Below are 56,409 nucleotides of genomic sequence, written 5' to 3' on the forward strand. Positions count from 1 at the left end.
CAACCCGCTATGACCGCTGTCCCAAAGTATTCCTTTCTGCCATCGCGCTCGCAGCAACCGTCATCTATTGGTTATGAATCCTGACCCTAGGGTAACCTTCGCGCACATAAAGGTTTCCGATACACATGCGAAAGTAGGATTAAATGGTACGGAAATGGTACAATTGGCGCCACTGAGGTGCGTGCGAACCTACGGCATCTTCCAAGACTGTGTTTTTAAGGGGGAAATGGTAGCGGAGGAGGGACTTGAACCCCCGACACGCGGATTATGATTCCGCTGCTCTAACCAACTGAGCTACTCCGCCATGCGTGAGAGGCGATTTAAGCGAGGGGCCGGGGAGGGTCAAGGGGGAAATAGCGCCTGGCCGGGATTATTTTCGTCGCCGTTTACACCGTTTCACTGGCGGCTTCGGCTTCGGTTCCCACACTATCTGCAATCTTGCGAACGAAGGCCGCGCAGGCGTCAGGCGCGGTGATGGGAATCATGTGGCCCAACCCTTCGATCTGTTTGTTGCTCAGCCCGAACTGGGTCATCGAGGGGCCATGTGCGGACGGGGATAGGATTGCGTCCTGCGCGCCATACAAAATACCTCCGGGAACGGTCAGCTCATCATAACGGGCTACTTGGGCATCAATGCTGAGATCGAGTCCGACAACGTCCTGCGAGGCGGTGACAAATGCCGACGGGCGCAAGCCCAGCGCGCCACCTGCTCGGTCCAGAAAGTCGTCTGGCGCGGTTTCCGGGTCAAAAACGGCGTCCAGGGCATGGGGGGCGGTCTTTGCAGACAACGGCACTGCGATCGTGTTGCCTATCAACTCGCGCAACCACTCGGTGCGGATTTCCAGCGGTTTGAATACCTGAGGTGATCCGGGCAGTTTTTGCGTCAATGGCGCCAGCAAAGCCAAAGCTCTGGTTTTCTCAGGGTAATCCAACGCCATGGCCAGGGATACGGCCCCGCCCAGCGAATGCCCGACCAGAACGGCGTTGGAGATTCCTTTGGCGTCCAGAAACTCGTGAATCATACGGGCCTGCTGGGGAAGACGTGCCAGATCGGCCGTTTCTCGGATCGAATACCCACAGCCGGGCCTGTCGAGGGCGATGACGTGGTAGTCCGTGGCCAATAGATCCACCATGGCATAGGTGAAATGCTGCAGTTGCCCCGCCAGCCCGTGAATAAGCACGATGGTCTGATTGGCGGGATCGCCTTTTTCCACGAAATGAATGCTGCCGCCTTGCACCGGTACAATATCGCCAAGTTGCGGAACGCGTTCCAACCCCTGACGAGTCAGGCGCCTGGTCCACAGGTTCATGCCGATGAAAAACGCGGCGATCAGAAGGACGATAATCAGAAATGCAGTCATGCCAACGGTCTCCGTCTGGGGTTCGGGCGGAGCGGTAATTCGCGCGCCCGAACCGTGACATGCACAGCTATACTCTGAAATGCCGGTTAGCCAAAGCGCGGCGTCTCGCAGTGAGAAGAAAGGTCGTTAACCGGCCTTTTTCAGGTGTTGGTAGCTGGCCGCAAAACGGCCAAACTTGTGAGCGCCGCAAGTTACGGCCTCGTAACGCCGGGGGTTGGCTTCACTGATGCACGACTCCAGCGGAGAAAAGGTGGCACCGTAATCCGCGTCAATGAAGAACGGGATCGAATAGCGCTCGCGCCCGGTCGCATTGATGACACGGTGCAAATTGGCCAGGTAGACATCGTTGGTCAGGCGTTGGATCAGATCACCGATATTGATGACGAACGTTCCGGGGATTGGCGTGCCTTCGATCCAGTTGCCTTCACGGTTCATGACCTGCAGGCCGCCAACGTCGTCCTGTGCCAAAATTGTCAGGTTCCCATAGTCGGTGTGAGCGCCAATGCCGATGATCTTTTCGTCGATCATGCCGTTCTGCGGCGGGTAATGCAAAAGGCGTTGAATGCTGATCGGGTCCTGCATCAGGCTTTCAAAATGCGTTTCGGGCAGATCCAGGCTGAGAGCGATGCCCTTCAGCAGGTGCTTGGACAGGGTCACCATTTTCTGGTGATAGCTATAGGTCAAATCCTGGAATTCGGGCAGGGCGCTGGGCCATTGGTTCGGGCCAAAGAACGGCCCCTCCAGTGCTGCGCGCTCAGGACCAAGGTCGAAGCATTCTTTCAGGTCCTTGGTTTTGCCTGGATCTGTGTTTTCGCCAAATGGCTCAATATAGCCGCGTAATGCGACATCCGAGTTGCTGACGTGCAAAGCCATTTTGGTGGCCATCGGCAGCTCGAAAAAGCGTCGTGTGACGTCGAATACCTGATCAACGAAGGTCTGCGCGATGCCGTGGTTTTTCACATACATGAAGCCGGCATTGGACAGCGCCCAGCGGATTTCCCGGGCTACTTTGAGTTTGTCGCTGCCGTCCAGCAGCGGAGCAATGTCGATCACCGGAATCTTGTCGAAGGACTCGCGCTTGGCGCGGAGCTTGTCGTCGAGTTGGGTTGTAAAGTCTGGTTCCATGGCCTGTTTGCCTGTGTTCTGGAGGGTCAAAGGGATGGTGCCAACTTCCCATCCGGCGCGGGTTTTTCAACAGGCTAAATTCTCGCCATGAGATGAGCTAAAGTATTCTGAGAGATTCACATGCGTTCATTTCGCTATAATTTAGAAGTTTTTTAATGAAAGCATCGTCGCTATGAGTTAGTTTTCTTAACCGCACAGTGCAAAAAAAGGCCGGCTTTTGAGGCCGGCCTATGTAACTGCGTCAACAGTTTTCCCGAACTATCCGCGAAGCACTTTGCCCGATGCGTCGAAGGGCGGCTCGTGCAGTATAATCGCCTTGTGCGGGCGGCCCAGAACCATGACCTGCACCTCTTCCCCCGGTTCCACACCGGCGACATAGCCAAGTGCCAACGACATGCCCACCGAGTAGCCGTAAGCCCCCGAGGTAACGCGCCCGATGCCCTGACCGTCTTTGAAAATCGGCTCCCCCCCGGTTGCATCGGCATTGGATGCGGCGGTGTCCTGTTCGTCCAGATGCAATAGCACAAGTTGCTCGCGGGCAGGGTTGCTCAGCACCGCCTCGGCTGCATCCTTGTTCAGGAAGTCCTTTCCGAACTTGCACAAGCGGTCCAGACCGACCTCATGAGGCCAATATTCCGGGCTGTATTCGCGGCTCCACGATCCGTAGCCTTTTTCCACACGCAAAGACATCAGTGCCCGACTGCCTACAGGACCTGCGCCAAAGTCCCGACCGGCCTCGATCAAGGCATCATACAGGCGTTCCTGATCTTCGGTGGCGCAATGAACCTCCCACCCCAGATCGCCAGTGAACGAGACTCGCAATGCCAGTACCTCGACACCTGCCAGTTCGATCTTGGCGGAGCGCATGAAAGGGAAGTCTTCGGTGGCAAGCGATGTGTTAGTCAGGCGCTGCAGAATCTCGCGTGACTTCGGTCCGGCGACGTTGAAGCCGCACATTGCCTCGGTCCTGCTTTCGAACGTGGTGCCATCGGGCAGGGACACCTGCTTGAAGAACCGTTTGTGATAGCGCTCGGCCATACCCGAGCCAATGATCCAGAATTCATCCTCAGCAACGCGGGTCACGGTGAAATCCCCGGCGATGCCGCCGCGCTTTGAGATCAGCGGCGTCAGGCAGGACCGTCCCACCGCTTTGGGCATGGTGTTGGCGAAGACGGCGTTCAGCCAATCCTCGGCGCCGGGTCCCTTGCAGATATACTTGGCAAAGTTCGAGATATCGATGATCCCCGCGCGATCACGCAGCATCCGGCATTCTTCACCGACGGGTCCCCACCAGTTCTGGCGGGTAAAGCCATTGGTATCAGTGGTGCCCGGCGAGTCCGCAAACCACAGCGGATGTTCCCATCCCGCGTTCAGCCCAAACACAGCGCCCATCTCTGCCTGTTTCTGGTAAATCGGTCGCGTGCGCGCCGGGCGTCCTGCGCTGCGTTCTTCGTTGGGGAAGTGGATGGCGAAACGGTGGGCGTATTGATCCTTTACGCGGGCCATGGTGAAGTCTTTGGTGGCCCAACTGTCGAACCGCGCCATATCCCAGGCGAACATGTCGTATTGAGTTTCGCCCTCGATAATCCACTGAGCCGCCATCAGGCCCATGCCGCCGGATTGTGAGAATCCGGGGATGATACCATTGCAGCAGAAATACGCGTCAACTTCGGGCACTGGACCCATCAGCACGTTGCTGTCCGGAGACCAGATCATCGGCCCGTTGATGACGCGCTTGATCCCGGCTTCACCCACGGCTGGCAGGCGTTCGATGGCGTTCATCATGTTCTCTTCGATCCGTTCCAGATCGTCAGGGAACAGATCGTGCGCGAAGTCCAAGGGCGTGCCGTCCTCGGCCCAGAATTTCATGCCTTTCTCGTAGGCCCCGACCAGCAGGCCCTGACCTTCCTGCCGCAGGTAATACTCGCCATCGCGGTCGCTGACCGAGGGCAGGCGGGTGCCGTGTGCTTCGACATCGGCCATGGTCTCGGTCACGAAATACTGGTGCTCGGTCGGTTGAAGGGGCAATTCGATGCCGGCAAGCTTGGCCACCTCGCGGCCCCACAGGCCGGCTGCGTTCACGACCCAGGGGGTTCGGATTTCACCCTTCGGCGTTCGAACGATCCAGGTGCCGTCTTTTTGCTTGTCGGTCGCGATGACGGGGGTGAAGCGATGGATTTCGGCCCCGCGTTGCCGCGCGCCGACCGCATAGGCGTTGGTCACACCCGAAGGATCCACGTTACCACCGTCGGGTTCGTACATCACGCAGCGGATGCCATCGTAGTTGACCAGCGGGTTCAGGCGCTGCGCTTCTTCGATGCTGATCTCATAGAAGTTCATACCATACAGCTTGGCCTTGGCGGCCTGCAGCTTCAGCTGGTGTTCGCGCTCTTCGGTCTGCGCAAGGTACAGCGACCCAGGCTGGAAGACGCCGCAGCTTTGACCCGTTTCAGCCTCAAGCTCTTTGTACAGGTTCATCGTGTAGTGCTGGATGCGGCTGATATTGGTGCTGTCATGCAGCCCGTGGATGTTCGCTGCCGCGTGCCAGGTCGAGCCTGACGTCAGTTCATCCCGTTCCAGCAGCACTACATCCGACCATCCCAATTTGGTCAAATGATAGAGGATCGAGCATCCGATCACCCCGCCGCCAATCACCACCGCCTGTGCATTCGTTTTCATGAGCCTGCCGTATCAAAGTTGGTCCAGCAGCCTTGTGTCACCATCGCTGTGACACCGGCAACGGACATAAATTTCATGTTGGGTTGAGCGGGTTTAATCCGAGGCGCGCCTCAGAACTCCAGCTTATGCGCGCGGCCATGCGCGACCAGCCGCTGGTTCAGCGCATCGGCTTCTGGTGCGCCGGATTCCAGTGCGAAAACAAACGCATGAGTCAGGTAAAAACAGGCCGCGTCGATGTCTTGCGCCTTTTCGCGCTCATCCGCGGCCATGGCGTAATACCGGATCAGGTCGGCATGATCATTGCGATCATGCGCGTCCAGTAAAAGGCGATCCAGATCCTGTTTATCCATGGGCGTCCGCATTCAACGGGAGGCCGGCCCACCGTGACATGGCGGGCCGGTCCAAAAGGTTTATTCCGCGCGGCCATTTTCGATCTGCGTCGCGACCCAATGGTGGAAGTTGTGCGTCGGCCCGTCCATCGCCGGTGAAAACCGACCGCCGTCGAACAACATGCCGTGTCGGCCTTTCTGCATGCCTTCAACGACGAAGACGTCTTCTTCGAACACAGTCTTCCATAGTTGAGCATTTGACGCGCGCAGGCCGTCATGCTCGGGCGTGTCTTCGACGCTTTTGGCGTAATAGAGCTCAATGTGCTCGACGGTGTTTTCGTGGTCCACCGGCTCCAACACAATGGCAAAGGCGTGGTCCCGCTGAACACCTAGCAAAACGTTCGGGTAAACCGCGATGTATTCCGCGCCTTCGTTCCACTTGTCGCTGAGGCCGTCGAAATCCGGGAAGGTCGCGCCGTCCTGATCGGTCAACTGGCGATAAACCAGCGTACCCTGACCAGAGTAGTGGCCCCGCGCTTCGATGTTGTAGTGGTCTTCTAAGCGGGAATAGCTGTTCAGGCCGGGATGCACCCAAGGCAGGTGGTAGCTTTCGCAGTAGTTTTCGACCGCCAGTTTCCAGTTGGTTTTGACCTCCAACTTGAACGAGGACGTCTCGCCACCGTGGAAAACGGGTTGTTCGAATTCTTTCCAGCGCTCCAGCAGGGCGCCGTGTACCTCTTCGAACTCGGGCGCGTTGCCGTCGACATTCACAAAGATCACGTCACGCCAGACGTATGAACGCACGCGCACCAGTCCCAGATCTTCGCGTTTGACATCCTCGTGTTTGTTTTGGCCAGGGCCGCCCACATGCGGGGTTGCGCGCAGCTCACCCTTCAGGCTGTAACACCAGCTGTGATAGGGGCAGCGGATCGCGCCCCCAATTTTGCGCGGAGTGTCCACCAGAATCATGCCGCGGTGGCGGCAGGTGTTCTGGAACACGCCAACTTCACCGTCGCGATCCCGGACAATCAGAAGCGGCATGCCCAGAAAGTCGACCGGTTTCGCATCGCCTTCTTCCGGCACGTCTTTGCCGAACCCGATCCCGGACCAATTGGCATAAAGCACGGAACGCTTTTCTTCATCAAAAACGGCCGGGTCGATATAATGTTCATTCGGCAGGCCATTTGCGACGTTGACGTCGGCCAGAACGGAAGACAGCGCGCTATGCTTGTTCATCGGGCTCTCCTGAGGTTTTGCTGGATGTATCTTTGACCGTATTGGCGGATCGAACCTGATGGTCTCAATATCAGAAAAGCTCATCAGTGGGTGATTTCACCTAAACCGAACCTTCCTGCACTTCTTGAATGATCCATGCTTTCAGGGCGCGGGCGCTTTCGGAAAGCTCATCATCGGGGCGTCCAACAAGGTAGAACTGGTTGGGAGCGGCCACTTGGTGCGGGCCAATCGGCACCAGTTTGCCAGATTGAAGCATCGGTTGAATCAGGCGCTGCCAACCCAAAGCCAGCCCCGCGCCCTTGCGGGCAAGCTGTAGTGCGACGGAATAACTGTTGACGCGAGATTCAATGGGAACCGCGTCGTTTAAACCCAATTGCTGAAACCACTCGGGCCAAGTTGTCCATGTGCGATCTTCCGAATCCAGATGGATCAACCGTTCGGCAGCCAGTTCCTCGAGGCTGGCGCCGGTCAGGCGTTCGGCGACCTCCGGGCTACCGACCGGGACGAGGTGATCGCGGAACAACGGCGTGTGGGACAGGCTTGGATCGCTGTGTCGCCCGTAACGGATGAAAAGGTCGACATCTGGACGATCGCGGAACGGACGGTCCTGAGACAACTGATCAACATTGACCTCTGGCATGTCGCGCCAGAACCGGATGACGGCCGGGGATAACCAGAGAGCCGCAACCGCAGTCGTCGAGCCAACGGTGACCTTGCCGGCTGTCGACCTGTCACGGATTGTGTTCAGGGTGTTTGAAATTCGGCCAAAGGATTTGGACAGTGCCTCATACAGCGCTTTGCCATCTTCGGTCAGATCGACACCGCGATGCTTGCGTTGGAACAAAGGAGTGCCCAGATCGCCTTCCAGCGCTTTGATCTGGTGACTGACCGCGCCGGGTGTGACCGACAGCTCAACGGCGGCGTTCTTGAAGCTCAGGTGGCGCGCTGCAGCCTCGAAAGCGGACAGGGTTGTCAGCGGTGGCAGGTTGTAGTGGCGTCTGGACATAGTGGCTGGTGAATCGTTGCTAGGTTTCAGTTTAGTTTTTATCAACTCAGTTTTAGTTTTTTTGAAGGTGAAAGCTAGGCCTGTCTGACGGAAATGGTGTTTTTTTAGCTCACGTACGGGGTGGATGTCGCATTTTTCGTCAATGCGTCGGTTCTGGCCGAATTTAGATTGGTGCGCCACTATAGTCAGTTTCACCAACAAATGTCGTGTTCAGCAGGCTTTCTGGGTGAAAATGCCCGGCGTCGCAAGATGGTTCTGCCTCAAGGCGACGTCTCAAACTGACTGCGGAAAGGGAAAGTGGAGGAGGCGCGGAACTCATCCCCGGTTGGTAAGACTGAATACAGCCCGTAAAGTCTCTGTGTTGAATTCACTGCAACTCAGAAAGCGTCGAGCCATACGGCTGCGCGCCTGTCGTGCTGGGTTCTGAACATCGAGAAACACAAAGTCACCAGATGCCCGCTGTCGCATCGTCCCCAACATCCCGTGCCTTGGACGGTCGATCATCAGCAAAAAGGCCCAAGATAGAAAACGACACACGGAGGAGAAACATGTCGATACCCGAACCCTTTACGGACGTTGAAATAGAAACGGCTGATGCCGGATTCTATGAAAACTACAGCGTCCCAATCGCCCTTATCAGTAAGGGCATTATGGTGGCTCTTGTTCTGTGGGCGCTGGTCTTTCCGGCGAACGCCACCAGCACACTGGGCACTCTGAACGGCCAATTGCTGGAAATCTTCAACAGCTTCTACATCATCATCGTCGGCGCTTTTTTCTTTTTCCTCGCCATTGTCGCCATCATTCCAGCCACGGGTCGCCGGATCATGGGAACGCCGGGTGAAAAGCCTGAGTTTTCGAACTTTTCGTGGTTCTCGATGATGTTCGGCGCGGGTCTGGGTGTTGGCCTTATGGTCTTTGCTACAGCCGAACCACTGGGCCTGTGGGGATCGAACCCCGTTGTCGTTTCGGGCGCGGTCGAGGGCAACACGCCCGAGGCGCTGCAGTCGGGCTATCGCTTTACCTTCTTGCACTACGGTTTCCATGCGTGGGCGATCTATGTCGTCACCGGCCTTTCGCTGGCTTACTATGCGTACACGCGCGGTATGCCGCTGACGATCCGTTCGGCGCTGACTCCGCTGTTCGGTCGCCTGATGAACGGTTTCCTCGGACATGTTGTTGACGTTCTGGGTGTCGTTGCGACGATCCTCGGTGTTTCGGTGACCATAGGTTACGGTGTCAGCCAGTTCATCGATGGTGTCTATGCAATCACCGGCATGGGTTGGGTCATGGATCTGGGTGGCGAAGTGCCAACCCCCAGCAAAGTGGGCCTGATTGCAGGTCTGGTTGTCATCATGGGCCTGTCGATCATCTCGGCTGTGTCCGGTGTTGGCCGAGGCGTGAAATACCTGTCGAACCTGAACTTGGTTCTGTCGATCATCCTGCTGGGCACGTTTGTGGTCTTCGGTTCGTTCGTCTTTGCCATGACCACCTATGGCACGGCGATGGTGGACTACATCCTGCACTTCATCTCACTGAGTTTTGGTGCATACGGTCCGTTGTCTGCCGAAACCTTTGCAGCGGCTTTGCCTGCCGAAGCACAAGCCCATGCAGATGCCCTGATGGGCGGCGCGACCAACGCTTGGGGCAGCTTTGACGGCTTCAAGAGCGGCCTGGAAGGCGCCGCTGCCGAGCTGGACGAGGCAACACTGGCCGCAGTATATGCGGCCGGCGAGCAGGGTCGTCAGTTCGGATGGCAGGCAGGTTGGACCACGTTCTACTGGGCCTGGTGGATCGCCTTCTCGCCTTTCGTGGGCTTGTTCCTGGCGCGCATCTCCAAAGGTCGTTCCGTACGCGAATTCATCCTCGGCTGTGTCTTTGCACCGGCACTGGTTTGTTTTGCCTGGATGACCATTCTGGGAGGAACCGCGATTGATCTGGAGCTGGCAGGTGCAGCCGAAGGCGCGATCATCGGTGCGTCGAACACCAACAAGCTGTTCGCCACCTTGTCCTTCATGATCGACGGTGGGCTGCTTTCCATGCTGAACGTCATGTGCGTGATCCTGATCATGACCTTCCTGGTGACGTCCGCGGACTCGGGTATTCTGGTGATGAACACCATCATGTCCGGTGGCAGCCAGGAAACCGGCATCAAGCACCGCATCATCTGGGGTGTGATCCTGACAGCTGTGATCGGCGCGCTGATCCTGGCGGCGGGTGACAACAACCCGATGGACGCCCTACGCAATGCGATGATCATCGGTGCGCTGCCCTTTACTATGGTGATGGGTCTGATGTGCGTGTCGCTGGCCAAGGCGCTCTTCCGCGACAGCCAGCGGGATAAGCTGGCGTCGCAATCGCAGGCGGCTGAATAAGCGCGCGTTCGTATAAAGTAGTGGACGCCGCCCCAGCACGGGCGGCGTTTTTCGTTCCGGGCCGGTGTCGCTTCCTGCAAACAGACATCGCAATCAGTGAGGTGCGAAGCCGCCGAATCCGTCAATCTGAGTACAAGATTGGAGGATTGCCCCGTGAACATTCGTACTGCGACACGCTCGGGCGGACGCTCTGCCCGCCGCGCCAAGCGCACCGCCCCGAACATTGAAATGCTGCCCGGCCTGACACGAGGCATTCCCTTGTGTGAGGTAATGGACGGCAGCCAGGTCGAACGCATCGACAACGCCTCGATGGACATTCTGGAGAATGTCGGCGTTCAGTTCCGCGACCCCATTGCGTTGGAAGACTGGAAGAAGGTCGGGGCCAAGGTCGAAGGTGAGTTGGTCTATCTCGACCGCGGACTGGTGCGCGAGCTGATTGCCACCATTCCCAGCGATTTCACCTATCACGCACGTGACCCCAAAAAGAACGTGCGCCTAGGTGGAAAGCACTCGATCTTTGTGCCGATGACTGGCGCACCTTTCCTGCGTGATCTCGATGATGTGCGCCGAAACCCCACCCTGGACGATCTGGCGATGTTCCATAAGCTGAGCCACATGATGCCCGCGTTGCACAGCTCGGCGCACCACATCGTCGAGCCCTACGACCACCCGATCAGCCAGCGACACCTGCGGATTACCTATTCGTCAATGAAGCATTCGGACAAGACGTTCATGGGCATGACCACCTCGCCCAAGAACGCCGAAGACGTGATGGATATGTGCGCAATCCTGTTCGGAGAAGAGTTCCTTGAGGATCACCCGGTCACGACCGGCAATTGCAACGGCAACTCGCCGCTGGTTTGGGACGAAACCATGCTGGGTGCAATGCGAGCCTTCTGCCGTCGTAATCAGCCGGTACTTTGCTCTCCCTTCGTGCTGGGCGGGGCCAATACGCCTGCATCCGTCCCAGCAACCGTTGCCCAGTTGAATGCCGAGGCGCTGAGTGCGCTGGCCTACACGCAGGTGATCCGCAAGGGTGCTCCGGCGATCTATGGGCACTATCTGTCGACCGTGTCGATGAAGTCCGGCGCGCCGATGGCGGGGACACCCGAGATCAGCCTGATGAACTTCATGATCGGTCAGATGGCGCGGCATTACGATGTACCGTGGCGCACTTCGAACACGCTGGGCGGGGCCAAGACGTTTGACGCGCAGGCCGGGTACGAATCCGCGACGACGTTGCAGGCGGTTGTTCATGCCGGTGCCAACTACATCTGGCACAGCGCCGGTTGGAACGAGGCCGGGATGCACTGCTCGGTCGCCAAATTCATCGTCGATGCCGAACAATGCGCGATGGCGTACCGCATGGCCGAGGGCCCGAAGTGGCACGATTTCGATCAGGCCATCGCGGCGGTGCCGGATGTTGGCCCCGGTGGGCACTATCTGGGCCACCCGCACACGCAGGACAACTTCCAGAGCGCATTCTTCATGCCCGAACTGTTCGACAACAATTCGATCGAGCAGTGGCAGGCGGAGGGCAGTGTCGAAATTACCGAACGCGCCCTGAACCGCGCCCGATCCCTGTTGGCCGAGTATGAGGAGCCCAAACTGGATGAGGCCAGAAACGAAGCCTTGTTGGATTACATCGCCCGGCGCGAACGCGAGATTCCAGCGGCCGACGAACTGAACCAGAGTTACTGAGATCAACTCCCCCGAAACTCACCCGCCCGGACCATTGGGCGGGTTTTTTTCCTTAAACAGCAGTACGGAACACAAGCCGTGAAAATCGCCGAAATTCACATCTACAGTCACGATCTACCGGTCAAGCACGGTCCCTACACCATGGCGAAGGCCGAGGTCTGGGCCCTGGATACAACCTTGGTCAAGCTGGTTGCCGACAACGGTCTGGTCGGGTGGGGCGAAACTTGCCCGGTTGGCCCGACCTATGCCGAAGCCCACTCAGCCGGAGCGCGTGCCGCATTGGCGCAGATGGCTCAGGGTCTTTTGGGAGCCGAGGTTGCGCCGCTAGGCCTGCATCGCCAGATGGACAGCTTGCTGAACGGTCACAACTACGCCAAGGCCGCGATCGACATCGCGGCGCATGATCTGCTCGGCAAACACCTTGGGGTCAGCGTATCGGACCTGTTGGGAGGCACCGTTACAGACAGAGTTGCGTCTTACTACGCGACAGGTGTTGGTGCCCCGAATGATATCGCGCGTCTGGCAGCAGACAAACTGGCCGAAGGTTATCCACGCCTGCAGATCAAAGTCGGTGGACGGCCCGTGGAGATGGATATCGAGACCATCCGAAAAGTCTGGGAGGCCATCGGCGGGTCCGGAATGCGACTTGCCGTCGACGGGAACCGTGGCTGGACGACCCGCGACGCGCTGCGGGTCAGCCGCGAATGCCCGGATGTTCCCTTTGTGATGGAGCAACCGTGCGACACGATTGAAGATCTGCAGAAAATCAGGCCACAGGTCAGCCACGCGATCTACATGGATGAAAACAGCACCAGCCTGAACACGGTGATCACTGCGGCGGGCACCGGTTTGGTCGACGGGTTCGGTATGAAAGTCACGCGCATCGGCGGCTTGCAGCCCATGCGCGCGTTCCGAGACATTTGCGAGGCGCGCAATCTGCCCCATACCTGCGATGACAGCTGGGGCGGAGATGTTATCGCCGCGGCCTGCACGCATATTGGCGCAACGGTTCGACCCGATCTTCTGGAAGGCGTTTGGCTGGCTGCGCCGTATATCGAAGGCAACTACGACCCCGAGAATGGAATTCGGATTGAGGCCGGGCATATACAAGTGCCAACTGGCCCGGGTCTTGGCGTTGTGCCTGACGAAACCCGCTTTGGCGCACCTGTCGCGTCTTTCTGAAGGAGCAGGTCGTGGAATTCGAAGGAAAAACCGCTCTGGTCACAGGTGCTGCTGGTGGGATTGGAGCCTCACTCGTACAGCGCCTGCGCGCCACCGGTGCAAAGGTAGCAATTGCCGACCGCTCGGTCGATGGGATCGATGCCGAGGCGCATCTGCCAGGCGATTTGTTGGATGCGAATTACGCCGATACTTTGCCTCAGAAAGCTGCGGACGCGCTGGGCGGGCTGGATATTGTTGTCAACAACGCGGGCGTCATCTCTCGAGGTGCGGTCACCGAAACCTCGGATCAGGACTGGGCGCTGTCGCTGGGCGTAAATGTCGAGGCACCGTTCCGCGTTTGTCGCGCAGCAATTCCGATCATGGCGGCCAAAGGGGGTGGGGCGATCGTCAACACTGCTTCCTGCTGGGGGCTGCGCCCGGGCCCGAACCACGCCGTTTATTGCATGACCAAGGCAGCCATAGCTTCTCTGACCCAATGTATGGGGATGGATCACGCTCATCAGGGCATCCGTATCAATGCCGTCTGTCCGAATGAGGTGAACACGCCAATGCTGCGGTCCGGCTTTGCCAAACGCGGGTTTGACCCGGATACTGCGGTGGCTGAACTGGGTCAGACCGTACCTCTGGGTCGCATCGCCGAACCGGAGGATATTGCGGACGTTATCCTGTTTCTGGCGTCGGACGCATCGCGCTATGTTTGCGGTGCGCTGCTGGCGGTGAACGGAGGCAAACCCGTATCATGACCCGTTTTAGAGGCAAAACCGCCCTTGTCACCGGCGGGCGCAGCGGGATCGGCCGGGCCATTGCCGAGCGGCTGCGCAATGACGGTGCCCGAGTTCTTACCGCGCAACGTGGTGAGGACCCGAATTTCGAGAGTATCGAAGCCGATTTCAGCAACCCGGACAGCCCAGGTTCGGTGGTTTCGCAGGTCGTCGAAAGCGCGGGTCAGCTGGATATCCTCGTGAACAACGCGGGTATGATGCAGGAAGCCTCGGTCGAAGAGATGAGCCTGGATGACTGGCAACGCAATTTGACGGTCAACCTGACGGCTCCGTTCTTGCTTATAAAGGCGGCCCTGCCGCATCTGCGTCAATCGCGCGGGTCCATCGTCAATATCGGCTCAATCGAAGGGTTAGGTAGCAATCCCGGCCACGCAGCCTATTGCGCGACAAAGGCGGGGCTGCATGGCCTGACGCGCGCCGTCGCAGTGGATCATGGGGCCGACGGCATCAGGTGTAACGCCGTGGCACCCGGTTGGATCGACACCGAGCTGAATATGGACTTTATCGAAGCACAGCCGGATCCGGACGCATTTCGCCGCGATATCAGACGCATTCACCCCGTGGCCCGGACTGGCCGCCCCGAAGAGGTTGCCGCTTTGGTCGCGTATCTTGCTTCTGAAGACGCCAGTTTTATCACCGGACAGGTCTACACGGTAGATGGTGGTAGAATGGCTAAGCTCAGCCTGCCTTAACGGGCAGGCTTATTCTTTGCCCGAACGCCATTCCTTCCATATCAGATAACTGTTCGCGCCCAATGACGCGAACGGCTCTGGCGGAAGTCGTGGTGGCATCGGTTGGGACAGGAAGTGATCGGCGATGTCCGATCCGCCTTGCGTGACCAGCTCTGCCACTCCCATGCCCTGCAACGTACCGCGGGCAATGCCCAGACCATTCTGGCAGCAGGCAGAGAACACGCCGCTTTCCAGCTCTCCGAACGCGGCTGACCCATTCCGGCTGAGGCACAGCATACCGGCCCAGCGATGTTCCATCCGAACATCGGGCAGATGTGGGAAACGCTCGCGGAACTTGCGGTCATGCACCCAACCCGCATTGCGCAATCGCATTGGGCTGGTCTCAATCGTCGGGTGGAAGCTGGAGCATGTGCGGATCAAAAGGCGGTCGCCATAGCTGCCCGAGACGCGCCGGACCGAGGTGCCCATCGGGTCGGCCGGAGTGACGGACCACCGAGGCTGGCCGCCGAGCGTTCTTACTTGCTCGGGCGTCAGAGGTTCGGTCATCGACGCATACAGGCAAATGTGCATCAGGCGGCGTTCATAAAAACCAAAGCTCTCAAGATGGCCATTATTTGCCAGAATGATGCGGCCCGTCGACACCTGCGCGTCGGGTGTTTTCACAAGCCATCCGGAACGCTGCTTTTTGAATGCGGTCACAGGTGAGTTTTCGAAAAGATCGATTTTCGCGGCCAGATGCGATGACAGTGCGCGCACGTATCCTGCAGGCTGGATCATGACCGTTCCGGGCGCATAGAGACCCGATGTGTAATGCGGGCTGCCGGTGATCTCTTGCATTTGCTGGCGATCGTAGAGCGTACAAGGTTCTCCCAACCGCTCCAGATGCTCGGCGAATTCGCGGTTGTGACGGTCTCCGGCTCGGGTTGCGGCGGCGTTGAACTTGCCGCAGGGGTCGAAGGTCTCATCCGACAGGTCGCAGTCGTTGGCAACGTCAGTCGCAAATGCGATGGCGCGGCGGTTCAGGGCAATGGTTGCCCGATCTGCCTCTAGCCCGTCACCGGCGTAGTTATCTGACGCCAGATCGTGCGGAAGATCGATCATGAAGCCCGAGTTTCGCCCGGCCGAGCCTTCGGCAAAGCGCCCGGCCTCCAACAGGACGACCTTTAGCGTCGGGTCGAGTTGCTGCAACCGGCGCGCTGCACTGAGGCCCGCAAATCCGCCACCGACAATGGTGACGTCGGCCGAGGTGTTTTGCTCAAGCCGGGGCAAGGGAGGCTGTGGCGGCAGAATGGCATTCCATCCTGCTGGACCCGTCTGCCGTGGCAGGCGTTTTGTGGTGAAGGCGGTCAATCGACCGCCTCGTCAGCGTCGTCGGCCAGATCGATCCAGATGGTTTTCAGTTGGGTGTACTGGTCGTGCGCATGGACCGAGTTATCGCGCCCGCCAAACCCGGACTGTTTGTAGCCACCAAACGGCGTTGTGATGTCGCCCTCGCCAAAGCTGTTGACCGTCACGGTTCCGGCCCGGATCGCCCGTGCGCCACGGATTGCGCGTTTGGCGTTGGCGGTGAAGATCGACGCACACAGTCCGTATTCGGTGTCGTTGGCGATCTTGATGGCCTCATCGAAACCCGAAACCTCGATCACCGACAGAACCGGGCCGAAGATCTCTTCCCGCGCCAAGGTTGAGTCGTTCCCGGGCACTTCGACCACAGTCGCCTCCACAAAGCCCTTGTCAGCTTTGCCGCCGATCACCACGTTCTCGGCCTGATCCAGATAACCGCAGACCTTGTTGTAGTGGCCTTCGCTAACCAGAGCACCCATGCGGGTTTCCGGGTCCAGCGGGTCGCCGATGTTCCACTGTTTTGCGTGATGGGCAATGCGTTCCAGCAGTTCCGCCTTCACGTCCTTGTGTACAATCAAACGAGACGAGGCCGAGCAGTTCTCGCCCATGTTCCAGAACGCGCCGTTGACGACATGCGCGGCCACGCGGTCGAGGTTTTCGGCGTCATCCATCACGATGGCCGGGTTCTTGCCGCCCATCTCCAGAACCACCTCCTTGGCGTTGCTTTCTGCCGAATAGGTCAGGAACCGTTTGCCGGTGACGGTCGAGCCGGTGAAGGACACCATGTCGATATCCATGTGGCGGCCAATCGGCTCACCCACTTCTGCGCCGCCGCCGGGCAGGATGTTCAGCACACCGCGCGGCAGACCAGCCTCCATTGCCAGCTCGGCCAGACGCAGCGCGGTCAGCGTGGTTTCCGCGGCTGGCTTCACGACCACGGAACAGCCCGCCGCCAGCGCAGGGCCGATCTTCCACGCCAGCATCAGCAGGGGGAAGTTCCACGGCAGCACCAGACCGACAACACCAATCGGCTCGCGCACCACCATGGCGATATGGTCATCGCTGGCCGGGCTGACCTGATCATAGATCTTGTCGATCGCCTCGGCGTGCCATTTCAGGCAGTGGATGGTCTCAGGAACGTCGACGGTTTCGCAGTCGAAGATGGTTTTGCCGCTGTCGATGCTCTCCATCACTGCCAATTCGCGGGCGTTGCGGGTCATCAGCTTGCACAGCCGGATCAGCACGTCCTTGCGGTCCGAAGGATGCAGTTTCGACCAGCGGCCGTCGTCGAACGCCGCACGCGCCTTTTCAACGGCGAAGTCCACATCCGCCGCGCCGCAGGCTGCGATGTCAGCCAGTTTATCGCCGGTCGCCGGGTTCACTGTCTCAAAGGTTTCGCCCGAGATCGCCGGGCGGTACGCGCCGTCAATAAAAGCGCCTGTGGGCAGGGTCAGGCCTGCGGCGATGGATTTGTATTCGTCCTGTGTCAGCAGATCCATGTCTCTTACCCCCCAACCTTATTCTCAGTCACGATGTCAGCGATTGTCTTTTTCAGCACACGCGTCACCTGTTCCAGCGCGCGCTTGTCATCCTTGTTCAGGCCTTTCAGCGGGGGCCGCATCGCGCCCGCGTCGATCCCGTTCATGGTCACGCCATGTTTGATTGTCTGGATGAACTTGCCACCCTGTTCCAGCACTCGCATCAACGGCATCATTGCGGACATGATCCGGCGGCCTTTGGCGAAATTGCCCTCGATCACGCAGGCGTTGTACAGCGCCACGTGCTCGGCGGGCAGGAAGTTGGAGCCACCGCACACCCAGAACGGCGCGCCCCAGGCGAAAAACTCCAGCGCCTGATCGTCCATGCCGCAGCCCAGCTGGATGTGCGGATAGTCGCGGGCCAGCAGGTGCACCCGGTTAATATCACCCGAGCTTTCCTTGATGCCACAGAAGTTGCGGCTGCGACCGATGCGGTCCAGAAACTCTTCGCCCATCATAGTGCCGGTGCGGTGCGGGTAGTTGTACAGCATAATCGGCAGGTCAGCGGCTTTGTCGATCGCCAACGCGTTCAGCGCGTTTTCCCGGTCGGTCGGGACCGAATAAGGCGGGCTGGCCAGCAGGATTGCATCTGCGCCGATCTCGCGCGCGCCGGACGCCAACGCAACCGAATCCGGTGTCAGCATCGCACCGGTGCCGACGACCAGCGGCAGACGGCCTTTCAGCTGGGCATGGGTGAACTTTGCCAGTTCCAGCCGTTCCTCGACGGTTTGGGCATAATTCTCGCCGGTTGATCCGCCGGAGATGAGGCCGTGCACGCCGTTCTCGATCAGGTACTCGATCACCTGCGCCAGAGCATCCCAATTCACGCTGCCATCAGCGTGGTAAGGCGTGACTACAGGGGTATAAATCCCCTCAAACTTGAAAATCGGGTTCATTCCGTCCTCATGCAGGTTTCGAAAGGGGCGGGGTGCCCATTGGGACATCCAGCGCGTCAGGCATTACAAACATTTCGATCTGATCACGCGACAGGTTCCAGTGATCTACGGCCAGTTGCGCGGCCGTGGCATCGTCGCGCGCCTCAATGGCCGCAATGATGGCATCGTGTTGCTGGCTGGCCAGGGAAAGGTTGTCAGACATTTCGGCCGACTGAGGCCGGTAGAAGGTCATCCCGATCCGGGCGTGGTCGATCAGCAGCCGGTTGAACGAAGGCAGCAGGTAGACATTACCCGACATCTCTCCGGTCACGTCGTGAAAGCGGTTATTTGCCAACGCTCGAACTTCGCCCGATCCCGCGCGCAGAGCAGCTTTGAACGATTGCTGCGCGTCTTTCAGGTCATCAATCTGCGCTTTGGTGGCGTTGAGAGCGGCCAACCGCAGGATTGCGCCATAGACCATGGGCGCGGCCAGAAAGAAATCGCGCAGCGTGGTATAGGACATTTCGGACACTCTGGCGCTGCGATTGGTGCGCAGGTCCAGATACCCTTCGCCGGCCAATTGCCGGAACACTTCGCGCAACGGCGTTCGGGACAGGCCAAACGCATCCGACAGGTGCGCCTCGTCCAGATCCGTGCCGGGTTGCAGGCGAAGGGTCAGGATCGACACCTTCAGGTGCTCCATCAATTCAGCTTTGCGGGACTTGGCGTCGTCTTTCATCCGTTCCTCCTGCGGCCTCGGCGCGAATCGTATTGGCATTGCTGTGTATTCTCTGTATTCGAAGAAAATACAACTTGTATACAGAAAAAAATCGTGCAGCATAGATCATCGACCAAATCCAGCCTGACGGGACGCCCCATGCGCCTACCCAGCCACATGACTTTCATCCTGATTGAGGAGTTCTCGCACCTTGCATTCTCGTGTGCGGTAGAGCCTCTGCGCATAGCAAATCTTGTCAGCGGCAAAGACTTGTATGAGTGGTCGTTCGTTTCCGAGCATGGCGAACAGGCGGTGTGTTCCAATGGGTCAGTGACATTGGTCCATGGCGGTTTGGACGCCTTGCCCAAAACCGATCAGCTGTTCGTGCTGTCGGGCATTCACATGCGCAACCATGTCTCACGCCCCTTGCTTGCGACCTTGCGGCGCGAGCGGGCACGTGGAACCGCCATCGGCGCATTGTGCTCGGGCGCGTGGTTGCTGGCAGAGGCCGGGTTTCTGAACGGGATGCAGGCCGCTATTCACTGGGAGTACCATGACGCCTTTATGGAGGCGTTCCCGGAAGTGAATTTGGTTCGTAGTGTCTTTGTGGCGGATGAAAAGCACATTACCGCCTCGGGTGGGACGGCGACTGCGGATTTGATGCTGCACTTGATCGAGCGTGACCATGGCGAAGAACTGTCGGTCGCAGTTGCTGACCAGATGGTCTACAACGCTGTGCGCAACGCAACCGCCAAACAGCGCGTTTCCCTGCAATCACGCAACGGAATGCGGAATGCGCACCTGGCCAAGGCCATTCACATCATGCAGGACTGCATCGAGGCGCCGGTATCCCCGTCTGAGATTGCCGAGGGTCTTGGCATTTCGACGCGCCAGCTGGAAAGGCTGTTTGGCAAGTACCTCAACACTTCGCCCAAAAAGTACTTCATGGAGCTGCGGTTGGAACGCGCACAGAAACTTCTGTTGCAGACCGAAGCGTCGGTAACCGAGGTCGCCATGGCTTGCGGATTTGAAAACCCGGGGCACTTTTCGCGCGTATACAGATCAAGCTTTGGCGTGACGCCGCATGCGCAAAAGAACAAGATAGACTGATCGTTGAGGACGGGGGGAGCGTCTCTGTCCTAAGGCGAGCCTGGCCGGACAGGCGCTCACCCCCTGGTCCTGCTTCGTACCCCCTCGTTAAAACTTTACTGGTAAACTGGTCAGCAGGATTAAGTATTCATAGATGCGGAAATGGGCATAACTTTTACAAGATCGTGTCAGATATGTGTGCGTTTTAGCTAAATACTTAATGTTCGCTCCAACTCGCTGGTTGACCGAAAGACGGAAAGCAGGCCATTTAATAAGATCAAATTTGTTGGATCAGATTTTGAAAATGGCCAAAAAAGCAATTGAAACCGGAAAATCTGGCCGAAAATCGCAATCAGGCGAAGCGGTCAGTTTTCATATCTTCATCACGTATTGACGATGGAGGACAGCAATGGACCTGGAAACCGGTAGTTCAGTACCCCGCCCCAGTAATGGTGCCGCCGTACTCGCAAATCGTGAGCATCAGATTTGCGAAGCAGCCAAATCGGCGAAAGCCGCCTTTGCAGAGCTGACCAATGCTGTGGAACTCGAGGCTGATTTGACTGGGCCTAAAGCCCGGGTTTTTAAAGTTTTTCGCTGGTATTTTCTTTCTGCGTACTGCACGCGGGTGCTAGGTGACGCGGCGCATCGGCTGGAACATCATACGTTGCAGGTCTCGATGGATGTTTTCAGCGCGGTCAGGATGTCGATGGCCGATTCAGAGGTTGAGGTATCAATGGCGCTGGTCACCGAAAATGTGACGACTCCGGCCGCCGCGTATACGAACAGAGTTGGGTGCCGAGGGCACTCGGCTGGATGGATTGCGGCAAAGCTGCAGGAACAGGGCCGGGAAATTCCTGCGGAAATCAAAAACTCTCTTGCCGGTGCTCTGTCTGCGTCGGTTCCCAGAATCTGACGCAAAACGCACGGCCTGTTTGAATCACGCGCTTGGTGATTTCATCCGGGTAACTTCAAAACAATGTTCAGATAGCCTATTGGGAAGGCGGATCAGCCAGTCCGAACGAAAGCCAATCAGTAGCCTGCGGAACGCAATGGTGAACGCTAGGCGACTACCACGGGTCGTGCGTCTGCGACGTGCGTTCTGATCCACTCAGACGCGAAGACGTCGATTGGAAAATAATCGTACAGCTTGTCGGCGATCGCCACCCGATGCGACCAGATACTCAAAAGGAACTTTGACAGAACGATCACTGCAAATATGAAGACGTTAGGCGGCGAAACACCACGCAACCCACACAGTTGACGTCGGGTCGACTCGAAGACCCATTGCTGCCAGATGGAGGGCCGCAAGAAAAACCGTGAAATCCTTGACTCTTTCGACCCAGCCGAGTCTTCCGCCAGCAGGACGGCCGGGATGGCGATGTCCGCGCTCTGCCTAGAAGCGCGTGTGTTCACTGAAAGGATTGGATGGTGCTGCTGGAGAGAATTGAACTCTCGACCTCTCCCTTACCAAGGGAGTGCTCTACCTCTGAGCTACAGCAGCGCTGTGGGCGGGTGATTAGACTCAAACGAAACGGGGCGCAAGGGTGTCTGGACGGTTTTTTTCACCTCCTGTAGAGAAAGATCATGACGGATAAAAATTCACCTAAAAAACACGGTAAATCCGGGGATGCGCGCGAAGAGCGGCTGAAGGCCGCGTTAAAGGCAAATATGGCGCGGCGCAAGGCGCAGGCCAAGGCACGCGCCGCCTCGGGGGACAAAGCCGAAAAGGACGAGGGATAAGAGCAGATGGATTCGATTCTGGTGACGGGCAACGGCCCGTTGAACGGGCAGATACCGATTGCGGGGGCCAAGAACGCGTGTCTGACCCTGATGCCCGCGACATTGTTGAGCGAAGAACCGCTGACGCTGACCAATGCGCCGCGGCTGAGCGACATCAAAACCATGACCGCGCTGCTGCAATCCTTGGGGGCGGAAGTGTCTTCGCTGCAGGATGGGCAAGTGCTGGCAATGTCCAGTCACGACCTGACCAGTCACACGGCGGATTACGAGATCGTGCGTAAGATGCGCGCCTCGAATTTGGTGCTCGGTCCGTTGCTGGCTCGGTTCGGAGAGGCCGTCGTGTCGTTGCCCGGTGGGTGTGCGATCGGCGCGCGGCCGATGGACCTGCATGTCGAAGGGCTTGAGGCGCTGGGCGCTGAGATTGAACTGAAAGACGGCTACTTGCACGCCAAGGCTCCCGGTGGGTTGAAAGGTGCGGTGCACGAGATGCGCTTTGCCTCGGTCGGAGCAACCGAGAATATCGTCATGGCGGCCACTTTGGCCAAAGGGACCACGGTTCTGAAAAATGCCGCGCGCGAGCCCGAGATCGTCGATCTGGTCGAATGCCTCCGCAAGATGGGTGCGCAGATTTCCGGCGAGGGGACCTCGACCATCGAAATTCAGGGCGTCGAGCGTCTGCATGGTGCGACTCATCAGGTGGTGACCGACCGAATCGAATTGGGCACCTATATGTTGGCCCCTGCGATGTGCGGCGGCGAGGTCGAGTTGTTGGGCGGGCGGATGTCGCTGGTCGAATCTTTTGCGGCTAAGCTGGATGCCGCGGGTGTGAATGTCCAAGAAACCGAAAACGGCCTGAAAGTCAGTCGCAAGAATGGTCGCGTCAACGCCGTGGACGTCGTGACCGAGCCATTCCCCGGCTTTCCGACCGACCTGCAGGCACAGATGATGGCGCTTATGTGCACGGCTGAAGGCACATCGGTTCTGGAAGAACGCATTTTCGAGAATCGCTTCATGCATGCCCCCGAGCTGGTGCGCATGGGCGCGAATATCGAAGTGCACGGTGGTACGGCGACAGTGACCGGGGTAGAAAACCTGAAAGGCGCGCCGGTGATGGCGACCGATCTGCGGGCCTCAGTTTCGTTGATTCTGGCTGGAATGGCGGCCGAAGGGGAAACGACGGTCAGCCGCGTCTATCATTTGGACCGCGGATATGAACATGTGGTGCGCAAGCTGGAAGGCGTGGGCGCAAAGATTGAACGGATCAAAGGCCAATGACAGACGCAAGTTTCGAAGACGGACGCGAAGCCCCGCTGAATCTGGGGGCCGAGGATGCCGATGATCTTCAGGTGATCTCCACCCTGACCCAGGATGCAGTGTTTCCGATCACCGAGATGACATGGCGCCCGTCCGAGCGTCGCTTTGGTCTGCTGCTGAACCGGTTCCGGTGGGAGGACAAGGACGCCGCTGCGCGCCGTGATCGGCCTTTTGAGCGCGTGCAATCTGTTTTAGTTTTCGACTCAGTTTTGTCGGTATCCAGCCAGGGTGTCGACCGTAGCGACAAGGATATGGTGATGTCCCTGTTGTCCGTCGATTTTGAAGCGGGCGAAGACGGTGCTGGCCTGGTCATGCTGACCTTGGCGGGCGACGGCGCAATTCGTCTGTCGGTCGAGGCGCTGGATGTCACGCTCAAAGACGTCACACGGCCGTATCAGGCCCCATCCCGTCAGGCACCGCACCATCCAGAATAAACGTGGCATATCGCAGGCATTCTCCGGACCCTCTGCGGGTCTGGTGTTGCGTCGCGCGACCGTGTTCGACGTATTTGACCTTAGCTGCGTTCTGATAAGATCGATCACCCAGCTCTGTGCGGCAGATCATGCGAATGACTCGCAGACCATCGCGCAATGGACCGCGAATAAAGATCCGGCGACGATACGGGGTTGGATCATGAATGGGTCGCAGATCTGGCTGGCTGAGCACAGGGGTCAGGCCGCCGCTGTTGGAGGGCTGAACGAGACGGGTGAAATCACGCTGCTTTACATTGATCCTGATCACGCAGGCTGTGGTATTGGTGCGGCGTTGTTGCAAAGGCTTGAGCAGGAACTCTTGGCGGCCGGATGCTCGGAGGCACATCTTCAAGCGACCCGAACGGCGCAGGGTTTTTACAAACGGCACGGTTGGCGCGCCACAGGCGAGTGCTGCGCGCGCGATGATCTGTCCTGTTTGGTCATGCGCAAATCGCTGCACCCAACTGACTGAGGGTTGAGGCCAGCCCGTCCGGGCGATATGTCCCGATCAAACGCTCCGGAGTGCCAGATCATGCCCGTTTTTCTCGACACCACGTCGCCCGACTTTGAGGCCGCTTTCGCCACTTTGCTGTCTGCCAAGCGTGAGGACAGCCCTGACGTGGATGCGGTTGTGGCCCAGATTATCGAGGATGTGCGGGCGCGTGGCGATGCAGCGGTAATCGAGCTGACGGCAAAGTTCGACCGATTGGAGCTGACGCCTGAGACGCTGGCGTTCCGCGCGGATGAGATTGCCCAGCAGGTCGCTCTGGTCTCGGCCGAGGACCGCAAGGCCCTGGAGCTGGCAGCTGAACGCATCCGCGCTTACCACGAAAAGCAATTGCCAAAGGATCACGAGTGGACCGACGAGACAGGCGCCATATTGGGCTGGCGCTGGTCTGCCGTGTCGGCAGCGGGGCTTTACGTGCCGGGGGGGCTGGCATCTTATCCGTCTTCTGTTCTGATGAACGCGATCCCGGCCAAGGTGGCAGGTGTTGAGCGACTGGCCATTGCTGTGCCGACGCCGGACGGTCTGGTGAACCCGCTTGTTCTGCTGGCGGCACAATTGTCAGGTGTGGACACGATCTACCGCGTCGGTGGCGCTCAGGCGATTGCTGCACTGGCCTATGGCACCGACAGTATCGCGCCTGTCGACAAGATCACTGGCCCCGGAAATGCTTTTGTTGCCGCGGCCAAACGAAGGGTGTTCGGCAAGGTCGGCATCGACATGATTGCAGGACCGTCCGAAATTCTGGTGATTGCCGACAACGACAACGACCCCGACTGGATCGCGCTCGATCTGCTCAGCCAGGCCGAGCATGACGAAAGCGCGCAGTCGATTCTGATCACCGATAGTGCCGCATTTGGTGAGGCCGTCGCCCAAGCCGTCGAAAAAAGACTGGAAACCTTGCAGCGTCGTGCCATCGCCGGGGCCAGCTGGCGCGACTTCGGTGCCATCATCACCGTTCGCGATCTGGACGAGGCCGCCGCCTTGTCCAACCGCATTGCGCCCGAGCATCTGGAGCTGTGTGTGGCCGACCCTGTGGCACTTAGCCAGAAAACGATCCACGCTGGCGCGATTTTTCTGGGACAGTACACGCCCGAGGCTATCGGCGATTATGTCGGCGGACCGAACCACGTGTTGCCTACCGCGCGCTCGGCGCGGTTCTCTTCGGGCCTTAGCGTGATGGACTTCGTCAAACGCACGACGCTCAGCCAGATGACACCCGAGGCGCTGCGCGCCATTGGTCCCGCAGCCGAGAAACTGGCCCAATCCGAAAGCCTTGAAGCGCATGGTCTTTCCGTGACGGCGCGTCTCAAACGCCTCAACGGTTGATTTCCCGCATAGGCCCTTGATCTGCGCGTTGCTCCTGCGGCCGTGTTGCGCTAGGTCTGACCCGACCTGAACGGACCACACCTTATGACTCGTATATCGCATATCGAACTGGACGACCGAAACCTGCCTCCGCCGACGCCTGAGATCGAGCAGGAACGCAAGGTTGCGATCTATGACCTGCTTGAGGAAAACAGCTTTGCGTTGCCCGTGCGTGACGATCGCGTGGTGCCGGATGGGCCGTATCACCTACAGCTGTCAATCCGCGACAAGCGGCTGGTGTTCGACATCGCCACCGAAGCCGAGGAAAAAGCGGCCGAGTTCCACCTGTCGCTGGGCCCGTTCCGGCAGGTCGTCAAAGACTACTTTCAGATCTGCGAAAGCTATTTCAATGCGGTAAAAACCCTGCCGCCCAGCCAGATCGAAACCATCGATATGGCGCGTCGCGGTATTCACAACGAAGGCAGCCGCGTATTGCAGGAACGTCTTGAAGGTAAAGCTGAAATTGACACCGACACTGCCCGCCGTCTGTTCACGCTGATCTGCGTGCTGCATTTCGGAGGCTGACGCGTGAAGCCTTTGCCGCAGTCGGTCCTGTTCTGTTGCGACCACAACGCGGTTCGGTCCCCTATGGCCGAAGGTCTGATGAAAAAGTTCTATGGCACCGGCACCTACGTACAGTCCGCCGGTGTCCGCAATGACCTTGAGATTGACGGTTTTTGCATCGCAGTTTGCCACGAGGTTGGCGTTGAACTGTCCCGCCACCGGTCGCGCTCGTTTGACGAGATGCAGGAATGGGGCGATGATCTCAGCTCGTTCGACCTGATCGTTGCGCTATCCCCGGCAAGTCAGCGCCGGGCGCTGGAGCTGACGCGAATTTTTCACCTGGATGTCGATTATTGGCCAATAATGGACCCTACTGGACTGGGCGAGAACCGCCAGGACAAGCTAACTCACTACCGACAGACCCGCGACCAGATCATTCAGCATCTGAAAGACAGCTGGGGCGAACCTACGGAGTGATCATGAACCAGACCGTCAAAACCTATTTTGAAGCCTTCAACGCCGGCGACGTCGATGGCATGTTGGCCTGCCTGTCCGACGACGTGGCGCACCACGTGAACGAAGGTCAGATCCGTGCCGGTAAGGACAAGTTTGCAGCTTTCTGCGCTCATATGAACCGGTGCTACAAGGAAGACCTGACCGATATCGTTGTGTTCGAGGCCGAAGGTGGCACCCGTGCGGCGGCTGAATTCATCGTGAACGGCACCTATCTGGAAACGGATGAGGGGTTGCCCGAAGCGCATGGTCAGACCTATCGCCTGCCCGCCGGGTCGTTCTTTGATCTGAAGGACGGCAAAATCACCCGCGTCACAACCTTCTACAATCTTGCGGACTGGACCAAACAGGTTTCCAATGGCTGAGGTCACCGATGTCCGCGCCCTGACCGGTGCGGCGCTGGCGGATGCGCTGGATGATGTCGCCCGCCTGCGCATCAAGGTGTTTCATGCTTGGCCGTATCTATATGACGGTGATCTCGACTACGAGCGAAAGTACCTGCAATCCTACCGAGACAGCGACAAGGCGATCGTGGTTGGTGCCTTTGAAAACAATCGCCTGGTCGGTGCCTCGACCGGTGCGCCGCTGACGGATCACGCTGACGATTTCGCGGCAGCTTTTGCGGGGTCGGGTCTGGACCTGACCGAAATCTTCTACTGCGCTGAATCCGTGCTGCTGCCGGACTATCGCGGACAGGGCGTCGGCCATAAATTCTTTGACCTGCGCGAAGCCCATGCCCGCAGCCTGGGCTTCACCAAATGCGCCTTTTGCGGAGTGCAGCGCCCGGCGGATCATCCGATGCGACCCGACAGCTATCGCCCTTTGGACGCCTTTTGGCGGGCGCGGGGGTATGAACCGCTGGCTGGTGTGATCGCACAGTTTTCCTGGAAGGACATTGCCGAAGAGCACGAGACTGCAAAGCCGTTGCAGTTCTGGATCCGGGATTTGTAACTCCGGATCGCTGAGAATCCCGCAGTTTTATGGTATTGTGGAGCTTTCAGTGGGGGAGTCAAAGATGAAACGATACGTGATTGAACGCGATTTGCCCGGAGTTGGCAGTATGTCCGGCAAAGAGTTGGGCGGTGCTTCGGAAAAATCAAATGAGGCCTTGGCACAAATACCCGGTGTCCAGTGGGAGCATTCCTATGTCACCGGTGACAAGACGTTTTGCATTTATCTCGCCGAGGATGAGGATGCGATTCTGAAGCACGCGGAACTCAGTGGTTTTCCTGCCAATACGATTACCGAGGTCACAACTATTATCGACCCGACAACTGCGGGCTGAATTACGCTGTACAGTGCTCGGCATCCTTGCCTATGGTCCTGCGGATTCGACTGAATGAGGATGTCGTTGATGAAAGTCGCTACCGCCGCATACGACCTCGACTGGCTCGACAGCTGGGCGCAGTATGAGGACAAGTTGGACCGATGGGTCTCGGAAGCCGCCGGGCAGGGGGCTGATTTTCTGGCCTTTCCAGAATACGGCGCGATGGAGCTTTCGACGCTGGATGGTGCCGAGGTCGCGGGCGACTTGGAACGCTCGATCAGGTCAGTCTCGGACCGGATGGAAGATGTACAAACCCTGCATGCCCGTCTTGCGCAGACGTACAATACATACATTCTGGGCGCTTCGGCTCCGGTTGTGGATAGTCCCGGCCGACCGGTGAACCGTGCTGTTTTGTATGCCCCCGACGGAAAACAGGATCATCAGGACAAACAGATCATGACCCGGTTCGAGCGCGAAGATTGGGATATCGCCCCAGGCGGTCCCCTGAAACTGTTTGACACCGCGCTGGGCAAAATTGGTGTGCTGATCTGCTACGATAGCGAGTTTCCTTTGCTGGGCCGCGCGCTAAGCGATGCAGATATCATCCTGGTTCCATCCTGCACCGAGGCGCTGTCAGGCTATTGGCGGGTCCGTATCGGGGCGATGTCCAGAGCATTGGAAAATCAATGTGTTACAGTGATGTCGTCCTTGGTTGGCAATAATGACTGGTCCGAGGCTGTGGACATGAATACCGGTGCTGGCGGTGTTTTTGGTCCGCCAGACAAAGGCTTTCCAGCGACCGGAGTGCTGGCCGAAGGCACCCTGAATCAGCCCGGATGGACCTATGCAGATGTAGACCTATCGGCCATCGCCGAGGTTCGTGCAGATGGCAATGTCCTCAATCGAACCCACTGGGATGAGCAGCCGCCCCGAGTTGATTCGGTCACAATATCTGCTCTTTAGGTGATTCTGCCCTTGAAATAGGGCTAAAATGGGCTCATTTAAGCCCACATCCCCGCAGATTCTGCGGGTGCAATGTAATGATGGAGACAACATGGCCAAGGAAGATACGCTCGAATTTCCCGGTGTCGTGAAGGAACTCCTGCCTAATGCGACGTTTCGGGTCGAGCTGGAAAACGGCCATGAGATCATCGCACATACGGCAGGCAAGATGCGTAAGAACCGCATCCGTGTTCTGGCTGGCGACAAGGTTCAGGTCGAGATGACCCCTTATGATCTGACCAAGGGTCGGATCAACTACCGCTTCAAGTAACGCCTGCCGCAATGGCGTTTATCTTAGGATCGGGCAGCCCAAGGCGGCTGGACCTGCTGGCTCAGCTTGGCGTGCAGCCCGATGCAATCCGCGCACCTGACATCGACGAAACGCCTTTAAAGGGCGAGCTTCCGGTTCCCTACTGCAATCGCATTACGCGCTCAAAAGTGCAGGCGGTTCAGGCCGATAGCAGCGACATCACTCTGTGCGCAGACACCACCGTAGCATTGGGCCGACGTATTTTAGGTAAGCCGGAAAATGCAGGTCAGGCGGCAGAGTTCCTGCACGCCCTGTCGGGGCGGCGGCACCGCGTGATCACCTCGGTGGCTGTCCGGCGCGGTGACAAAGTGCTGCAACGCGACGTGGTTTCTCAGGTCAAGGTCAAGCGCCTGTCGGACGTTGAGATCAATGCCTATCTGGCGACCGGAGACTGGCAAGGCAAAGCGGGAGCTTATGCGATTCAGGGCCCTGCCGGAGCTTTCATTCCATGGATTTCGGGCTCGTTTACAGGCATCGTAGGCCTGCCCCTGTCCGAAACCGCCGCGCTTTTGCAAGGCATCGGCTATCCCCTGTATCGTGAGGCATCATGAAGGGTCGTACTATCGTTCTGGACCACATCGAAAACCGCGAGGCTGCGGCCCTTATGGTCGACGGTCACCTGGACGACTTCCTGATCGCAGCAGACGCTCCGACGCCTGGCACGATCTACCGCGCACGTGCGGACCGACCAGTCAAAGGTCAGGGCGGAATGTTCCTAACCACACCTGACGGTCCGGCCTTTCTGCGGCAGGTCAAAGGCCTCGCACCGGGTGCCCAGATGCTGGTTCAGGTGACCGGCTATGCCGAACCCGGCAAGGCGCTGCCTGTGACCGACCGCATTCTGTTCAAAAGCCGCTATGCGATCATCACGCCTGATGCGCCCGGGCTGAATATTTCACGTTCGATCCGCGATGAGGATGAGCGCGACCGACTGCTCGAGATCGCGCACGAAAGCATGGAAGGCCGCGATTATGGCCTGATCCTGCGGTCGTGTTGTGCGGGCGAAGACGCGGTTGAAATTGCCGAGGATATCGGCACGATGCTGGCGCATGCGGATCAGGTTCTGAACGATCCGGGAAGTGAACCTGAGCTGCTGCTGGAAGGCGACGGTCCTCACGTACTGGCCTGGCGCGATTGGACCGACCCGGCTGAGGTGGTGACACAATCGGGCTGTTTCGAAACGCATGGTGTGCTGGATGCACTGGACGTTGCGCGCGGGATATCCGAGCCGCTGTCCGGTGGGGCGCATCTGTATATTCAGCCGACCCGCGCACTGGTCGCCGTTGACGTGAATACCGGATCGGACACGTCACTGGCCGCCGGAACCAAGGCCAATTTTGCTTGTGCCAAGACGTTGGCCCGTGCCTTGCGTGTACGTGGCCTGGGCGGGCAGATTACATTGGATCTGGCTCCGATGCCAAAGAAGGATCGTCGTGGCTTTGAGGCCGCTTTACGCGCGGCTTTAAAGGCTGATTCTATCGAGACTACCCTCGCAGGCTGGACCCCACTGGGCCACTACGAACTGCAGCGTAAGCGCGGCCGTATCCCTTTGGCTGAGGTGCTGAAATGAGCTGCCCGATTTGCGGCGAAGAGACGCTTAAAGCGTTCCGCCCATTCTGTTCCAAGCGATGCGCGGATATTGATCTCGCCAAGTGGCTGAACGGCTCGTACGCCGTTCCGTCTCAGAGGGAAGATGACAAGGACGCCGATGTTTCCGAGGGCGAAACCCAACAAAGACGTCCGCATTAAAAAAATCTCAAAAAGCCTCTGGACACTGCCTTTGGCAAGTCATAGAAGGCCTCCACCCAACGACAAAAGTCGTTCCCGTGCCCGGGTAGCTCAGGGGTAGAGCAGTGGATTGAAAATCCTCGTGTCGGTGGTTCGATTCCGCCCCCGGGCACCATTTAAATTACTGATATTGCTAGATTTTTTAGCCACCTGACAGATCCTTTCCGATAGGGTTTGACGCTCATTCTTGAAGGTTTGACAATTTTGCATCTTGCGCTCGGCGTTGGTATTCGCTTTCCCAGACCCGCATTGTCTCACGGTTCTTGCGAGCTAGCGCCGCGTTCTTGGAATAGTGAAGTCCCATAACTTTCGAATCCTGCGCAAGCAGATCTGAGATTTCGCGCTCATTTTGCCCGGCTTCTCTAAGCCACGTCGCCATTGTGTGCCGCAGCCCTTTAGGTGTTAGGCCGGGCGCAATCTTATTTTTGCTTTCTAGGCGCCTTCGCAGCCGTTGCCATGCGCTGGCAAATCCGTCGTACGTCCATGGTGTACCCTTCGAGCTGGCAAGAAGGGTTTCTGCATTATGAGAAGGTGCAATGGCTAGCTCTGCCTCAAGCACGCTACTCACAGGGATCGCTGCTCCGACACTTGTCTTGTTACGTCCTTTCCAGATTACGCCATTTTCGACTTGATCCCTCCGGAACTCCAGTGCGTCGGTTGGGTCTTGGCCAGAGCAGAAGATCATTGCCAATGCCGCCCGAAGGTGAGGTGAAGCAGCGTTTAGAACCGTATCAATCTCCTTATATGTCCAAGTTCGATAGGCTAGCGGCGTGCTTTTGGGGCGCGGTTTCTTGATCACGTCCTCCGCGAAGTTCTTGGAGATTAATCCCTTTGGGAGGCAGAACTTGAAAACTTGGATGAGAAAGTTGCGCACGCGATTAGCCTTATCCCAGCTGTACTTCTTGGCCAGCTTGTCATGAATTGCGGCGAGCAGAGGTGTGTCGATAGCTGTTACAGGCGTATCATGAATTGGGCGCAAAACATCGGCGCACATTCTGTACTCACGCTTGGTAGCCTTGGACCTCTCAAGGAAGTGATCCTCTGCAAAATAGACCGAAATAAGTTTGCCGAGCGTACCGGGCTTCGGAAGCTCTTGCTCCCGCGCATTCTCTGCCGCCGAAATCTTCGCGCATTCTGCAAAAAATTCCGCTGATCCAATCGGCGACTTTTCCAAGTCTACCTTTTTTCCTGTTCGGCGATGATAGCACCGTTGTTTTCCATGCCTGTCCTCGAAAATCTTGAATCCTTTTACTCGAATGTACTTCATTAGAGCCTGCCTACGATTGAAGCTTGATTTGTTTGTTCAGCACCGTTTTTGAGATTATCAATCCACTTGTCCAAATCTTGTTTGTCCCAAAGCAGTTTGTTTGAGGCAATCTCAACGGGGGCAACGTCACACTTTGATTGAAACATGCGAATGCTCAATCCGGTGTAGTTTGCGGCTTCGGATCTTGAGAGCATCCGTTTGCCGATGACTGTAATGTTCAGCGAAGCGTTGTTCATAAGTGACCTTAGTTTCAGCGAAGTTAGGTTTTGGTCGGCGGGAAGGATATCCTCGCTGGCCTATTCGCAGGGTCTGACTGCAAACCAGAGTTGCGTTGTAGCTGGATGCTAGCCGTCGGTTGAACATTACGGTACTCCTATAATATGAGAAGTCATAATGAGTTTTCATTTATTGTGCAAGGCAAATTATTTGTGTACCTAAGGGGCGAGGTGAATGAATGCTCCTATTTTTCCTACATGGCTTACCGCACCCGGTTGACAAAGATCTTAGTGAAGCTCTGAAAGGTCAGGGCCTTAAGTGGGATCAGATAAACCGGCTGCTTAAAACTGTCCGAGAAGCTAAACCAGATTTGTCGGTGGGCGCCTTGCAGGCGTTCATTTTCATTGTGCTTAGATTGGCAGAAGAAAATGAGAACGATGTCACTGTAAAGGAGGTCTCAGAAGGGCTCGGCTCGCCGTACGCGACGGTCGCAAGGAATTGCGATGTTCTATGCGAAGGACCAAAAGGTAGCGGTGGTTTGGGTTGGCTAATGAAGATCCCGGGCAAGCAGCCCAAGACAAAGGCCTTTCAGCTTACTCCATTTGGGCATCTTTTTCTCAAGTACGCACTGATTGGATCAGTGGACGCTGATGGGCAGCCAATACGGCAAAATTGATGGCGTTATGCTGCCTGAACCTTTCGTGAAAGTGGGCAGCGTTGAAAATGCGGGAAATTGTAAGTGCACCAGAGCAGACCAAGTCGGCCATTGGATCAAAATAAATCTGTTTTCGGGCACACACAAAATGTAACACGTTAGGAGGGTGGCGGTCGACCAAGGTGCCTGGCTCTGGGATCAAGGGAGTGAACGGTTGTTTGTGGTTTGGGTGGTGGCCCGAATAGCGAGACATGTTTTGGTTGTGTGGCTATTTGTCCAAACCCTTGTTGCGTGTTGAACTTTTTGACCTTTACAAGCATAGTTGAGCGAAAGCATTGAAAGAGCAGCATATAGTGAGATGCACCCTTACCAGATTAAACCAGCTTGCATATTATCTCGATTAACAGACGAAGACGAAAAGGCGGAAAGCTATTGCGCTGGATTTGAGCTTAGTGAATGGCGTTGTGATGGGTTCGCTGACAATCTCATGGAGTGGATTACTGATTATGCTCTTAAGTCCGACGAGTTGAGAAACACCAACCACACAAACATCTACGTCCGTTTACAACAGGCTGCATCAAGAGTTTACATCAGTGAAAACTATAAGCGCCGCGGTGAGGTTGGAGAGATTGCAGCCCATGCAATCTGTAGGACCTATTTTGAGACAATACCGGTCGCTGCGCGCGTCAACTATTTAAGTGCATCAAACGATCCTGTGAAGGCATTTGACTTGGTCCATGTTCGATACGTCGAAGGTGATCAAATCGAACTTTGGTTGGGAGAAGCCAAGTTCTTCAAATCGCGCGATGGAGCCATCAAGGATGCCATCAGCTCAATTGAAAGTCACATTAATGCAGGCTTTCTAAAAAACGAGAAATTGCTGCTAGGGCCTCAGATTTCAGATGATATCCCTCACAGCGATAAAATTAAGGCGCTTCTCGCTTCAGAGACTTCGCTTGATGACCTTATCGCCAACGCAGTTTTCCCAGTACTCATAGCAGCTAACAGTGATGCGGCAGCGAACAATACCAGCCTCTGTGCAGAATATTCAGCGAGTGTAGGCGACGAGTTGGCCGGGCTATGGGAGCGACTGAATACGTCGGGATTAACAAAAAAGATCAAGTTGCGTCTGATTTACGTTCCACTTGCAGACAAAGATAATCTTAACACTGCTTTCGACAGCCGTTTAAAAGGGCTGCAAAATTAAGGCGAACAAAATGCCGACACTTAATATTGAATGGGATGTTTTAAATACTCTCGAAGGTGCTGCACTTAAGAAGGCCACCTTTAAGACTATTCAGCAGGCAGCCTTTTGTGTTCAGAGCACTGCCACTGACGATCCAAACCTGCTTGAAGCTGTTCCGAGGTTGTCAGAGTTAGTTAGCCGAAACCAACATGAACTTGGGGCGTATCGGCAACTGGTCAGCTCGCTAGCTAGGTCAACCGGACTTTGGAACTACATCGACGTAGATAGTGCGGACGCAAGTGATGCTTTCGTGGCTGAGGCGGCAACTGCACCTGAACTTGGCGGCGTAACATTTCACCGCGAACAAATTAATGCATTGAATGCCCTACTTGCGGGTCGAAACCTCGTACTTAGTGCGCCGACAAGCTTCGGTAAAAGTCTTCTCGTGGATGCCTTGCTTGCTACAAACAAGTACAATCGCGTTGCAGTCGTGTTGCCGACAATCGCACTTCTCGATGAGTTTCGGCGGCGTTTCCGGGATCGTTTTGCCGACAAATTTAACGTGGTGATGCATCAAAGCGAAACATCGACAGAGGGTCCAACTATCTTTCTTGGTACGCAGGAACGGCTAATCTATCGCGAGGATTTGGGTCAGCTGGATCTTACTGTGGTCGATGAGTTTTACAAACTTGATCCGTCACGGCGCGATGATCGTAGCATTACACTTAACGCGGCAGTATACCGTCTGTTGAAACGCTCCAAGCAGTTCTTCTTCCTCGGTCCCAACATAGACAAGGTAGCCGTCGCCCCCGAAACAAGATGGAATTTCGAGTTCCTTAGAACCCGCTTCTCAACGGTCGCAGTGGATACTCTTGACCTCCAAAAGGTCAAAAACAAGCGAGAGCGACTAATTGACGAGATCGGCGAAGATCACAACTGGCCTGCCCTTGTTTTCATTTCGTCGCCGGGGAAGGCAAATAAGCTTGCCATAGAGCTTTCTGAAAAAATGGCGGTTTCAGAATTCAGTAGTGGGTTCTCGGTGTGGCTTAAGGCGAATATTGGCCCCAAGAATTTTTTGTCGGAAGCTGTGGAGTATGGTTTTGGCATTCACCATGGTCGCATTCCACGCGCCATCGCGGCACACATGGTCAGAATGTTTAACCAGCAGAAGTTGCCCGTTTTACTGTGTACTTCGACGCTTATCGAAGGTGTGAATACGGCCGCAAAAACTGTCATGATTTATGACAAAACCATTAATCGCGATAGCTATGACTTCTTTACGTTTTCTAACATACGCGGGCGCGCGGGGAGGTTAGGGCAGCACCATGTCGGACAGGTAATGGTGTTCAACGATGTGCCAGAGCAAACCGAGCTCGAGGTCAGCCCCACAATGTTCGCTGATGATGACGATCTTCCTGATGAATACATTATCCACATTGATAAGCCAGACAGGTCTAGCAGGTCTGACGACCGATTTCGATACTACCGAGATCGCCTTGGGCTTGATGGAGATGACTTGAAGCTGGCGTCTTCGATTGGACTTGAAACCTCAATACAAATCAAGGAAGCGGTAAGACGGTCACTCAATCAAGGCGACCAGTTGATTTGGACCAACTGGCCGCGTTGGCCAGAAATACACGAAGTCTGCGAAGTATTCTGTGCGCCTCAAAAAGTTAGCGCATTTGGAGCGTTTAGCACAAGGCAGCTCGCTACGCTGATCAATAAGCTCAGACAAGCAAGATCGCTCAAACAATTTTTGCTTGATCAAGATGCTAGTTACCCGGGCAGACCCGAGGAACAAGATAATATCTTTAAGTTCCTGCGAGCCTGTGAGTACGGTTTGCCGCAGAACTTCGCGCTAGTGGAGTTGTTTGTCCGTCAAGCCGCGCCAGAAGCAGACTATAGTCTCTTTCTCGGCGGCATTGCCAGTTGGTTTAGGCCAGAGATTCTTAAAGAACTTGATGAGGAAGGCGTACCGATCCAAATTTCAGAGCGCTATTTCGTTGATGGAGATAACAAACTTAGCTTGCGACAGCGTCTGCGCGAGGAATGTGATGCTTCTAGCTCCTCCCTCACATCCTTTGAGAGGGAGTGGCTTAGGGACGCGTTGTAGGGCAACCAAGGCTGGCTTTGGATGGCCGAGATTCTAGGCGCGCCTGATTGTTCGCTCGCTCACTTGAAAAAGTCTGGCAATTTCTGCTACGGCCCGATGGTCGCCGTCACGCATTCGTCGAACTTCTTCTCTTTGAGCGCTCGATAGCACCGGTGGCCTACCACCCACACGTCCTCGTTCTCTTGCCGCTATCAAACCTTCTCTCGTCCTTTCGGCGATGCGTTCTCTTTCAAATTGAGCAACGGATGCGAATACGTGAAAAATTAATCTCCCAGCAGGAGTCGTCGTATCAATGTCTTCGGCCAAACTACGAAACCCTGCGCCACGTTCGTTGATCAGTTCAACGACATCCAAGAGGTCCCGAAGTGATCGTGCCAACCTGTCGTACTTTGTAACGATCAAAACATCTCCCTTTCGGAGTTGATCAAGCATCTTATTGAGCTCTGGTCGCTCGCGACAAGAGCCGGTGGTTTTTTCAGAATACAGCCTTTCCACGCCAACGGCGTTTAGAGCGTCGGTTTGAGAGTGAAGTTTTTGTTCGTCTGTCGAGACGCGTGCATATCCAATTAGCATACTCAAGGATATGGCAATAACCTGACAAAACCTCAACGGTTTTGCCGGGGGTTAATGTCACGGTTTTCACCATATTTTATAGCAAGTTAACCATTCGAGCAAAAACGACCGTTTTTGGCCAAGTAGAAATTCTGAGTATGTGAGTTGAAAAATTTCGGCGAGCACCTTTCGTAGTATGGACAAGTCAAGGGCGCTCTGATTCACGTCTGGTGGCAACCAAATTGAGGGAGGCTGCAAACATGAAAATACGAGCGCTCTTGGCAAATTTTGCCGACCTTCTGGGAGCCTTGATACTGCTCGGTTTGTCCCTTTTCCAAATTTTGCTTGTGGGCGATTTCGACAAACAGGAAACACGTTGATTCCATCCGTTCCGTGGCTCGAAATGCTCTTCACACCCATACTCTTTCGTAACAACCAAGGCACTTGGGCAGTTCCGGCAGAGGTAGCAAGAGTCACTCTGTTTGATCGCCTCCGTATCCTGACAACCATCCGCGGATTGGGCGGCATAGAAGGCTTTCAAATGCCGGAGTCAGTAAGTAGTGCTTTGGAGTTTCGTCTGGATGTCGTCTGAACGTTCAGGCGACTTCCATTTCGTTCATCTGGCCGGCGATGAGGGTCTTGAGGTGGTCACCTATCGCTTTGCCCAGCAACGGTGGTACAGCGTTGCCGACTTGGACATATTGATCCGTCTTGGATCCTGAGAATTCGAACCAATCGGGAAATGACTGTAGGCGGGCTGCTTCTCTTACAGAAATCGCTCGATCTTGCTCCGGATGAATGTAAGCGCCCCAATGAATGTCGCATTTGGTTAGGATCGTGCAAGATTGGGCCTCCCACTTCATTCTCCCATACCGTTTTGTATGATCGCTTCTCTTCGCGCGCTTCATACCGGCAGGCAGCAAGTCAAAGGGAATATCCCGCCAGCTTCCACCTTGGGGAATATGCTTCATCCTATCCAAGTTGACCTTCCCAAGCTTGGGTGCCGAGTGATTACTCACCCTGACCTGGTTCCCTCGGGCCCATTTCTGAAAGGCACCATAGGCCTGCGACACATACGGAGCGTCGCTGGAGGATTCTCCGTTTTCCAAGCGCGGCAGATCGGAGATTGCATCATGGATAGTTACATACGGCTGCAAGCCCTCGCCCGGTCCGTGTGTTGGTTTCGGGTGCGAAACTGGGAGACCTTTACGGTTCCCAATGAACACAACCCTGCGCCGTTCCTGTGGAACCCCGTATTCTTCCGCTTTCAGAACTTGCTCTTTCACCTCGTATCCAAGCGCTCGAAGTTCAGATTTGATCGCATGCACGGCCTCACCGCCGCCAATTGAGAAAATGCCCGCGACATTTTCCATTACAATCCACTCGGGTTGCATCCCTTCAACTATTCGAAGGTACTCTTTGAACAGCGAAGCGCGCTCGTCATGCATCCCGCGCTGATGGTTGTACACCGAATAGGCTTGGCAAGGAGGCCCACCTACAAGGACTTTCAACTCGCCACGCTGGAGACCCGAAGTTTCCAGTAACTTTTGCACGGTAAGATCTTGGATCCGACCGGGAACAAAGGTTGCGTGAGGATGCGTTTTCGAGAAGGTCTCTCCCGCAGCTTCAAAGAGATCGCTCCCTACAAGAACGCGGAACCCCGCCATTTCAAGGCCAGCTGACAAGCCGCCAGCTCCACAGAATAAGTCAATAACGGTGTTGGCCATTTTCTGCTCGCGTCCATGTTCTTGTTTTGTGCCATCTTTGCCGAAGCGGTCTTTGAAATCAAGAGGTGGCAATCTTTCCCTTGATCCTTGCTTCGAATTCGTCAAGAGGAACTGCAACTCCACCCGTTAGCCCTTCTATCGCGCTTTCCAGGGTGGTGGCAAATTCTTCCACTACTTCCAAGTGGGCGATTTCGCTCCCTGGCTTTCTAACGAAGTCTACCAGGATCCAAACGATATCTGAATTCGAGATATCGTTGACCGGGCGCATCTGTCCCATCGAACGAAAAAAAGGGAGATCTACAACGATGGCCATCTTTTTTCCCCAGCGCCGCAATGTGGGTACCTTGATTTGAAGTTGGGGCATTAGCCTTTTAGGGCCGCTTGAGCGGTAGTCTGGCCTGCGCGATTCAACAGGCATCGCGGCGCAACCTTCGCGCCTGATCAACTCATCAAACTCAATTCTCATCTCCTTCCCGGAGAAGTAAACCGCTTGAATTTCTACTGCTGCCCAATTCAACGAAGAAACCTTTGATACATTTGATTCCACTAAAATCATGTCGATCCGCCCGACATCTTCGCCAGGGGCACTATCCAAGTTCCCTGTGGACTCTAAGAAACCAACTTCACCGGCCTGAACTGGCGAGTCATCATTCAGTAGGCGATTTCCGATATGGCGGAACACAGTGTTGTCCTGGTGAAAGCGATATGGGCAAAGCGCCCGAATCTTGCCGCGCTCGCCATCAACTGTTGAAATTGTTCCGGCGGCATCGGAGTAGACTCTCAGCGAGCAGACGCCACCAGGCTTTGTGCAGGTCGGGAAAGGAATGTCCGTTCGAAATGGGCAAGCCCGCTCGCCTTCAAACTGCCTCTCTTTTTTCTTGTGTAGATCTGCCAGACGCTTTTCTTCCCTGTCAGTCAGGGATCCGTCTGCCTTTTTGACCTCTAAGGCGATCATCCTTTCAATCTCAGCCTTTTTCATCGCGCTTCCACCTACACGATGGCGCGCGAGTGACACTCTTTCTTGAGCTTGCATGTCCAAGAACGGCTTGCCATACCATTCCGCAATGTGAAATCGCTCAGCCAATTTGCACTCCAGTTTTTCATAGGAGTAGCGATTGGTCATGGCTCGATCAATAAGAGGATCTTCTTTTGATCGAGTTGGCCGCTGACCTATCCGTATTGGTTTCGCAACCCTGATTTCTTTGCCGAAATTGGATAAAACCAGTTTCAGTCGACTTTGCGACGAACCCACTTCCCGACCTCACAGCTTGAGAGGTCAACAACAGTGAGCTATTCAGAGCAAGATATCGAGGAGAAGCTGGATCAGTTGGCCCAGATCATGGCCGTTCGTGACGACCGCGGTGTCTACTTGCCCCTGTACCAACGGCTGGAATCGGAACTGACCAAACTGAGATCTCAAGAAGCTGACTTGGACCGTATCCTACGAAGAGCGGCGCAACTGGATACAGAGCGGCACCTTACTGCAGCCTGAAGCCTTGCTCTTCGAGTATGTTTTCGATCTCAGCATTAAGTTCTGCTATCGAACGCGGTTGCCAAGAGTGCGTCGGAAAGGCGATCATTTCAAGAAGAAGGGCTTTGACACGTAGTGCGATCACGTCACCATAGACTGGCCGCCCTCGAATTTTCCGCACGGAGTGGCCCATAAGCATGGCGCGATCTTCGTTCCCGATGCCTGCAAGCCGAAGGCGAGTTTCGAAGGCATGACGTAGGCCACTGATTGTGACGCCATTGTCAGGAAGTAGTCGGTGTTCTCGCATATGTCGGTTGATATACCCTGAGTAACCGTCTTTCCCTCTGTATCGCGGGAAACCGGAATTGTTTCTGTGCATTGCTTCGAGCGCATGTCCGATCAAGGGCACAAGACGAACCGAGGACGTGTTTTTGATTTCACGACGATTTTCACCCTCCAACTCCATGTCAATGCGAATGTGTGGAACCGTGTCGTCAAGGCGAATTTGATGCGCAGGAAGGTTGAAAATCTCGCTGGCTCGGGATCCCGTCTCCGCAGTTACGATGGCGACGTCTCGTGCTTCTGGGACCAGACTCACACACTTCTCGTCGTTGAAAAGAACATCTCGTATCCAAGCAACTGGGGTTTCTTTTGGTGCTTGCGGAACGCTCTTCGCTTCCCTGCCGGTCTGTTTCAATCGCAGTCCCCGAAAAGGGTTCTGATAGTCCGCTACGTCCAGCTCTTCATAGAATGCATCGAGAATTTGCTCCATGTATCCAATTTGCTTGTTTACGTAGTCAGTCGTGCGCCCCGTGTCTCGGATATTCTTCCAGTGATCCCTGTATTTTCGTGCATCTGCTGTTGTGATGCTGGTCAAAGGGCGGTCGCCGGCAGACGCGATGAATGAGTTTGATGCGCGGTTCCACTTGTCTTTCCATTTTTTGAGCTGGCTGGGGCTTTTGCCCATAATGGTTTCCGAGTGCACGCGTTCCATGAGCGCGCGTGACTCTGAAACCAAAGTACTTGGCAGGGAGGCCCCGCCGAGTACAGCAGTTACAGTTGGTGATGTGGGTGGTTGACCCTGAATACTGTCAAGGCGATCCATGATTTCATTTAGGGGATCTTTTGCGAGATCGCCTGCAGATCTGTACTTCAAGCCTCGAGATTGGGCGACCGCTACAATCGCATCGTAAGCATCGCGGCCGGATGCCGACTTCATGCTTGACAACATTGCTTCCCATTGAGCCCTAAACGCGGCTTTGTGAACAGCTGCCCTTTCCTTCGCTTCTTCCTTATCCCTGGTGCGCAGGGAAAACTCCAGGGATTTTCTGCTCTCAACCTCTGAATACCGGGCAGGCACTCTCCAGTAGAGATGCCAAGTCTTTCCACGCAACTTGATGTTGTCTGCCATACAATTTGCCCCACAGTTTGCCCTACAAGAAGAGTTCATTAGACGTTCTTGCAGAGTGAGGCAAAGGCAAAAATATATTTATTAACAGGTATTTACGTGCACGCCCTCGAGGGCGAGTTATCCAATTCGATTCCGCCCCCGGGCACCACTTTTACCGAATAATGAATAATTTGATGCAGTGCATTGCGGACGCTGTCGTATCTCCTCTTGAGCTGTCGAATGGGCGTGAGTTGAGGTTGGGGAATGGTAGCATTTTACTTGACTTATGGCCCGTCGGTTTTCCTGTTCATGGCGGTGGGCTATTTCGATGGGGGAGGATCAAACGCCAAGCCGCTGCGCAGCCGGAGCCGTTGTTCTTTCGGTTCGCTATTTTCGCGGCGATGGCAAATACTCTGCTATACTTTGCATCAAAGTCCCGTTATGAGGCGGTCTTTAACTTTGGATGATGCGCTGATCGCAATACCGCTGAGCCCGCATCACCACGCCGATACAAAGAACACCACCGTGAAACAGACCATCGCAGATGCGCTTGCCCGCAAGGGGTACGATACTTTGACTCAAGTCCAGCAGGCCGTGACCCAGCCTGAATTGGAAGGGCGCGATATGCTGGTATCTGCGCAGACCGGTTCGGGAAAGACGATTGGGTTCGGATTGGCGATTGCTCCGCGGTTGTTGGGCGCTGATGAGACATTCGGGGCGTCCGGCGCGCCCTTGGCTCTGGTCGTTGCGCCAACGCGGGAACTGGCCATGCAGGTCAAGCGTGAACTGAGTTGGTTGTACTCTGACGCCGGTGCGTTTCTTGCCTCGTGCGTTGGTGGCATGGATATGCGAGACGAACGCCGAGCGCTGGCACGCGGGGCACATATTGTGGTCGCAACGCCAGGTCGGTTGCGCGACCATATCATGCGCGGGTCCATTGATCTGACTGCGATCCGGGCCGTGGTTCTAGACGAAGCCGATGAAATGCTGGACCTCGGGTTTAGAGAGGATCTTGAGTTCATCCTTGATGAAACTCCGGCAGAGAGGCAGACGTTGCTGTTCTCAGCCACTGTCCCGCGCGCCATTGCAAATCTTGCAACACGCTATCAACGCGACGCCGAGCGGGTGAGTACGGTCAGCGAGAAGACACAACATGCCGATATTGAATACCGTGCGATGATGGTGGCTCCGCGTGATGGCGATAACGCGATCATCAACGTGTTGCGGTACTACGAAGCCCCCAACGCCATCGTTTTCTGTAACACGCGTGCGATGGTGTCGCGATTGACCACACGACTTTCCAATCGCGGGTTTTCAGTGGTGGCGTTGTCCGGCGAACTGACCCAAAGCGAGCGGTCCAACGCATTGCAGTCCATGCGCGATGGGCGGGCTCGGGTGTGTGTGGCAACGGATGTCGCCGCACGCGGGATTGACCTGCCGAACCTTGATCTGGTGGTTCACGCAGAATTGCCTAACAGCCATGAAACCCTCTTGCACCGGTCTGGGCGCACGGGTCGTGCCGGGCGAAAGGGTGTCAGCGCGCTGGTGGTCGAGCCGTCATCACGGAAAAAGGCTGAGCGCATTTTGAAATTCGCAAAACTGACCGCCGATTGGGGCATGGCCCCGTCGGCTGATGAAGTGAACGAGCGGGATCAGGCGCGTATGTTCGCCTCGGATGACTGGCAGGTCGAGATCACCGAAAGCGAACGCGCGGCTGTTCAGCACCTCGTTGAAGAGTTCCCCCCAGAGCAAATCGCCGCGGCATATCTGCGACAGTACAAGTTGCGCCATTCAGCGCCGGAAGAACTGGCGCCCGTCAACTCGGAGCGTCCCAAACCGCGCGCGGCCTTTGGCCCCAGTGTCTGGTTTTCATTGTCTGAAGGTCGAAATCAAAATGCCTCACCTCGTCACCTGCTGCCGATGATCTGCAAGGCGGGCAATTTGACCAAGGACGACATTGGGGCAATCCGGATTGCCGATGATGTATCTTATGTTGAAATCCGAGAAGCCAGCGTCGCGGGTTTTCTGACGGCTGTGGGCGCTGAGATGACGATCGAAGGCTCTAAGACTCTTGTCCAACTGGATGGCGTGCCGGACGTTCCAGCCTTTGAACGGTCAAAAGCCGGGCGCGGGCCCAAAGGCAAGCCACACCCGCGCAAAGGGCATGCACTTCGACCCGATTACGGCGGTGCCTCGGAACCTCGTAAGGAAAAGCCCAAGCCTGAATACGGCAAACCCAAGGGGAAGCGGGTCAAGCCAGAACGGTCAGACGAACCCGCAGCCAGGGTGCGCCGAGCGCCCTCGGCCGCGGTACGCGAAGACAAGGCGGAACGGGCTTTCAGCGCAAAGAGCGCAAAGGCTAAAACCCGCAAACCAAGCACGGCAGCAAGCAAGGACGGCAAGCCAAAACCCGGCGGCAAGTCGACCAAAGGCCCTCCGCCGCCGAAGGGTAAGCCAAACAGCAAGAAAAACCGTGCACGCGCTGCGGCCGCGAAGTCGGGCAAGGGCGGTGACGCCGTGCCGAAGCGACGCAAGAGTTAGTCGACTCATTGCACTGGGACGGTCCCAGCAACGCGTCAGCGGTCACAAGGCTCGCTGACGCTCAGCTTTGCCCGTCGACGATTTCGAGAATTCGGTTCCGTTGGATTTTTCCCGATGGTCCTTTTGGCAAATCCAGCAGAATGTGAACCTCGTCCGGGGATTTGAACCGGCCGAGTTTTGTCTCGCAAATCTCCAACAGGGCGAGGGGGGTCAGTTCAGAACCTTCGCGTATTTTGACAGCCGCCTCGACGGTTTCGCCGTAGCTGTTGCAAGGGCGCGCGAATGCAGCGGCCTCGACCACGTCGGGGTGGGAATACAGGGCTTCGTCAATCTCACGCGGGGCGATGTTCTCGCCGCCCTTTATGATCAGCTCTTTCAATCGGCCCGTGACATAGACGTACCCATCCTCGTCCATGCGCGCCAGATCTCCGGTTCGAAGCCAACCATCCTTAGAAAACGTGCCCGCCGTTGCATCGGGGTCTTTGAGGTATTCCAGCATCACATTCGGGCCGCGTATGACCAACTCGCCTTCTGCTCCGTCCATGACGGGTTCAAGGTTTGCGTCAAAGATTGCCGCTTCGTTTCCGTAGGCAACTCCGGGCGATCCGATCTTGCGCACGCCCGGGGGCAACGGGTTGGACAGAATCTGTGCAGCGGTTTCGGTTAGTCCCATGGTTTCGATGACCGGGACTTCGAACCGTTCTTCAAATGCGCGCTGTACATCCGGAGCCAGCGCGGATGACGCGGACCGACCGAACCGCAACCGCTGGCGGGTGTCGGCGCTTGGATTGGTGTCCGAGTGCAAGAGGTGCGAAATGATGGTGGGGACGACGGAAAACCACGTCGCCTTGGTCTTCTCAAGGTTGCCCCAGAAGCGGCTGGCCGAAAACCGTTCGCACATCGCCAGAGAACCGCCGGAAACCAGCGTTCCCATCACCGTCACGCAAAGCCCGTTGATGTGGTAGATCGGCAAGACGCAAAATCCACGGTCCTTTTCTGTAAGCTCATGAGCAACAGTTGTGGTCCAGCCTCCGGCTAGCAGGCTGGAATGCGTGTGAACCACGCCCTTGGGGCGTCCGGTCGTGCCGGACGTGTACATCAGCAAAGCGTGGTCTTCGGGTACAAGGTCATAGAGTTCGGCGACGGCACCTCGGGCATCTGAAACCTGTAGTGGAGTTATTTCCTTGGGATCGGTCGTTCGTGTAAACAATTCGAGCTGGTCGGAGTGCACAAAACCAAAGCGTGCGCCACTGTGGTTCAGTGCGTACGCCACCGCACTGTCGCCAGCGACAAGGTTGATCATGGTTGCCCGGAACCCGCCGTAAAGAACCCCAAGCAGAGCGATGAGCGCTTCGCGGCAATTGGGGTAGAGCAGGGCGATGCTTTCCCCTTTCTCAACGCCCAATCCGGTCAACATGCTTGCGACGCTGCGGGCGGAACTGAGTAGTTCGTCCCAACTCAGGTCCTGCGCCCCATCAGGGAAAACGAATCCGGTGCCGCCCTGATGGGCCCTGATGTCCAACCAATCTCGAACGGTTCCCTTGGGCGGTTCCATCATTGGCCGACCTCCCTCCAGTACGCGCCGAACATGTCTTCGAGCTCGGGCTCACGCGGTGGGATTTCGCGCACAACCTTAGTCGTCTGCACGAAGTGTCGCCAGTGCAGGTTGGTGTCGATTGAGTTGCCACCCCAACTTCCGCATCCCATCGAAAGCGAGAACGGCATTCCGTTGGTGAAGCTGCCGCCAGTGGCAAAGGTATGTGCCTGGTTAACGATAACCCGGCAAGTGGGCAGCTCGCGGCCCAGCTCAATGGCGCGCGCGTCTTCAGCTGTATGAATGCCGACCGAGTGTCCGGCCCCTTGGTAAGCCAGTATGCGCCCTGCGATGGCCTTGGCGTCCGCGTAGTTGGATGCCCGGTACAGCGCCAGAACCCTGCTGAGCTTTTCTCCCGACAAGGGGTAATCCGGACCGATCCCATCGGTTTCGACCGCCAGAAACTTGGTTCCTTCGGGGACATTTCCTGCCATCCCCAAAGCGTCCATCATCTTGTCGGCGTCTTGCGCAATGGCCGAACGGTTGAGATGTCCATCCGGCCAAAGCCGTGCGACGATACCCGCTTCATCCGAAGCCGGTACCAACGCGCCACCTTCGGCTGCCATTGCTGCGACAAAATCATCATAGACCGCATCTACCACGACGACTGCGTTTTCGGATGAGCACGAGGTCGCGTTGTCAAAACACTTCGAAGCCGTGATCTTGGCCGCAGCCGCGGTCAGATCAGCGGTTTCATCCACGATCACGGTGACATTGCCTGCACCGACCGCAACGGCAGGCGTGCCGCAGGATTGCGCGCGGTGGACGTTATTCTGACTTCCGGTGCAGATCACCCGGTCAGATGTTTCCATCAGTCGTTGTGTCTTGGCTTTTGATCCGGGGGCGGGGATCATCTGGACCAGATCTCGGCTCAGCCCAAGTTTGTCAAATTCGGCGTGTATGAAAGCCAACAGCAACTCACAGGCTGCCACGCCCTTGGGCGAAGGGGCGACAACGATTGCATTGCCCCCCTTCAGGGCGTTGATGATATTGTTTGCCGGCGTCGCGGCGGGGTTGGTTGAGGGCACCACCGCACCAATCACGCCGATGGGGCGAGCGATTTCGGTGATACCGGTCTGGGGATCGTCGTTGATGACGCCGTACGTCTTTGCGTCTGCAATGTCGCGCAGCAGACCCAGCGTCTTGCGGTGGTTCTTGGTGATCTTATCGGGGACATTGCCAAGCCCGGTGGTCTCTACCGCCAGTTCCGCAAGTGCCTTGTTACGAGTGGGTTCCATGATCGCCCAACCGGTCGCCAGCGCAGCCTTGTCATACAGCTCCTGACTGCCTGCTGCCTCATATGCGGCCTGTGCCTTGCGGGCACGCGCAACGATCCGGTCCACTTCGGCGATCTCGGGGGCTATGTCGTTCGGAGCGTTCATGTTCTTCCTCGATTGGTTGTCCGGGGCGGATCCGATCCGCCCCGATTGGGGTCGTTCAGAGGCCAGCCAGCAATTCGTTCAGCGTCTGCTGGCGCAGCGCCCACATCTCGATCACTTCGTCACGCGTCATGATGTGCATGGGCGAGCCGCCCGCCTCCATCTTCTTGGCGACGCGGGAATTGGCGAACATCTCGGGTACGGTCACCGCCAGTTTCTCGATCACCTCAGGTGGTGTCCCCTTGGGAACCATCACACCCCGGAAGTTGACCGAGGAATTGTCGACGTCCAGCCCCTGTTCCATCATCGTCGGAACATCCGGCAAAAAGGCGTTGCGTTCCAGATCAGCGACGCCGAGAATCTTCACATTGCCCGCTTCTTGCGCACGGAACGCATCGGACAGGTTGTTGATGCCGCCCATGACTTCACCGGCGATCACGGCCTTCATAGCCGCCGCTCCGCCGCCCTTTGTCGGGATGTAGGCCATCTTGGTTCCCGCTGCCTTGTCGATCTGCAGGGCAGCGATGTGGTGGCCCACGAACAGACCCGCGCCGGATACAGTTAGTTTGCCGGGGTTGTCCTTGGCGAAGGCCACGACATCTTCCATTGAGTTGAACTCACTGTCGGCACCAACGACGAACACCGCCGGGTCTGCGCCCCAGTTTGCGATGGGTTCAAAGCTGTCAGTTGAATACTCGACACCACCTTTGATCGACTGAGCGATGAAATGCGGCACGTTATACGCGGCCAGAGTGTAGCCGTCCGGATCAGCCTGCGTCGCGAACCAGTTCCAGCCGACCCGACCGCCCGCGCCGGGTTTGTTGATGATGGCGATGGGCATTCCCAGCGCATCTTCGTTCCCGGCAGTCATGGTGACGATCCGCGCCTGAAAATCGGTCGCTCCACCGGCGCCATAGCTGACCATCATCATCAGCGGTCGTTCGGGGTATTCCTCGGCCATTGCCGCGCCCGTCAGGCCCGCCAGAGCCATAGCTGCCCCTGCAATCAATCGTTTCATTTTGCGTTTCCTCCCTGATTAAGTTCACCCGCTTCCCAAGCGGTCAGAACAGAATTTCCCTTGGTGTGTAGACGTTCAACAGCATGGCAAAGAGCCCGTACATCACCGCCACGAAGACAGCCGTGATGATCCCGCGTTTGATCCAGGTTTTGACCTCGGAATGGGGGGCCGGGTCGTAGATCGAAAGAAGAACGAAGAAGGCGATGGTTGTTGCGGTGTAGAAACCCAGTGTTTTTGCCGCCCAGAATATGTAGATCAGCGTGATGATCAGACCGGGTAGCATGTTCACGAACATTGTCCGTGTCACGCCATTCCCGACCTTGGACAACCCCATGACCGCTTTGACAAAAGTCCATCCGGCCAGCACAACAAAGACCGTCGCAATCAGACGTGGGAATAGGAATGCCTCAGCTGGCTGTTGAGTGTAACTGACCCACGTGACCCACAAGCCAACTGCAAAGACCAGACCCGATCCGAAAACATGCTGTGAGCGGTTCATGCCTGCGCCTCCTCTTTAGTGGTGTAGCGACGGCTGCGCAGTTCCATCCAGACCGAATAGGCGATCGAAGCCAGAACCACGGCGATCAGGAACAGGTTCAACCCGCCGGTCATGAAGTATGAGGCTTTGCCGACGGTCGCGTCAGCGATCATGCCGCCCTGAATAAAGTTGGCCTCGGCGATCGGTCCGAGGATCAGACCCAGCACCAGCGGCGCGGCCGAGAAGCCAAAGCGTTCTAGGAAGAACATGCCGATGCCGAGGCACGCCATGACATAGACATCACCCATCGACCCTTGGACTGAATAGGCCCCGAACACTGACAGCGCCAGAACGATGGCTGCCATTACTGACTGAGGGACTTGCGCGACCCGCGCGGCAAGACCTGCGACGTAAAGGCCAAAGATGCACATCAGAACCTGACCAATCAGCATCGAGTTTATAAAGGTCCAGGCGACGTCCGGGTGATTGTCGAAAAGATCCGAGCCCGGAAAAATCCCGTGGATCAGCAACCCGCCCAGCAGAACGGCGGCGGTTGGGCTGCCGGGAATGGACAGCGTCAGCAATGGTACCAGCGAGGGGCCGACCATAGCGTTGTTGGCGGATTCCGCGGCAATCACGCCCTCGGAATGACCCGTGCCGAACTTGTCTTTCTCGGACGAGAATTTCTTGGTTTGATCATAGGCGACAAGGCCCGCGATCTGGCCACCGACGCCCGGGATCAAGCCGATGATCGAGCCTGTCAGTGTTCCGATGCTCAGCGCGCGGGTGCGGCTGAACAGTTCTTTGAATGCAGCCGTAATCGAATGGCGCTGCACTTCGATCATCTCGGCACCGGTATTGTGGCGGCCCTTGGCGAACATCGTCAAAACCTGAGGGATCGCGAACAGGCCGATCAGCGCGGCAATGATGTTGATGCCACCGCCCAACGCGGGGTGAAAGATAAAGCGCTGCGCCCCCATGATGTCGTCGAACCCTATGGTGGCCAGCCACAGTCCTATACAGCCCGAAAGCAATCCTTTGACGACCGAGGCGGAATCCAGCGTACCAATGACGGTTACCCCAAGAATGGCCAGCCAGAACAGGTGCGACGGTCCGAACGCCAGCGCCCATTCCGCCAGCACCGGGGTCAGAAAAATCAGCAGAAGCACGCCGAAGATACCCCCGACGGCCGAGGCCAGAAAGGACAGTTGCAAAGCCCGGGCGCCTTGGCCCTGTTTGGCCATTGTGTGGCCGTCCAGAGTGGTGGCGATGTTGGCCGGAGCGCCAGGGATTTTCAGTAGAATGGCGCTGACCGCGCCGCCGGCAACGGTCGAGGTATAAGCTGCCCCCAGCAGGATCAGCCCCTGCGCGGCTTCAAGCTGAAAGGTAAACGGGATCAGCAGGGCGACGGCCATGGTCGGTGATAGGCCGGGTGTCGCGCCTAGAATTAACCCTCCGATCGTGCCGCCCAGAAGCAGCAAAAACGACAACGGCGTGAACACATCTCCGAAGTAGTAAATGAATTCCATCCAGGGCCTCCCAACCCGTCCGTTCGCACTTTTACTTTTGTTGACAAATCAGGTTAGGGGATGAAAATAGTATTGCAAATGTTTTCATAAATTCGACCGGGATGTGGAGATTTATGGTTAATTATCAAAAGGGTAAGGTGGATATTGTAGCGGTTGCAAAGGCCGCAAAAGTGTCTCCGTCAACAGTTTCTCGAACCTTCAATCACCCCGATTTGGTCAGCCCTGCGACTCGGAAAAAGATCAACAAGGCGGTGCAGCGATTGGGGTACATCCGCAACCGTGCCGCCCAAACGATGCATGGGAAGCGGTCGGGAACGATTGGCCTTGTTGTGCCCACCATCAACCACGCCATTTTCGCCGAAGTCATTCAGGCGTTCTCGGATTCAATCGACAAGGCCGGGTTCAGTCTTTTGCTGGCGTCGCACGGGTATGATCTGGATCGGGAATACGCGATGGTGCGTAAGTTTCTGGAACATCGCGTGGACGGTGTGGCGCTGGTTGGGCTGGAGCATTCGGAGGCCACGACAAGATTGATCAAGCAGCAAAAAACACCTGCGTTGGCAATCTGGAACTATTCGCAGGATTCCGTCCTTCCCTGTGTCGGTGCAGACAACCGGTTGGCCGGACGCCTGGCAGCCGAACATCTTCTGGCGATGGGGCACAGTGACATTGGGCTGATCTTTCCCGAAACCCATGGCAATGATCGGGCTCAACATAGGCTTTCTGCGGTGCATGACGTGTTGGACGAGCAAGGTATTTCGGTTCCGGATGAGCATGAAACTCAAGCGCCCTACAGTGTCGCTCAGGCCAAGCAGGCAGCTTTGATCTTGTTGACCACGCAAACGCGCCCAACGGCCTTGCTGTGCGGCAATGACGTCATCGCACAGGGAGCTTTGTACGCAGCCCAAAAACTTCGATTGCGGGTTCCTGAAGACCTGTCGATTATCGGTATTGGGGATTTCAAAGGCTCTGCAGATGTTGAACCAGGTCTGACGACCATTCGTATCCCGGCAGAGACAATCGGTGCTCTGGCGGGCGAGAGGTTCACCGACTACATCACCTCGGACAGCCCGGAGCATTTCAGACTTTGCTGCGAGTTGGAATGTATCGTCAGGCAAACGACGAACTTGGTCGCGGCCTCTTAGGTGTCCTCGGACTCGTTCGGCACCGCCAATGCGTCAGCGATGCCGATGTGCAAAGGCACGCGTCAGTTCAGGATCGCGTCGATCTTGTCCAGCGTCGCTGCATTCACTGCAACGCCGTCGGTCCCTGCCTGAATACGTTTGTCACGGCGACCATCCCCGGGAAGATGCGCGCCGTTTTGTGCGCGGATCGCCTCGACCAGTTCGCTAATCCCTGCCGCAAAAGCGTCGCCGGAGGTCACTGTCGGATCAATCGCAATAAAGAATTGTCCGGTCTTTGGTGGTCCGCCAGCAGTGCCCGAGAACGGCGATGCATTCAGACCAAGGGTCGCTCCGGTGAGGGCGGCGGCCATGATCTCGGTCAGCAATGCTACACCGACGCCCTTGTATCCACCTGACGGCGCCATCGACCCCTTGAGGCCAACGTTGGGATCGGTGGTCGGATTGCCATCTGCATCCAGCGCCCAGCCAACCGGGATCGCCTTGCCTTCGCGGGCGTGTTTCATGACCTCGCTTTTGGCAATAGTGCTGGCGCTTTGGTCGATCAACAGGGCGGGTTGGCCATCTGCGCCGGGGGCTGCAATCGAAAAAGGGTTGGTTCCGACTACGGGCTTTGCGCCGCCCGACGGGGCGATTGAGGCCGGGGCATTTGTGAAGCCCAGCCCGACCAGCCCGGCCTGCGCCAGACGGAATGTGTGATAGCCGAGAACGCCGCAGTTATAGCTGTTGCGAATGGACAGTGCGGCGATACCTTGTTCCCTCGCCGCTGGGATGAGGGCCTCGAAGCCCATGTCGATCGCGGTATGTGCAAAGCCAGTCGCTGCATCCACATTCACCACGCCTGGGCGCGGGCGCGACAATTGGGGCTGGGCCGCGCCGTCGACTTTTCCGCACTGAACATGTTCGCAATAGATTGGGATATAGGCCAGACCGTGGCTGGCAACGCCATCCGCTTCGGTGGCCGCTGTTGCGGCGGCCAGCGGGCGGGCGTTGGCTTCGGACGTGCCCGCAGCGACGAGGGCGCGGAAAGCGAGGTCTTCGATCTGATCAAGGGTCAGGGTACGGGTTTCAATCATGGGAATCTCTTCAATCGTTGTCTGACAGGCCCGCTCCGGCTCCGCGCAGGCGGGATTCTTCGGTGGCGGGGGCGTAGGTGTTGTGGGCGAACCGGTTCAGCGTGGACCAATCGGTCGGGCTGGGTTCAGCTCTGGTGTGATGGGGTGCAGCATTGGTAAGCTGACCTCCCAGATGCACTGATACCATCTTTGCTTGGTCAGTAATTGGGCCGTTCATAGCCAGATCGAAACCGTCAGTCTGGGCAATGGTCCCGTCGCATTCGATAGTCACGCGGGTATCCAGAAGACGCGCAGCATTGGCGGCAAAAGGGAGCAGCAGAGCGGGCACCGCGACGTCGCCCATCGTGATCGGGGACGATTTCACCCGGTTTGCACAATCGGACAGCAATGCGCCGGTAACCAGTGGGCACAACAGTTCATCACTGCGCCAATCTCCGCTCAGATCCGTCGGAGCGTGTTGCTTGGGCGCGTCGGCCATTCCCATCTGCAACAGTTGGGCCAACGCGCCGGTGCCGTTTTGCCCCCGGGCGCACAACCAGCGTGTTGCTTTTGCCGCCTCTTCTGCCAGCCCCCAGCTATAGCCAGCGCCACGGGTTGCCCGCTTTGCAGTGGCCTCGACCTCGTTCAGAGAGATATTCATTCTTCCAGCTCCGGGTATACCCACAAATCAGCGGTCTCTGTGCTCAGGTCCTCGGGGTAGGGCGCTCCGGAATACATGCAGATTCGCACCCACCGGTCCGAGCGTGGATCGAAATGCGTTGCGCCGAAAAAGGAAAGCTTGGCCCGCAGCATATCGATAGGCATGACACCGGAACCGATTGTGTTGTCGTGAATTTCGCCATACGGGGCAATGCGACCGATCTGGGCGCGCCGGATTGTATGGCGATGTTCGGGGTGGAGCAGCAAAAACTCGGCGATGGGCGCTTCGTCCGGCCAGACAGACAATTCCGCGAAAGCCGCCACCGCATCGCGCGCGGGGGCCAAAGGTTGTTCGTAGTCGGAAATCGGTTCCTCGAACCGTTCACCCAATCGTGGCTCCAGTTTTTCCTCGGACACGTACCAGGCGCGGGCACAGTTCGCCTCGTCAGACCAGTCCAGGTTCAAAGCCCAATCAAAGCGATCCCTGATCAGAGCGCGGGTTTGCGCAACGGTCATGGCCCCGTCGATGATCTGTGCCTGGGCATTTCCATCGGCCATGCAGTCCGTCAGGCCGTCCACCAGATCGCCATAGGGTTCCAGAACAAGCGATGCGAGCAGTTCCTGCCCCTCTTCACTGAGCGTTGTTTCCGACCACTGGATCAGCCGCTCCCATGGGTGGTTTTGGGTAAAGTCGTCCTGGTTCAGATAGTCGGAAATCGCGGCAAGGTCGGCATTTAGCGCCGACAGCTTCTCAATCTGGATTGGATGTTCAGACCGCCACCAAGACATCGACAGTTTGCAGCGCTCATATATGTCCCGAAACTGCTGTGCTTCACTGTCTGACGCGGTTGGCAGGGATCGTACCCGCGCAAGCGCTTCTTCCCGCACCATGATCCAATTGTTGAACAGCACCGGATGGTTCACGATGAAGGGAGCCATACCCAGACCAGTGGAGTTGCCGATGCCCAGCCATTGAGCGATATCTGGGTCCAGTTCCGCTGTTTGTATGCCACCTTTGACGCGGGCCATGTGTTGCACCAGGTCGCGAACAAAGGTTCGTGTCAGATAGACTGACAGCATCTCTGCCTGAAACGGCGCGTTCAGTTCGGGTCGATTTGCTGTCTTCTCACGGTCGGCAGCGCCGAACTTGCCCGACCCGTATACGGCGGTCGTGCGCATCAAGTAGCCGACTTTGTAAATCTGCTCAAGGTCGGGTTGCCGCCCTGCGGCCAGCCTGTCGACCACATGCGCCCACAACCGGACGGACCGGTTTGCGCGAGACAGCGACAGCTCAGCTTCGCTGACCCGGCCAGCCTCTTGCAGTGGCACGTTTTCCGACAGGCGTTGAATGTCCTGCTCGGTTGGGACGCCGTCGAATAAGGCAAAAGTGGCGTCCCACGCCTCGGCAATCACACGATCTGAACGTTGTTCAGGTGGCAGGTCATGGGCAAAAGCGACGAGCGAGTATGCATGATCCGGCCCCTGCGCGGTGTAGACCGCGTGCCCGACACCTTTGTCGTCAATTTCAAAAGTGGGGCGCGAGAATCTCCAGTTTTCTTCTGCCATGCGGCGGGTCAGTTGCCGCATAAAGCTGAGCCGACATTGATGCAGCGATCCTAAGCGTGACAACCTCATGACCGTGGCTGGGTCACGTCTGGCGATCTCTGTCTGCGCGTGTGGTTCCATTCGGTTACCTTTATGGGACGAAGTTCTCGGCAAAGAACCGATACCAGTTCTTGCCCATGATCCCGGCCACTTCGTCATCGTTTAAGCCGGTCGCGCGTAACCCTTTTTCGATGTTTCCAAAGTCTCGGTTGTCTTGAAACCAACCCGGCATTGGCGGAAAACCCGGCGCCGAGGCCGAGCCTTCGCCGTAGTCGATTTCTTTTGTCCAGCGCCCAACACGCATCCACTCCACGACACTGTCGGGTTGATCCTGGCACAGGTCGGTGCCAATCCCCAGATTTTGCGCACCGTATTTTTCAGCCGTTCGGGCAATCATCTCGCAAAAGCTCTCCAGCGTGCAGTCGGATTTGTCCTTCAGATGATGAGGGTAGACCGAAAAGCCCAGCATCCCACCGTTTTCCGTGACCGCGCGGATCACCGCGTCGCGTTTGTTGCGCAGTGCCGGGGACCACTCGTGCGGATTGGCGTGGGTGATGGCGATCGGGCGCTCGGACAGCTCCGCTGCTTCGATAGTCGAACGATCCGCCGAATGGCTCATGTCGACCACCAGACCCACCCGATTCATCTCTTTGATGACCTGTTTGCCCATGCGCGTGATGCCGGTGTCTTCGGCCTCGTAACAACCTGTCGCCAGGAGGGACTGGTTGTTATAGGTCAGTTGCATGAACCGCGCGCCAAGATCGTGCAGGATTTCCACCAGCCCGATATCGTCTTCGATGGGCGAGGGATTCTGGAAGCCAAAGAACACGGCTGTCCGCCCGGTTTCGCGCGCGACGTCGATATCGCTGGCCCAGCGGCCCTTCATGATCAGGTCGGGGTACAGTTCGAACCAGCGGTTCCACTTTTCAAAGTTCAGAACCGTTTCGCGGAAGTTCTCGTGGTACGAGATGGTGACATGGATCGCGTCCACGCCACCTTCACGAAGTTGGCGGAAGATCTTCTCCGACCAATTGGCGTATTGCAGCCCGTCGATGCGCATCAGACCGGTGTTCCCGCGCTGATATAGGCGGTTTTGACGGTCGTGTAGAATTCCGCCGCTGCCTTGCCCTGTTCGCGTGGCCCGTACGAGCTGTCGCCGCGCCCACCGAAGGGGACGTGATAGTCGGTGCCTGCCGTCGGCAGGTTGACCGTGACAACACCGGTGCGAGCGTTGCGGCGGAAGTGGGTCGCGCGCGCAAGGCTTTGGGTCACGATGCCTGACGTCAGTCCGAAGTTGGTGTCGTTCACTACGTTCAGCGCTTCTTCATAGCTGCCAACCTTGATGACGCTGGTTAGCGGCGCAAACATCTCTTCGCGGTTGATACGCATGTTGTTGTTGGTGTTCAGGAAGACACCAGGGGACATGTAGAACCCGTTATGCGGCATCTCCAAGCGCTGACCGCCGCAGGCCAGTTCCGCACCCTCGGACTTGCCCAGATCGACATAGGCGAGGTTTTCGTTCAACTGCTGTTCGCTGACGACCGGTCCCATCTGAACACCTTCTTCCAGCGCGTGGCCGACTTTCATCGCCTGCGCGCCAGCCACGAGTTTCTCGACAAACGCGTCATGCACACCGGTATGAACAACCAGACGCGAAGACGCGGTGCATTTCTGACCCGTTCCGCCGAATGCGCCACCAAGGGCCAGCGTCACCGCCAGATCCAAATCCGCATCGTCCATAACGGCCAGAGCGTTCTTGGATCCCATCTCCATCTGAACCTTGGTCAGGTTCTGAATGGCTGCCGCGGCAATGCCCTTTCCGACCGGGACCGAACCGGTGAATGAAATCGCGTTGACCTTGGGGCTTTCAACCAGACGCTGACCGATCGACCTGCCAGAGCCCATGACAAGGCTGAAAAGACCCTTGGGGATGTCCTGACGCTCGATAATCTCGGTAAGCGCCACAGCGGACGCCGGGGTAATATTCGCGGGCTTCCAAACAACTGCGTTGCCATAGC

Annotated in this window: 54 protein-coding genes and 3 tRNA genes (1 of these 57 only partly in view); 29 read left to right on the plus strand and 28 right to left on the minus strand. The window is 56.9% G+C overall.

Features of this window, described 5'->3' with window-relative positions:
• Positions 1-227 precede the first annotated feature (227 nt).
• The 7 genes from ACR0J0_RS18655 to ACR0J0_RS18685 all read right to left on the minus strand — a co-directional run bounded on the left by ACR0J0_RS18655 (position 228) and on the right by ACR0J0_RS18685 (position 7,736).
• Positions 228-304: transfer RNA gene (locus tag ACR0J0_RS18655), tRNA-Met, on the minus strand.
• Positions 305-386: 82 nt separating this feature from the next.
• The gene (locus ACR0J0_RS18660) at positions 387-1,361 is read right to left on the minus strand and encodes an alpha/beta fold hydrolase (RefSeq protein ID WP_480665533.1); all 975 of its coding nucleotides are present in this window, start codon (positions 1,359-1,361) and stop codon (positions 387-389) included.
• Positions 1,362-1,487: 126 nt separating this feature from the next.
• Positions 1,488-2,486, minus strand: a complete 999-nt coding sequence (locus tag ACR0J0_RS18665; RefSeq protein ID WP_480665534.1) for an isopenicillin N synthase family dioxygenase — start codon at positions 2,484-2,486, stop codon at positions 1,488-1,490.
• 258 nt (positions 2,487-2,744) lie between these two features.
• Positions 2,745-5,165 carry a GcvT family protein gene (locus ACR0J0_RS18670; protein ID WP_480665535.1) on the minus strand — a complete coding sequence of 807 codons (2,421 nt, stop codon included), beginning with the start codon at positions 5,163-5,165 and terminating at the stop codon, positions 2,745-2,747.
• Between the two features lie 110 nt (positions 5,166-5,275).
• A complete protein-coding gene (locus ACR0J0_RS18675; protein ID WP_480665536.1) occupies positions 5,276-5,515 on the minus strand; it encodes a hypothetical protein in 240 nt (79 codons plus the stop codon).
• Positions 5,516-5,575: 60 nt separating this feature from the next.
• A complete protein-coding gene (locus ACR0J0_RS18680) occupies positions 5,576-6,730 on the minus strand; it encodes an aromatic ring-hydroxylating oxygenase subunit alpha (RefSeq protein WP_480665537.1) in 1,155 nt (384 codons plus the stop codon).
• A gap of 100 nt (positions 6,731-6,830) precedes the next feature.
• Positions 6,831-7,736: a LysR substrate-binding domain-containing protein gene (locus tag ACR0J0_RS18685; RefSeq protein ID WP_480665538.1), complete on the minus strand. Its 906-nt coding sequence runs from the start codon at positions 7,734-7,736 to the stop codon at positions 6,831-6,833.
• A 548-nt stretch (positions 7,737-8,284) separates the two neighbouring features.
• On the opposite strand from ACR0J0_RS18685, the gene ACR0J0_RS18690 reads away from it, so the two are divergent.
• The 5 genes from ACR0J0_RS18690 to ACR0J0_RS18710 all read left to right on the plus strand — a co-directional run bounded on the left by ACR0J0_RS18690 (position 8,285) and on the right by ACR0J0_RS18710 (position 14,465).
• On the plus strand, positions 8,285-10,108 hold the full coding sequence (locus ACR0J0_RS18690) for a BCCT family transporter (protein WP_480665539.1): 1,824 nt from the start codon (positions 8,285-8,287) through the stop codon (positions 10,106-10,108).
• 153 nt (positions 10,109-10,261) lie between these two features.
• Positions 10,262-11,809: a trimethylamine methyltransferase family protein gene (locus tag ACR0J0_RS18695; protein WP_480665540.1), complete on the plus strand. Its 1,548-nt coding sequence runs from the start codon at positions 10,262-10,264 to the stop codon at positions 11,807-11,809.
• 78 nt (positions 11,810-11,887) lie between these two features.
• A complete protein-coding gene (locus tag ACR0J0_RS18700) occupies positions 11,888-12,991 on the plus strand; it encodes a mandelate racemase/muconate lactonizing enzyme family protein (RefSeq protein WP_480665541.1) in 1,104 nt (367 codons plus the stop codon).
• An 11-nt stretch (positions 12,992-13,002) separates the two neighbouring features.
• A complete protein-coding gene (locus ACR0J0_RS18705; protein ID WP_480665542.1) occupies positions 13,003-13,734 on the plus strand; it encodes an SDR family NAD(P)-dependent oxidoreductase in 732 nt (243 codons plus the stop codon).
• Complete coding sequence (locus ACR0J0_RS18710) at positions 13,731-14,465, plus strand: SDR family NAD(P)-dependent oxidoreductase (RefSeq protein ID WP_480665543.1); 735 nt, start codon at positions 13,731-13,733, stop codon at positions 14,463-14,465. Before ACR0J0_RS18705 ends, ACR0J0_RS18710 begins: the two co-directional genes overlap by 4 nt.
• 9 nt (positions 14,466-14,474) lie before the next feature.
• Here the strand turns inward: ACR0J0_RS18710 and ACR0J0_RS18715 are convergent, their stop codons facing one another.
• From ACR0J0_RS18715 to ACR0J0_RS18730, 4 genes are read right to left on the minus strand one after another with little or no spacing between them, the layout of a single operon-like run.
• Positions 14,475-15,815 (minus strand): NAD(P)/FAD-dependent oxidoreductase, encoded by a 1,341-nt coding sequence (locus tag ACR0J0_RS18715; protein WP_480665544.1) that lies wholly within the window; start codon positions 15,813-15,815, stop codon positions 14,475-14,477.
• Positions 15,812-17,308: an aldehyde dehydrogenase gene (locus ACR0J0_RS18720; protein ID WP_480665545.1), complete on the minus strand. Its 1,497-nt coding sequence runs from the start codon at positions 17,306-17,308 to the stop codon at positions 15,812-15,814. Before ACR0J0_RS18720 ends, ACR0J0_RS18715 begins: the two co-directional genes overlap by 4 nt.
• Before the next feature lie 5 nt (positions 17,309-17,313).
• A complete protein-coding gene (locus ACR0J0_RS18725; protein ID WP_480665546.1) occupies positions 17,314-18,243 on the minus strand; it encodes a dihydrodipicolinate synthase family protein in 930 nt (309 codons plus the stop codon).
• A 7-nt stretch (positions 18,244-18,250) separates the two neighbouring features.
• Positions 18,251-18,961 carry a GntR family transcriptional regulator gene (locus ACR0J0_RS18730; protein ID WP_480665547.1) on the minus strand — a complete coding sequence of 237 codons (711 nt, stop codon included), beginning with the start codon at positions 18,959-18,961 and terminating at the stop codon, positions 18,251-18,253.
• A 138-nt stretch (positions 18,962-19,099) separates the two neighbouring features.
• On the opposite strand from ACR0J0_RS18730, the gene ACR0J0_RS18735 reads away from it, so the two are divergent.
• Both ACR0J0_RS18735 and ACR0J0_RS18740 read left to right on the plus strand, forming a co-directional pair.
• Positions 19,100-20,050, plus strand: a complete 951-nt coding sequence (locus ACR0J0_RS18735; protein WP_480665548.1) for a GlxA family transcriptional regulator — start codon at positions 19,100-19,102, stop codon at positions 20,048-20,050.
• A 388-nt stretch (positions 20,051-20,438) separates the two neighbouring features.
• On the plus strand, positions 20,439-20,942 hold the full coding sequence (locus ACR0J0_RS18740; protein ID WP_480665549.1) for a hypothetical protein: 504 nt from the start codon (positions 20,439-20,441) through the stop codon (positions 20,940-20,942).
• A 513-nt stretch (positions 20,943-21,455) separates the two neighbouring features.
• Here the strand turns inward: ACR0J0_RS18740 and ACR0J0_RS18745 are convergent.
• A tRNA-Thr gene (locus ACR0J0_RS18745) sits at positions 21,456-21,530 on the minus strand.
• Between the two features lie 83 nt (positions 21,531-21,613).
• Between ACR0J0_RS18745 and ACR0J0_RS18750 the strand changes: the two genes are divergently transcribed.
• From ACR0J0_RS18750 to ACR0J0_RS18825, 16 genes are all read left to right on the plus strand, one after another.
• Entirely contained in the window at positions 21,614-21,769 is a 156-nt protein-coding gene (locus ACR0J0_RS18750; RefSeq protein ID WP_480665550.1) for a hypothetical protein, read from the plus strand.
• Positions 21,770-21,775: 6 nt separating this feature from the next.
• Positions 21,776-23,044 (plus strand): UDP-N-acetylglucosamine 1-carboxyvinyltransferase, encoded by a 1,269-nt coding sequence (gene murA, locus ACR0J0_RS18755; RefSeq protein WP_480665551.1) that lies wholly within the window; start codon positions 21,776-21,778, stop codon positions 23,042-23,044.
• Positions 23,041-23,517, plus strand: coding sequence for a DUF2948 family protein (locus tag ACR0J0_RS18760; protein ID WP_480665552.1), 477 nt, complete (start codon positions 23,041-23,043; stop codon positions 23,515-23,517). Before murA ends, ACR0J0_RS18760 begins: the two co-directional genes overlap by 4 nt.
• Positions 23,447-24,028: a GNAT family N-acetyltransferase gene (locus tag ACR0J0_RS18765; protein WP_480665553.1), complete on the plus strand. Its 582-nt coding sequence runs from the start codon at positions 23,447-23,449 to the stop codon at positions 24,026-24,028. The genes ACR0J0_RS18760 and ACR0J0_RS18765 overlap by 71 nt, the downstream gene beginning before the upstream one ends.
• Before the next feature lie 60 nt (positions 24,029-24,088).
• Entirely contained in the window at positions 24,089-25,390 is a 1,302-nt protein-coding gene (hisD, locus tag ACR0J0_RS18770; RefSeq protein WP_480665554.1) for a histidinol dehydrogenase, read from the plus strand.
• Between the two features lie 84 nt (positions 25,391-25,474).
• Positions 25,475-25,954 (plus strand): UPF0262 family protein, encoded by a 480-nt coding sequence (locus ACR0J0_RS18775; protein ID WP_480665555.1) that lies wholly within the window; start codon positions 25,475-25,477, stop codon positions 25,952-25,954.
• Between the two features lie 3 nt (positions 25,955-25,957).
• A complete protein-coding gene (locus tag ACR0J0_RS18780; RefSeq protein ID WP_239342339.1) occupies positions 25,958-26,410 on the plus strand; it encodes an arsenate-mycothiol transferase ArsC in 453 nt (150 codons plus the stop codon).
• Positions 26,411-26,412: 2 nt separating this feature from the next.
• Positions 26,413-26,811 carry a ketosteroid isomerase-related protein gene (locus ACR0J0_RS18785; protein WP_480665556.1) on the plus strand — a complete coding sequence of 133 codons (399 nt, stop codon included), beginning with the start codon at positions 26,413-26,415 and terminating at the stop codon, positions 26,809-26,811.
• Positions 26,804-27,397, plus strand: a complete 594-nt coding sequence (locus tag ACR0J0_RS18790) for a GNAT family N-acetyltransferase (protein ID WP_480665557.1) — start codon at positions 26,804-26,806, stop codon at positions 27,395-27,397. Before ACR0J0_RS18785 ends, ACR0J0_RS18790 begins: the two co-directional genes overlap by 8 nt.
• Positions 27,398-27,461: 64 nt before the next feature.
• On the plus strand, positions 27,462-27,731 hold the full coding sequence (locus ACR0J0_RS18795) for a DUF4242 domain-containing protein (RefSeq protein ID WP_480665558.1): 270 nt from the start codon (positions 27,462-27,464) through the stop codon (positions 27,729-27,731).
• Between the two features lie 69 nt (positions 27,732-27,800).
• Entirely contained in the window at positions 27,801-28,676 is an 876-nt protein-coding gene (locus tag ACR0J0_RS18800) for a carbon-nitrogen hydrolase family protein (RefSeq protein WP_480665559.1), read from the plus strand.
• A 91-nt stretch (positions 28,677-28,767) separates the two neighbouring features.
• Positions 28,768-28,986 (plus strand): translation initiation factor IF-1, encoded by a 219-nt coding sequence (infA, locus tag ACR0J0_RS18805; protein ID WP_005978431.1) that lies wholly within the window; start codon positions 28,768-28,770, stop codon positions 28,984-28,986.
• An 11-nt stretch (positions 28,987-28,997) separates the two neighbouring features.
• The gene (locus ACR0J0_RS18810; RefSeq protein ID WP_480665560.1) at positions 28,998-29,576 is read left to right on the plus strand and encodes a Maf family protein; all 579 of its coding nucleotides are present in this window, start codon (positions 28,998-29,000) and stop codon (positions 29,574-29,576) included.
• Positions 29,573-30,595 (plus strand): ribonuclease E/G, encoded by a 1,023-nt coding sequence (locus ACR0J0_RS18815; RefSeq protein ID WP_480665561.1) that lies wholly within the window; start codon positions 29,573-29,575, stop codon positions 30,593-30,595. Before ACR0J0_RS18810 ends, ACR0J0_RS18815 begins: the two co-directional genes overlap by 4 nt.
• The gene (locus ACR0J0_RS18820; RefSeq protein ID WP_480665562.1) at positions 30,592-30,774 is read left to right on the plus strand and encodes a DNA gyrase inhibitor YacG; all 183 of its coding nucleotides are present in this window, start codon (positions 30,592-30,594) and stop codon (positions 30,772-30,774) included. Before ACR0J0_RS18815 ends, ACR0J0_RS18820 begins: the two co-directional genes overlap by 4 nt.
• Positions 30,775-30,853: 79 nt before the next feature.
• Positions 30,854-30,928, plus strand: a tRNA-Phe gene (locus ACR0J0_RS18825).
• Positions 30,929-30,994: 66 nt separating this feature from the next.
• On the opposite strand, the gene ACR0J0_RS18830 is transcribed toward ACR0J0_RS18825, so the two are convergent.
• Both ACR0J0_RS18830 and ACR0J0_RS18835 read right to left on the minus strand, forming a co-directional pair.
• A complete protein-coding gene (locus ACR0J0_RS18830) occupies positions 30,995-32,080 on the minus strand; it encodes a tyrosine-type recombinase/integrase (protein ID WP_170744955.1) in 1,086 nt (361 codons plus the stop codon).
• Positions 32,080-32,316 carry a hypothetical protein gene (locus ACR0J0_RS18835; RefSeq protein WP_480665563.1) on the minus strand — a complete coding sequence of 79 codons (237 nt, stop codon included), beginning with the start codon at positions 32,314-32,316 and terminating at the stop codon, positions 32,080-32,082. The genes ACR0J0_RS18830 and ACR0J0_RS18835 overlap by 1 nt, the downstream gene beginning before the upstream one ends.
• 218 nt (positions 32,317-32,534) lie before the next feature.
• Here ACR0J0_RS18835 and ACR0J0_RS18840 point away from each other — a divergent pair, with 218 nt between their 5' ends.
• The 3 genes from ACR0J0_RS18840 to ACR0J0_RS18850 all read left to right on the plus strand — a co-directional run bounded on the left by ACR0J0_RS18840 (position 32,535) and on the right by ACR0J0_RS18850 (position 36,250).
• Positions 32,535-32,972: a hypothetical protein gene (locus tag ACR0J0_RS18840; protein ID WP_480665564.1), complete on the plus strand. Its 438-nt coding sequence runs from the start codon at positions 32,535-32,537 to the stop codon at positions 32,970-32,972.
• 301 nt (positions 32,973-33,273) lie between these two features.
• On the plus strand, positions 33,274-34,158 hold the full coding sequence (locus tag ACR0J0_RS18845; RefSeq protein WP_480665565.1) for a HamA C-terminal domain-containing protein: 885 nt from the start codon (positions 33,274-33,276) through the stop codon (positions 34,156-34,158).
• 10 nt (positions 34,159-34,168) lie between these two features.
• The gene (locus tag ACR0J0_RS18850; protein WP_480665566.1) at positions 34,169-36,250 is read left to right on the plus strand and encodes a DEAD/DEAH box helicase; all 2,082 of its coding nucleotides are present in this window, start codon (positions 34,169-34,171) and stop codon (positions 36,248-36,250) included.
• 33 nt (positions 36,251-36,283) lie between these two features.
• Here the strand turns inward: ACR0J0_RS18850 and ACR0J0_RS18855 are convergent, their stop codons facing one another.
• The 3 genes from ACR0J0_RS18855 to ACR0J0_RS18865 all read right to left on the minus strand — a co-directional run bounded on the left by ACR0J0_RS18855 (position 36,284) and on the right by ACR0J0_RS18865 (position 39,652).
• Positions 36,284-36,823 carry a recombinase family protein gene (locus ACR0J0_RS18855; protein ID WP_480665645.1) on the minus strand — a complete coding sequence of 180 codons (540 nt, stop codon included), beginning with the start codon at positions 36,821-36,823 and terminating at the stop codon, positions 36,284-36,286.
• A 575-nt stretch (positions 36,824-37,398) separates the two neighbouring features.
• Positions 37,399-38,601, minus strand: a complete 1,203-nt coding sequence (locus ACR0J0_RS18860) for a DNA cytosine methyltransferase (protein WP_480665567.1) — start codon at positions 38,599-38,601, stop codon at positions 37,399-37,401.
• Entirely contained in the window at positions 38,588-39,652 is a 1,065-nt protein-coding gene (locus ACR0J0_RS18865) for a NotI family restriction endonuclease (protein ID WP_480665568.1), read from the minus strand. The genes ACR0J0_RS18860 and ACR0J0_RS18865 overlap by 14 nt, the downstream gene beginning before the upstream one ends.
• A gap of 162 nt (positions 39,653-39,814) precedes the next feature.
• Here ACR0J0_RS18865 and ACR0J0_RS18870 point away from each other — a divergent pair, with 162 nt between their 5' ends.
• Positions 39,815-40,021: a hypothetical protein gene (locus ACR0J0_RS18870; protein ID WP_480665569.1), complete on the plus strand. Its 207-nt coding sequence runs from the start codon at positions 39,815-39,817 to the stop codon at positions 40,019-40,021.
• Here the strand turns inward: ACR0J0_RS18870 and ACR0J0_RS18875 are convergent.
• On the minus strand, positions 40,008-41,411 hold the full coding sequence (locus ACR0J0_RS18875; protein WP_480665570.1) for a DUF6538 domain-containing protein: 1,404 nt from the start codon (positions 41,409-41,411) through the stop codon (positions 40,008-40,010). The genes ACR0J0_RS18870 and ACR0J0_RS18875 overlap by 14 nt on opposite strands.
• A gap of 504 nt (positions 41,412-41,915) precedes the next feature.
• Here ACR0J0_RS18875 and ACR0J0_RS18880 point away from each other — a divergent pair.
• A complete protein-coding gene (locus ACR0J0_RS18880; RefSeq protein ID WP_480665646.1) occupies positions 41,916-43,931 on the plus strand; it encodes a DEAD/DEAH box helicase in 2,016 nt (671 codons plus the stop codon).
• Positions 43,932-43,992: 61 nt separating this feature from the next.
• Here ACR0J0_RS18880 and ACR0J0_RS18885 read toward each other — a convergent pair whose 3' ends face one another.
• From ACR0J0_RS18885 to ACR0J0_RS18905, 5 genes are read right to left on the minus strand one after another with little or no spacing between them, the layout of a single operon-like run.
• Complete coding sequence (locus tag ACR0J0_RS18885) at positions 43,993-45,489, minus strand: AMP-binding protein (protein WP_480665571.1); 1,497 nt, start codon at positions 45,487-45,489, stop codon at positions 43,993-43,995.
• Positions 45,486-46,907: an acylating sulfoacetaldehyde dehydrogenase gene (sauS, locus tag ACR0J0_RS18890; protein ID WP_480665572.1), complete on the minus strand. Its 1,422-nt coding sequence runs from the start codon at positions 46,905-46,907 to the stop codon at positions 45,486-45,488. The genes ACR0J0_RS18885 and sauS overlap by 4 nt, the downstream gene beginning before the upstream one ends.
• 55 nt (positions 46,908-46,962) lie before the next feature.
• Positions 46,963-47,922, minus strand: a complete 960-nt coding sequence (locus ACR0J0_RS18895; RefSeq protein ID WP_480665573.1) for a tripartite tricarboxylate transporter substrate binding protein — start codon at positions 47,920-47,922, stop codon at positions 46,963-46,965.
• A 43-nt stretch (positions 47,923-47,965) separates the two neighbouring features.
• On the minus strand, positions 47,966-48,421 hold the full coding sequence (locus ACR0J0_RS18900; protein ID WP_480665574.1) for a tripartite tricarboxylate transporter TctB family protein: 456 nt from the start codon (positions 48,419-48,421) through the stop codon (positions 47,966-47,968).
• On the minus strand, positions 48,418-49,929 hold the full coding sequence (locus ACR0J0_RS18905; RefSeq protein WP_480665575.1) for a tripartite tricarboxylate transporter permease: 1,512 nt from the start codon (positions 49,927-49,929) through the stop codon (positions 48,418-48,420). The genes ACR0J0_RS18900 and ACR0J0_RS18905 overlap by 4 nt, the downstream gene beginning before the upstream one ends.
• A gap of 113 nt (positions 49,930-50,042) precedes the next feature.
• On the opposite strand from ACR0J0_RS18905, the gene ACR0J0_RS18910 reads away from it, so the two are divergent.
• A complete protein-coding gene (locus tag ACR0J0_RS18910) occupies positions 50,043-51,074 on the plus strand; it encodes a LacI family DNA-binding transcriptional regulator (protein WP_480665576.1) in 1,032 nt (343 codons plus the stop codon).
• 62 nt (positions 51,075-51,136) lie between these two features.
• Here the strand turns inward: ACR0J0_RS18910 and ACR0J0_RS18915 are convergent, their stop codons facing one another.
• The 5 genes in view from ACR0J0_RS18915 to ACR0J0_RS18935 are tightly spaced (at most 10 nt apart) and all read right to left on the minus strand, a layout consistent with a single transcriptional unit that may run on beyond the window.
• Positions 51,137-52,147: an Ldh family oxidoreductase gene (locus tag ACR0J0_RS18915; protein WP_480665578.1), complete on the minus strand. Its 1,011-nt coding sequence runs from the start codon at positions 52,145-52,147 to the stop codon at positions 51,137-51,139.
• 10 nt (positions 52,148-52,157) lie between these two features.
• The gene (locus ACR0J0_RS18920; protein ID WP_480665579.1) at positions 52,158-52,787 is read right to left on the minus strand and encodes a DUF3726 domain-containing protein; all 630 of its coding nucleotides are present in this window, start codon (positions 52,785-52,787) and stop codon (positions 52,158-52,160) included.
• Complete coding sequence (locus ACR0J0_RS18925; RefSeq protein ID WP_480665580.1) at positions 52,784-54,472, minus strand: hypothetical protein; 1,689 nt, start codon at positions 54,470-54,472, stop codon at positions 52,784-52,786. Before ACR0J0_RS18925 ends, ACR0J0_RS18920 begins: the two co-directional genes overlap by 4 nt.
• Positions 54,473-54,482: 10 nt before the next feature.
• The gene (locus tag ACR0J0_RS18930) at positions 54,483-55,451 is read right to left on the minus strand and encodes a membrane dipeptidase (protein WP_480665581.1); all 969 of its coding nucleotides are present in this window, start codon (positions 55,449-55,451) and stop codon (positions 54,483-54,485) included.
• Positions 55,451-56,409 carry the 3' portion of an aldehyde dehydrogenase family protein gene (locus ACR0J0_RS18935; RefSeq protein WP_480665582.1) on the minus strand. 505 nt of this gene lie beyond the right edge of the window, so only the last 959 of its 1,464 coding nucleotides appear in the window; its start codon lies off the right edge, out of view; it ends in the stop codon at positions 55,451-55,453. The genes ACR0J0_RS18930 and ACR0J0_RS18935 overlap by 1 nt, the downstream gene beginning before the upstream one ends.

This window comes from Ruegeria sp. BF12 (assembly GCF_056538705.1).

What these genes read in the sequence shown, in the direction of transcription:
- ACR0J0_RS18660 (WP_480665533.1), bottom strand. Translation starts at nt 1,361, where the DNA reads ATGACTGCATTTCTGATTATCGTCCTTCTGATCGCCGCGTTTTTCATC.
- ACR0J0_RS18665 (WP_480665534.1), bottom strand. Translation starts at nt 2,486, where the DNA reads ATGGAACCAGACTTTACAACCCAACTCGACGACAAGCTCCGCGCCAAG.
- ACR0J0_RS18670 (WP_480665535.1), bottom strand. Translation starts at nt 5,165, where the DNA reads ATGAAAACGAATGCACAGGCGGTGGTGATTGGCGGCGGGGTGATCGGA.
- ACR0J0_RS18675 (WP_480665536.1), bottom strand. Translation starts at nt 5,515, where the DNA reads ATGGATAAACAGGATCTGGATCGCCTTTTACTGGACGCGCATGATCGC.
- ACR0J0_RS18680 (WP_480665537.1), bottom strand. Translation starts at nt 6,730, where the DNA reads ATGAACAAGCATAGCGCGCTGTCTTCCGTTCTGGCCGACGTCAACGTC.
- ACR0J0_RS18685 (WP_480665538.1), bottom strand. Translation starts at nt 7,736, where the DNA reads ATGTCCAGACGCCACTACAACCTGCCACCGCTGACAACCCTGTCCGCT.
- ACR0J0_RS18690 (WP_480665539.1), top strand. Translation starts at nt 8,285, where the DNA reads ATGTCGATACCCGAACCCTTTACGGACGTTGAAATAGAAACGGCTGAT.
- ACR0J0_RS18710 (WP_480665543.1), top strand. Translation starts at nt 13,731, where the DNA reads ATGACCCGTTTTAGAGGCAAAACCGCCCTTGTCACCGGCGGGCGCAGC.
- ACR0J0_RS18720 (WP_480665545.1), bottom strand. Translation starts at nt 17,308, where the DNA reads ATGGATCTGCTGACACAGGACGAATACAAATCCATCGCCGCAGGCCTG.
- ACR0J0_RS18725 (WP_480665546.1), bottom strand. Translation starts at nt 18,243, where the DNA reads ATGAACCCGATTTTCAAGTTTGAGGGGATTTATACCCCTGTAGTCACG.
- ACR0J0_RS18730 (WP_480665547.1), bottom strand. Translation starts at nt 18,961, where the DNA reads ATGAAAGACGACGCCAAGTCCCGCAAAGCTGAATTGATGGAGCACCTG.
- ACR0J0_RS18735 (WP_480665548.1), top strand. Translation starts at nt 19,100, where the DNA reads ATGCGCCTACCCAGCCACATGACTTTCATCCTGATTGAGGAGTTCTCG.
- ACR0J0_RS18740 (WP_480665549.1), top strand. Translation starts at nt 20,439, where the DNA reads ATGGACCTGGAAACCGGTAGTTCAGTACCCCGCCCCAGTAATGGTGCC.
- ACR0J0_RS18750 (WP_480665550.1), top strand. Translation starts at nt 21,614, where the DNA reads ATGACGGATAAAAATTCACCTAAAAAACACGGTAAATCCGGGGATGCG.
- murA (WP_480665551.1), top strand. Translation starts at nt 21,776, where the DNA reads ATGGATTCGATTCTGGTGACGGGCAACGGCCCGTTGAACGGGCAGATA.
- ACR0J0_RS18760 (WP_480665552.1), top strand. Translation starts at nt 23,041, where the DNA reads ATGACAGACGCAAGTTTCGAAGACGGACGCGAAGCCCCGCTGAATCTG.
- ACR0J0_RS18765 (WP_480665553.1), top strand. Translation starts at nt 23,447, where the DNA reads ATGTCACGCTCAAAGACGTCACACGGCCGTATCAGGCCCCATCCCGTC.
- hisD (WP_480665554.1), top strand. Translation starts at nt 24,089, where the DNA reads ATGCCCGTTTTTCTCGACACCACGTCGCCCGACTTTGAGGCCGCTTTC.
- ACR0J0_RS18775 (WP_480665555.1), top strand. Translation starts at nt 25,475, where the DNA reads ATGACTCGTATATCGCATATCGAACTGGACGACCGAAACCTGCCTCCG.
- ACR0J0_RS18785 (WP_480665556.1), top strand. Translation starts at nt 26,413, where the DNA reads ATGAACCAGACCGTCAAAACCTATTTTGAAGCCTTCAACGCCGGCGAC.
- ACR0J0_RS18790 (WP_480665557.1), top strand. Translation starts at nt 26,804, where the DNA reads ATGGCTGAGGTCACCGATGTCCGCGCCCTGACCGGTGCGGCGCTGGCG.
- ACR0J0_RS18795 (WP_480665558.1), top strand. Translation starts at nt 27,462, where the DNA reads ATGAAACGATACGTGATTGAACGCGATTTGCCCGGAGTTGGCAGTATG.
- ACR0J0_RS18800 (WP_480665559.1), top strand. Translation starts at nt 27,801, where the DNA reads ATGAAAGTCGCTACCGCCGCATACGACCTCGACTGGCTCGACAGCTGG.
- infA (WP_005978431.1), top strand. Translation starts at nt 28,768, where the DNA reads ATGGCCAAGGAAGATACGCTCGAATTTCCCGGTGTCGTGAAGGAACTC.
- ACR0J0_RS18810 (WP_480665560.1), top strand. Translation starts at nt 28,998, where the DNA reads ATGGCGTTTATCTTAGGATCGGGCAGCCCAAGGCGGCTGGACCTGCTG.
- ACR0J0_RS18815 (WP_480665561.1), top strand. Translation starts at nt 29,573, where the DNA reads ATGAAGGGTCGTACTATCGTTCTGGACCACATCGAAAACCGCGAGGCT.
- ACR0J0_RS18820 (WP_480665562.1), top strand. Translation starts at nt 30,592, where the DNA reads ATGAGCTGCCCGATTTGCGGCGAAGAGACGCTTAAAGCGTTCCGCCCA.
- ACR0J0_RS18830 (WP_170744955.1), bottom strand. Translation starts at nt 32,080, where the DNA reads ATGAAGTACATTCGAGTAAAAGGATTCAAGATTTTCGAGGACAGGCAT.
- ACR0J0_RS18835 (WP_480665563.1), bottom strand. Translation starts at nt 32,316, where the DNA reads ATGAACAACGCTTCGCTGAACATTACAGTCATCGGCAAACGGATGCTC.
- ACR0J0_RS18840 (WP_480665564.1), top strand. Translation starts at nt 32,535, where the DNA reads ATGCTCCTATTTTTCCTACATGGCTTACCGCACCCGGTTGACAAAGAT.
- ACR0J0_RS18850 (WP_480665566.1), top strand. Translation starts at nt 34,169, where the DNA reads ATGCCGACACTTAATATTGAATGGGATGTTTTAAATACTCTCGAAGGT.
- ACR0J0_RS18855 (WP_480665645.1), bottom strand. Translation starts at nt 36,823, where the DNA reads ATGCTAATTGGATATGCACGCGTCTCGACAGACGAACAAAAACTTCAC.
- ACR0J0_RS18865 (WP_480665568.1), bottom strand. Translation starts at nt 39,652, where the DNA reads ATGACCAATCGCTACTCCTATGAAAAACTGGAGTGCAAATTGGCTGAG.
- ACR0J0_RS18875 (WP_480665570.1), bottom strand. Translation starts at nt 41,411, where the DNA reads ATGGCAGACAACATCAAGTTGCGTGGAAAGACTTGGCATCTCTACTGG.
- ACR0J0_RS18885 (WP_480665571.1), bottom strand. Translation starts at nt 45,489, where the DNA reads ATGATGGAACCGCCCAAGGGAACCGTTCGAGATTGGTTGGACATCAGG.
- sauS (WP_480665572.1), bottom strand. Translation starts at nt 46,907, where the DNA reads ATGAACGCTCCGAACGACATAGCCCCCGAGATCGCCGAAGTGGACCGG.
- ACR0J0_RS18895 (WP_480665573.1), bottom strand. Translation starts at nt 47,922, where the DNA reads ATGAAACGATTGATTGCAGGGGCAGCTATGGCTCTGGCGGGCCTGACG.
- ACR0J0_RS18900 (WP_480665574.1), bottom strand. Translation starts at nt 48,421, where the DNA reads ATGAACCGCTCACAGCATGTTTTCGGATCGGGTCTGGTCTTTGCAGTT.
- ACR0J0_RS18905 (WP_480665575.1), bottom strand. Translation starts at nt 49,929, where the DNA reads ATGGAATTCATTTACTACTTCGGAGATGTGTTCACGCCGTTGTCGTTT.
- ACR0J0_RS18910 (WP_480665576.1), top strand. Translation starts at nt 50,043, where the DNA reads ATGGTTAATTATCAAAAGGGTAAGGTGGATATTGTAGCGGTTGCAAAG.
- ACR0J0_RS18915 (WP_480665578.1), bottom strand. Translation starts at nt 52,147, where the DNA reads ATGATTGAAACCCGTACCCTGACCCTTGATCAGATCGAAGACCTCGCT.
- ACR0J0_RS18920 (WP_480665579.1), bottom strand. Translation starts at nt 52,787, where the DNA reads ATGAATATCTCTCTGAACGAGGTCGAGGCCACTGCAAAGCGGGCAACC.
- ACR0J0_RS18925 (WP_480665580.1), bottom strand. Translation starts at nt 54,472, where the DNA reads ATGGAACCACACGCGCAGACAGAGATCGCCAGACGTGACCCAGCCACG.
- ACR0J0_RS18930 (WP_480665581.1), bottom strand. Translation starts at nt 55,451, where the DNA reads ATGCGCATCGACGGGCTGCAATACGCCAATTGGTCGGAGAAGATCTTC.